Genomic DNA, 45204 nt, shown 5'->3' with positions numbered 1-45204 from the left:
TTCCAGTCTTGAATTTTTGTATACTTTTGTTTGACTCCGTCGAAATAACATTCATCGACTGGAAAGGAGATAATCTTCGATTTCAAGGCAAAAGTATAAATAAAAAAACACTCAGTTTCTCCCTACACCTTTTGTACTTGATTCCTGAAAACCGGCAACCCGCTGCTTCCCGGATTTAAAATTATTGTCAAGTAATCCAACCCATCAATTTTGATGAATATTTTTTTTATTCATCAAAATGATGTCTTTCCGAAATTATTATTAAAAAGCGTAAATTTGCACCATGAATAACGATACCATCTGCGCACTGGCTACAGCCAATGGAATAGGTGCCTTGGGCATTATCAGAGTTTCAGGAGATAATGCTTTACCCATAGTTCAGAAAAGTTTTCCGGCAAAAAAGCTGGAAAAACAGAAATCGCATACCCTACATTATGGATATTTTATGGATGGGGAGGAAGCTATTGATGAAGTAATGCTTTCCCTATTTCTGGCTCCGAAAAGCTTTACCACAGAAAACTCTGTGGAGATTGCTTTCCATGGTTCCCCGCATATTGGAAAACGTATTCTTGAAACCCTGATCAAAAACGGAGCAAGAATGGCGAAGGCAGGAGAATTTACCCTTCGGGCTTTTATCAACGGAAGAATTGACCTTTCACAGGCAGAGGCCATTGCGGATGTCATAGCTTCAGAAAACGAAGCTTCAAGAAAAGTAGCAATCAATCAGCTAAAAGGTGGAATTACCAATGAAATATCGTTACTAAGAACCGATCTTCTGAATTTTGTTTCCCTGATTGAGCTGGAACTTGATTTCGCAGAAGAAGATGTAGAGTTTGCCGATAGAACTGCTTTGAAAGGATTACTGGATAAAATTGAACTGAAACTTAATTCGCTTATTGAAAGCTTCCAGTACGGGAATGCCATTAAGAATGGAACGGCAGTCGCGATCATCGGAAAGCCCAATGCAGGTAAATCTACCCTTCTTAATGCATTACTGAAAGAAGAAAGAGCGATTGTAAGTAATATTGCAGGAACAACAAGGGACACTATTGAAGAGGTCTTACATATTAAGGGACATGCTTTCAGGCTTATAGATACGGCCGGACTTCGTGACACGGTAGATGAAATTGAGGCTATTGGAGTAAAAAAAGCAAAAGAAAAAGTTGAAAACGCCGATATTCTGGTGTATCTGGCTGACGCCGCCACAGAAAATTTCTCAGAGGATATTGAAATGATTCAGTCTCTTCTTAGGGAAGATCTTAAATTGATTATCTGCGCCACAAAAATTGACGAAGTAGTTCCTACCCAATATGAAGCAGTGGAAGATATTTTCAGAAATGCGATTACCCATGAGTTTGATTTTATTAAGATTTCTGCAGTTGAGAATCAAAACATTCAGGATCTTAAAAACGAACTTTCCTCCTATGTAGAGCAGCTAAAATCTGCAGAGAATAACGTTGTCATTACCAATCAGCGACATTTTGAAGCTTTACAGAAATCCCTGGACGCTGTGGACAAAGTGAAAGAAGCAATTTCTATTCAGATTTCCACAGAATTATTAGCATATGAACTGAGGAATGCTTTGGAACATTTGGGCGAGATATCCGGTGAAGTTACCAATGACGAGGTGCTGGGGAATATTTTTTCTAAGTTTTGTATCGGGAAATAATACATTTAAATAGCTGAAAATCAAAAATTTATAGCAATCAAACAAACTCTTTTAAATATACTATAAATCACTGTATTACAGCAGTTTAAACAGGGAGCTTTACCTTTGGATTTAACACCATTTGTTAATGAATATATTATTTTTATTATAAACATTCAACAAATGCTTAATATTTATTACTTTTAATTATCGGATCGTTCGTTGTACAAACTCATATGTAATCAGAATTTTAAACTATCAGTCTTGGAAAATAACCCGTTAACCCAATTGATCAATAGCATTCAGTATCTTTTTCCACTGAATGATGAGGAAGTCCGGCTTTTGGAGTCCAATGTTACAGTTTTCAACGCAGGCAGGGAAAGAAATATAATCAATCCTTTATCGGTTGCGGATAAACTCTTTTTCCTCGAAAAAGGGCTTGTAAGAAGTTTCTATCAAAAGGATTATAAAGAAATCAATACCGAATTCTTTTTTGAAAATGAATTTTTTACTGCATTTACAAGTTTTCTAACCCAGGAAAAAACGAACTTATATTTTCAATGCATTGAACAATGTAATCTGATAAGCATACCATAGGCGCTCATCGACAGATTACTCCGGGAGGATACTAAATGGAATATTTTATTGAATAATATTTTGGCCAAAGAATATATAAAAAAATGCCGTAGGGAAAGTTCATTTCTACTGCTGGACGCCAATGAACGATACCACTATTTTCTAAAACAGTTCCCGGATGCAGATACTCGGATACCGCTTTTCCATATTGCTTCATACCTTGGGATCAGTCCTGAAACCCTCAGTAGGGTCAGGAGTAAAAAAATCAATCAAATTGATCTAAGTCAAGTAAACAATATTTAGATTTCCACACTTTTGTCATAGTGAAATTAAAACATCCTATGGAAAAAAGAGTAAAATTTGACTTCGAGATATTCTTTACGAATGGTGGTAGTATCAAAGGTGAAGATTTCAGATTAGATATATCCGGAGACGATATCAGCGATAGTGCCCTGGCGGACTACATCGTTGAAGATATGCAGTTGCTAATGGTAGGAAAAGTTAATATCCTTAACAAAGAAATCATGATTGAGGCCCATAAACGCAAACCAATTGATGAAAGTATGACAGAAGGATTGTTGATTGATTTGAGCCATACCATCGAAGATGGCCTGATAACTTACAAGGGGCTGCCCGCACCACATATTTGCGACTATCTCTCCAGGGAACAGTCAAAACACAACTATGACGGCGATACATCTTTTCAGATTGGAAAGATAGAAATGGTCACTAACACCGGAACTTATATCGATTGTCCTTTTCATAGATTCGTAGATGGCAAAGACATGTCACAAACGGTATTAAAGGATTTTGCCCAGCTAGATGCGGTTATGATCCATATATCATTTACAGAAAACCTGAAAATTACGGAAGATCATCTTAAAAATCGAGAAATCAGAAATAAAGCAGTATTAATACAGACCGGTTGGGATAGTCATTGGAATACCGAACTATATTATCAGGATCATCCATATCTTACGGAAAAGGCAGCGATATATCTGCGGGATTGTAACGTCAAACTTGTAGGTATTGATTCGCACAATATAGATGACACGTCTGGCAGAACAAGGCCCGTTCATACAATCCTATTGGGCTCTGGCATTTTAATCGTTGAACATCTCTGCAATCTAAGTAAATTACCGGCTGAGAATTTTACGTTCACAGCCGCTCCACCAAAATTTAAAGGTGTGGGGACTTTTCCCGTCAGGGCATTTGCTTCGGTTGAAAAGAAATAATTATATTCAATTGGATTCATTTTTAAAGGAAAATAAACATGACAAATAACATTGGATTAACAAAAGATGCGGGCTGGCAGTTCGGCGTAAGGAAAACCCTACCAATGAAGCTGGAAACACTCTGGGAAACATTTTTTTCAGACCGTGGACTACCCTATTGGAATGAAGGTATAGATGAGGATTTTTCAACTTTTAAAGAATATTCACATATCAGAACAAAGTGGAGGCACAAGGATTTCACAGAAGACGCCAACTTACAGATCAGATTTATTCCTTCGAAAAATAAAGATAAGACAACAATTTCCTTCCATGTGGATAAATTAAAAAATGAAAGTCAGCGTGAAGTGGCGGGAAAATATTGGTCAAAAGTGATTGAAGATCTAAAGCTGTTGCTGGAAACTTAGATCCCGGTGCAGAGAGATTGCTTAATTGAGTTTAATCTTCCAAAACTAATTCAAATAGATCGGGATCGCTCTTTACTATCCCTTTCTGATCGACTGTGATCGACGAGGAAAATTCTGTATCAAGGTTGTCGTACAGATATTGATCCTTCTTCTTTCTGCCATAAAGCTGCTTAACTGGCTTTACTTCATTTTCAAGAATGTTGATGTATATGACATCAATAGACTTTGATTGTCCTATATCCAGTAACAGATTATTGATTGGCAATGTATTGGTAAAAGGAGTAACCGAGATATCGATAAAGAGAAAATTCGTTAAATATCGGCCTAGGAATTCCATTGATTGACCATAAACCTGCAGAGTTTATCCCGGTAATTCGATTTTTGTGCCCTTCAATTTCTGTTTTTTATTTCAAATTCCTGCATGTACAATTTCTCTATTTTTAAAACATAATCTACATGATAAATACGGTTTAAATAGTTGCCAATGATCACCGATTTTACATAATAGACATCATTTTTAAGCTCTATCGTGCAATTTTCCCAGGATTTATAAACTAAGCCTCTCCAGACAACCTTTTTCATTTCGATTATGATAAATTACAGTTTGTGGTCTTATTTTCTGAACATTTTTTTGGAATTGATTCCCTTTCTAATACCGTTTATTTCTCAAATTTAAATAAAATAAAAGGTGAATGTTATATAATCATTCACCTTTAAGATAAAAAAATTAATTGGTTTTAATTAACTGTTTCCAAATAAAGCTTTTTTCAGCGCCAATGCCCCCTGTTCTGATGAAAATTTTATAGCTTCAATATGATCTAGCGGATTTAATAATCCATAATCATGTATAAATCCGTTATAAGTCTCGATTGTCGTTGGAACTCCGGCCTCATCCAATTTTCTTGCGTACGCCAGACCTTCGTTGAATAGAATATCATTTTCAGCCAGCTGAACGAGTGCCGGTGGAAGATCCTTAAGCTTTTCTGATGGTGCATTGAACGGTGTTGCGTAATACTCCTTGCGTTTTTCAGTGTCCGGAAGGTAATTATCCCACATCCATTTCATTAACGGAGCGGTAAGGAATCGACCGTCTGCATATTTCTGCCAGGATTCACGCGAGAAATCTGCGTCAGTTACCGGCCATAACAGTAACTGGAATTTTATTTCAGGTCCGCCTTTATCTTTTGCCATCAGGCAAAGTACCGCAGTCATATTTCCGCCGACACTGTTTCCGGCGGCTGCCATATTTTTACCATCAACACCAATTTCAGCACCGTTCTCCGACACCCACTTTGTAGCCGCATATATCTGGTTGATCGCAACAGGATACTGTGCTTCCGGAGAAGGTGTATAATCCGTGAAAACCGCTGCTGCTCCGCTATGGACGACTAAATCTCGTACCAATCTTCTATGTGTGGGATAATCACCCAATACCCATCCGCCACCATGCGTAAACATAAAGACAGGAAGGTTTTCAGAGGAAGCACCCGCTGGCTTTACAATATGGATATTAACTGTAATGCCGTCCTGTGTAATCTCTCTTTCGGATTCGATAATACCCGAATAATCTACTTCTACAGACTTTTGTGCATCAACAAGGACCTGTCTGGCTTCTTCAGGAGTAAGTGTTTCCAAAGGTTTACCGCCGCTATTGTTCAGCCCCTTCAAAAATTCCCTTATACCTGATAGGATCTGTGGATCGTTTTCAGCTTTAATGTTGTTTGCCATAATTGAAATTTTAATGATTAATGTATAAGTAATAACCTTATTCAGGTCATCAAAGTTTATATTTTTCCAAGTTGCTCAACCACCACTTTTGCCATTTCCTTTGAACTGAACGGGTTTTGACCTGTAACCAGATTACTGTCAACAACAACGTTGGATGTCATAGGTATAAAGGCTTTTCTGAGATCTGCACCACGCTGCTTTATGGCTGCTTCCAGGTTGAACGGAACTTCCCGTTTTCGTCTGGCGATTGTTTCTTCAAACCAGTCAAAACCTGTCATCGATTTTCCTTTGATCAGATAGTCACCCTTACTGAGCTTAACATTCAGTAATCCACCGACCCCATGACAGATCGCGGCAACCATTTTCCCGCGTTCATATTGCTGTCTGATGATTTCTTTAATATTCTCATCATCTGGAAAATCATCATGGTAGCATGCCCACCGGCAAGATATACACAATCATAGAATTCATTACTTACTTCATGCAGTTCTTTTGAATGGTTCAGTTCATCCATAAATAATGGATCGTCATAATAATCTTTTGATACTTTGTCAAGTACCAATGGTTTTAGGCTTTCAGGATCAATAGGAACATGGCCGCCCTTCGGACTTGCAATTGTAATATCCCATTTTTTCTCTTTGGCCTTATGATAGATATGGGTCAGCTCACTGAGCCATAGTCCGGTGAGCAGACCGCTGGCATATTTATCGACATTGGTAACTATTAATAAAAGCTTTTTCATAGATCACTTATTTGACTACCCTAAAATTCGCACTTTTGGACCATTTGGCAGTAGCTTAATTACGGGAATTAGTAACCGAATCTCTGTTTTCAACTTTTATTTCAAGGCGTTCCCATTAATTTAATGATGACCTGAATTCCAGTGGAGAAAGAGAAGTTCGGCTTTTGAAAAGGCGGTGAAATGATTGCGGATGTTCAAATCCGAGCTGATAGGCGATCTCTGAAACTGACATTGAGGTTGTAGAAAGTAATTCCTTTGCTTTTTCGATCAATCGGTTCTGGATATGCTGCTGTGTGGTTTGTCCTGTCTGCACCCTAAGCATATCGCTCAGGTAATTTGCGCTCAGGTGAAGCTGCTCAGCAATGGAATGAACAGTGGGTATTCCACTGATGGTCAATTGATCATTTTTGAAATAATCATCCAATAATAGCTCCAATTTGGAAAGAAGGTCGCTATTCACTTTCTTTCGGGTCAAAAACTGGCGGTTATAATACCGGTCACAGTATTTTAACAGAAGATCAAGGTTAGAGACAAGCAGATCTTGTGTAAGGAATCCATGTTGATATCAATTTCCTGTTCAACATTCGCTATGATCTCAAAGATTGTTTTCTCTTCCTTTTCAGAAAGATGCAAAGCTTCATTGGCTGTATAGGAAAAATAACCGTATTCCTTAATATCAGTTGCCAGTCTGTAACCATGCAGGAAATCCGGGTGTACTACGAGAACAAACCCTCTTACTTTATCAAGCAATATATCATCAAACTGGAGGACCTGATGCGGGGCAATAAAATACATAATCCCCTCATCAAAATCATAATATTGCTGGCCATACCTGCATTTTCCGCCTGCACAGTCTTTTTTTAGTGCAATGACATAAAATTCAGTGATTACGGCACTCAGTAAAGTCTCCGGTTCCAGTTTGACATCATCAAAATTAAACACACTGATCAGGGGGTTCGAAGGTCTTTTTAATCCTAAGAATTGATGAAGGGTGTTTATAGATGTTACTTTTACCGGAGTTTTCATATGCTGGTTTTCAGATTTATACATGACTAATTTACTTATTTATTTTTTTGCTGAAAGCTGTTCATCTTTAATAATTTTGATTCCCTGCTTATAGGATATGACCTGAAAATCCGGAAATTTCTTTCTGAATTTTGAATCGTCAAATAGATTGTCATGCTGATACCTTGGAAGGAGCTCCAATAATTCCTTTACACTTTTGTTGAAAAATGAACCTATTTTGAACATCAATTTGGGAACCACAGTATATTTCAGTTCCCTGCCATAAATAGCTGAAGCCATTCGGATAAATTCTTTATAGGTAGGATGGCTTTTGTCTACAGGCAGATGCCAGGTCTGACCGAACGCATCAGGGGTATTTCCGATCAGAGCAGTAGCACGGCTGGCATCAGGCGTCCAGATCAGGCTTCTTTTCTTCTTTGCGCTCAAAGGCACTTTCAGTTTTTTATCTTCTTTGATATTGTTAAAGATCAAAGTATTGGTAATACTCTGTGTTTTGCCCGGACCATAAAATTCAGGGGCACGACAGATCACTGCTTCAAGTTCCCCGGACTCCATTTCCTTTAACACCATTTCTGCCATCTTCCTTCTGACTCTTCCTTTTCTTCCCACAGGTACGAAAGCCGTTTCTTCTGTCAGTACACGGTCATCCTGCGCATACATATAGGTGTTATCAAAGAAGACGAGTTTTGTACCATTAACCTTACAGGCATCAATTACGTTACGAAGGATCAGAGGGAACTGTTTTTCCCAGAGATCCGAACTGATCGGAAGACCTAATGTGAAATAGGCAATTTCACTGCCTTTTACCGCTGCGATCGCCTTTTCACGAATGGAGAGGTCAGCAGAAAACACCTCGTCCATGTCATTTACCTTTTTCGCATCCCTGCTGACGATGCGGATATCAGATGTAAAATTTCTTTTAAGTTCTCTTGCGAGCTCTTCGCCGATCTGACCGTTAGCTCCTAATATCGTTTGCATATCTTTTGCTGTTTAAATTATCATACAAAGTTCCGTAATCAACCTAAAAGCAGCGTATCTGAATCCATGAAAATTGTAACATAATCTCTGTTACATCACTTTTTTAGCCAGTGCATTTTTTTATCCGTATAAGGGGGATATTTCCAGCTTTATTAATGAAAATTTTTATTTTGTTTTTTAAGTCTTCTGGTGAACTATGACCAATACATGAGTAGAAATTATTTAATGGCGATGGTATTAGAATTCCATTCTTATATATACACAATTTTCCGTCATAATTTACACAGTTAGTGAGATACTACCGAATTAATATAAAAAATTGTTTTAATACATTTGTTTTTATAAGATTTCATGGTTTTTGATTAGTTGACTACACCTGCAAATTTAATAACTTGATAACATAATCAAGCAATTAACATTTTTTAACAATTAATTAAGATTTAATGTGAATTTATATTAAAATAAAGTAATTTACATTTCGGTATTCGACATATTAAATGTAATATATTCAAAACGTGTTGTAATAAGATTCTTGGCTTATTGTTGCCTTAAATCCAAATTCATCAACTTTTTTAGAATCTTCATGTCGTTGGTAACATGCGTGCAGGTTTATTAACCAATAAATCTGAATCTGCAGTATATAATCATATGATCAACAGGTATCAATGGGAATGTGGATTAATGTTACAAAGTCCAGTATGAAGCCTCTACTGGATCCCGGAACCTCCTAGTCTAGTCTGTAATTGCCTGGTTCATGGATTTAGAACCTTGGTAACCTGCATCTTTATTTCTTTGTCTTTTAATAGTGACTTCTTGCCAGACCTAATGTTAGAGATAAAAAAAACTGCGAATTCCTCTCGAACTCTGCAGTTTTATAACTTTACACTTTGAAACAATGTTAAAATATTTTACAACTAAGCTGTAAGATTAAGTTGTGGTTATTACACCTTACATGAAAATCTTTTTCCATTTCGTTATCGTATTTTTACTTAGCTTATAATGATTAGCAAGTTGGGTATTATTTAATTTGTTCTTTTTCTGATAATCCAGTATTTGCAGGATGTCGGATCTATTGTACGAACGAAACTTCTGGTTCATTTTTACTGATTCTTCTTCTATTTGTCCAAAAATTTTTCGGTTGATATTAAGAATATCTATAGCAGACAAATTCCCTCTCTTCAGCAATGGTAGACATTCTTTCAATTTTTCAGGAAATTTCTGATATAAAATGTCCTTATAAATAGCTTCATAATCAGGATCACTATTTGAATATCTTTTCATTTTCATAGATATACTTATTGAAGGTTACTTCAAGGATGGTTAATTTTCAACAATTTTATTCAGTTCTAACTTTTGAAATTGGTTCAGCTCTCATCATAATCTTTTGTCAAAACATATCACATTTTACTTTTAACAAAATCCTCAAATCATATCACTTGAACAGTTCATTTTACATTCTTCTTACATATTACTTATGAATTATTACTAGATATTCTTTAAACTTTATATTTAGCAAGCCATTTAGATAAAGTTGTTTTTGGTATTCTATATTTCATTATGACCTGGTCTTTAGTCATCTTTTCTGAAACAATTTGCTCCAATATAAAATCAATAATTTCTTTTGTATACAAACTTTTGCGGAATTTCGGAAGTGAATATTTTTTATCAATTTCTTTTTTTTCCTGTATCAATGCTGGTGCATATAAGATCAAATGCTGGGAATATAATCGAAAAAAATCATATCTCAAAAGTTTACTCCATCGCAATAAAATATTCGTAGATAAGTTTTCGGATTGGTACATTTTTTCGACGTCTTCAATGTTACATTTCAAGAAGTTACAGATGCGGGATGTTTCCATCCCGCTTTCTGTAACTGTTTTTTCGATCAATTGACCGATATGAAATCTCTTTAAATCCATATTACGGATAGTATTTATTTATATTATAATATTGTTTTTTTCTCACCCATTACTTTTGGGAGATTGTTTAATCTATATCGTACTTAAGAAATATCTGGAGCTTGGAGTAAATAAAGGAATACTGCTGCACATTGTGGTGATTGTATGAAGTTTCATTACTATAACCCTTTGTTTTTAATCATTTCCAAAAGCTCCAAACTTTACCGTTATATACCGCTAGCTGCTTTTTCACAGTATCATACACCATCATTCCTGGTGCGGGATTAATAATATTAAGATGGGGACTTGCCACTTTAGGTAAGATCATCGCCTTATCTGTATCGCTTAATACCAAAATGCCATTTGTGGTATTAGTTGCTCCGTTGGTTCCGATGGCGGTCTTTGCTGTAGATTGCTCTGTTTTATCCGCTCCTTGTATAGACAGGTCTGCCGTTCCTATGGTGGCCGCTGTACTATCATCTTCACTAAGATTAGCCCAAATCCCAGAATCTTTCAAATATTTCACTTTGTGGTCTGTAGTATCATAAATAATGCTTCCTTCAGCAGTAATACCAGTTTTATCGGATATATAAGGAAGAATAAGCCCTCTGTTTTCTGTAGAGGCAAATTCTAGAGAAACTGAAGAATTGCTTACGTTCGGCTTCCCAATGGCAATTTGTGATTTTGCTGTAATTGCCGTCAACATTAGCAGGGATGTTATAATGATTGTTTTATTCATTTTTTGTTATTTTTTAATGTTAATCGTTAATTGAGCGAAGCGCAGTGCAGTCGAAATATCTTTTATATAGAAAAGGTTCTTTAGCTCCGCCGCGCTCCACTCATAATAACAAGAAAAATCTAATCTGGACAGGTTTGTGTAGAGATACAATGCCAAGCCATGGATGTATTACCATCTTGTAAGGTATACATCTTCATGCATTTATTCGTAGTATCATATACCATCATACCTTCTACAAAGTTGGAAGCCGGAATTCCGATTGGGTTTCCTAATGCATCAAATGCTACTCTGTTTGGTACAAAACCTTTGGTTTTAGCTTCCAGTGCTAACCATCCACCTTTACGGGTCATAGGCCAATTGTCAATGTCTGTAACTCCAGCTCTGTTAAGAGACGTAATTCCAACTTTGGTATCCAATGAAGTACCAATAGTAATTCCTGGTTTGTAGCAAACTGTCACGGCTGGTGCAGCCATACAAACATCTAAAATCCCAGTATTATACGTATACTTCTGGAAAGAAGGAATACCTGTAGTACCATTCCCTATTGTTCCGTAACTGCTACGACCTACAAAACCGAAATAAGGAGTACCGTTTTTATAGTTGATTGCAAATTTCCCACCTGTTTCTATCGCAATGATTTCATTATTTATGCCCATTCCGTCTACATTGGTCATATTACCGGGCATATAGACAGGTCCATAGCCTGTACCTGTCGCATTAGATTGACCCAACTTATATTCGTGGTTAGATCCCCAGCCCCATAGTTTTTTGTCGTTGGTCAATACATTTATTGATGGGAATGAATCACTAAAAGCAGAATGTTCACCTGGTGAAATCCATACGATATTACCACCCAATGAATGACCACCTGAATTAGCTGTTACTTCTTTCCATATGTTGCTATTGGTTGAAGTGCCATCACCTAATTGATATGATCCGTTATCTCCCATACCAAAGAGCTTTCCATTAGTTGCCAAAAGGTAATAAGTACTGCGCCCTGCAATCCCAATCATTTTCGGGATTACACCATTTGGAACAACCACTTCTGTTGCGAAGGCTCTATTTGTTCCGTTGGTTGCATTATCAGTTCCATCACCGATATAAGTAGAAAGCCCCCATGTATAAAGCCTACCTTCAGAGGTCAAAGCAAATTTAGCATAACCTGAACCACGTACTGCTACGACATTCTCTAGAGTTTCTGTTGCAGATGTTTTCACACGGTGCCAGATTCTAGTATTAGCTGTGGTTGCTGGCATACCGTCTCCATAATACTCAGAGACTATACCACTTGTCAATACCCAAGCTGCACCAGAACAGGTTACGATGACTAATCCTGTATTATTACCAAACATCATTTTCACATTTGTTGGTGAAACTCCCGGAGGTAGGCCATCTGCTTTGCCATTAACAGTTATTTTACTAAAGGCAGGTGTACCTGTATTTGTATCTTTAAAAGTGTTACTGATAAGATAGCCACCCGAACCCCATGTATAAAGCCCATCAGTAGTTAATAAAACTGAATTGGTAATGGCATGATTACTAGTATGTGTCACTTTTAGCAGCGTACCGGTATAGGTAAAGCCATTTGCTGGTGTAATAGCTGTTGGAACTAAAAGATCTAATGCTACATTTGAGTTAGACGGATCAGTCTTTGGAGATGATGCAAATCCCCACATCTTAAATGTATCATCTTTTTCTTTTACCATAATCGCAATGTCACTTGCAATTTGGTTATCGTACTCTATTGTATTAGGATCTACTGCATTAAGGTAAGTGTTATCATTACAACCTGTTGTACAAGACACCTCATCCACTACCGCATATGTAACATATCTGTTTGCATTTTCTGAGTCAAAATTATGATTGTGTACCCATTTTCCGGTAGTAGCATCGTAGGTTCCGTTAACGTACAATACATTAGTGGTAAACGCTGCGTCGTCTGCGATGATCATTTTTACATGATCTCCACCTTCAAAACCTGCCCCGTAAGAAGAAAGGTCTGCCCCGAAGTATATTGTACCGCTCGTATTGGTACGCTGTGCCAGCCATATTCTTGGGATACGAGAAGCACCTGTAAAGCCATTTATAGTAATGCTACTTAATCCGGTTGTTGTAATATTGTTATCTCCCAATAAGAAATATGTTTTGTCATTAGTAAAACTTGTACGTGCAGCAGTATTGTTCGGGGTTACAAAATCATTGATGGTTGCCACAGTAAGTATCGTTCCTGCATTTACAGATGTAGAAACTTTTTGCTCAAAAAGTCCGATGTCTTCCCTTGCCACACCGAAGATATTGTTGTTATAAGTGGTATTGGTACCACCGTTCCATACAATAGCAGCATCTGCATCCAGATAGTGGCTTGTATTTACCTGCCCTAGGGTGATACCATACTTGATGGCAAGATAAGTATCTACTCTTCGGCGTTCGGTTGCAGTTAAATTGCCGGCACCGTAGATGATCGTCTCCGCTATATTACCAGTAAAGCCACCATTATCGCTTCCGTTACCTGAAAAACGGGTATCACCGAAGGCATGTCCCCCATTCATCAATCCTCTAGCGGTATGGGTACCATTACTACCATTAGCAGCACCGTTCAGACCTTTTGAGATTGTCAGATCGGTAAATCTGTGATACATGATACTAGGTATCGTGGTAGAGCGGCTGATACTTCCTGGATTTGCCAAATATCTGGCGCCGTAAGCATTATTTACCCTTTCGATATAATTGGGATATCCCTGATCAGTCATTAATCCAATACCATCCCACCTCTCAATAGCACCCGAAGGCAAATTATTGTCAACTAGGGAACTGAAAAGCCTGTTGTTGGCTCCGTTTCCAAGGATATTTTCTTTTGTCAACGTGAAAATATCAAATTCCAATGAGGACACAGTCTGTACATTGGTATTCCCCAATGTCTGGGTTACTGCAGTAAAATTAATTCCAGGGTTATAGTTGAAATAAGAAGATGTACCTAGCGTATACTTTGGTAACGCATTGGTTCCCAACTGCGAAACTGTAGTTCCGTTCCATACATCCGTCCATCCTGTCACGTCCGTTGCAGCTCCTGTATTTGTAGCATTTTTATCAGCTCTGTACCAATAAGACAGGCCGTTGACAACTCCTCCCGGTGCATTTCCAAAACCAGCAAAGGTGAAGTATTGCCCGTTTCCTAGGGTCACATTCGCGGTGTTATATACTGTACCATTTACAGTAATTTCCGTAGTCATTGGCGTAAAGATATCGGTGCCGTCAAAAGCAGCATCCGGAGACTGTACAAGGTAAAGGTTCTTCACACCTTTTGGCCATGCCACTATTACTGTTCCTACACTTCCTGAGTTCTGTACTTTCCAAATAGATTCAAAACGGTAATTGGTTGCTCCGTTAGTACCTGCAGTATAAACCAATGGCGTAATAAGACTCTGCTTCAAGCCGTTATCTCCTGTCATCAAGAATTGTAGATCATTAACCAAACCTGTGCTGTTAGCAGCATTACTGTCAGCAAATCCCGTTGTAGAAATTACAAGCTTCTGTCCGACGTTTACACTACCAGACTGTTTCTGATGTAGTAAAGTAATATTATCTCTTGCAACACCAAAAATATTGTTATTGTATCCGTTATTCGTAGCCCTGTCCCATACCACATTACTATTGGTAGCAAGATAGTTTTCGTTTAAAGTCGTACCGTTTTTTACAGCAAGATATGAGTTCACCCTTGATTGCTCGTTGGTTGTTAACAAACGATTAAACCAGAGCAGTTCCATAATATCCCCAGGGAAAGCACCAGCAATCGCAGGTGAGCCGGTTGACCACGAGGAATGTCCGATCCTTAAATTATCAGATACAAGCTGGAATGTATTGTTAGCGGCAAAACCCGAAAAATTCTCATAAGTACCATTCAGTCCCAATCTTTTTTCTCCCCCAGAAATCATAGAGGTACCGCCATAGTTTGTATAATTATTTGCTGTTGCAGAGAAAATATTGGAGGTCCCTATCAGGAAAGGTGTAGAAAAATGAGAACTGGTTGTTCCTGCTACACCTCCGGCAGCATTATTCCAATATTCATATTGATTGGGTTGTCCCAAAGCATTAATAGAAATACTTGGATCCGCTGCATTGTTATCATCATCAAGCCCTATAATACGTCCTGCAGCTATTGACGTGGGTCTTACTGCCGAGAACAACGAATAGTTGGATGGTGGATTAGTAACCGCCGAAACATTTATTTTTGAGCTATTATTCTGAAAAACCTTTGCATTCGTGTATCCTGTTGTATATGGATGGAAGTTATGTGCTCTGTCTGCTGGAGACAGCATCACTCCCCCTATATTCGGAATATCATCTGCATTAATAGAATGGTCTTTCCATGCTGTTGCAATAGCACCTGCATCGTCAGATTTAACCCAGAAATCTGCTCCGGATACACCGCCTGCCGCAGCACTTACAACGTTTATCGTCAAATCACTCGTACTGGAACATGCACCTCCTGTTGTCACTGTCCATCTGAATGTATAGGTACCCGGAGTATTAAATCCTGTTACACTGGTGTTGTAAGACGATGGTGCCACAATTACCGGTTCGATAGCAGTAGCAGGTTTCGTCAGCAATGTCCATGTACCCGTCGCTACTCCAGGATTGTTAGCATTGAAAGTTGTTTGGGAAGTTCCTATCAGTGTTTGAGTAGATCCTGCATTAGCTCCTACCTGTGCTGATACAAATACCGAAAATGTACTGTCTAAGGAAGCTCCTGAACAGGCGTATTCTTTATCTAAGAATGCTCCTACACTTGAATTAAAAGTATCTGCTTTTATTCTAAATACATATTCCCCCTGCATATTCAGGTTAGAGATTGTGGTAGTTGCATTGGTAAACAGTGTACTGTTATAAGGTTCAAATACTGGGTCCGCAGCGCCTGCAGGTTTTGAAACCAATGTTAATCTGTAACGGCCGTCAAAATCCTGAAAATAGCTGGTATTTGCTACTCCTTTATATACTGCAGGCAGTGGGATTGTTGCCGTTACAACACCTGACCCGGGGTAACATACTGTAGTAGTAGGTACTGTTACATTCGGCCGGCTGTTATCTGAAATATGGATATAATAACTTTGTGTAGCCGAGCAAGCACCAGCATTGCTTCTGGTTATCGTGAACTTATACGTTCCCACGCGCCAGCCTCCCGATGGTGGTGTTACGGTAGCCGTTCTTGTTGCTGTACCTCCACCTCCGTTTGTTACAACAGGTGCCCCTCCCGGAGGAATAATACCTGCGGAAACTGCAGTTGTATTGATCGTAGCAGGATTATCGGCAGGATCAATAGTATAATAAAATGTAATGGGTGTTGACAAGCCCGCATAACCGCAATGAACTTCCCCGCCTGAATTACCTGTACCATAAACCATCATCTGCACCGGTCTGGAAGCTATAAGAAAATTTACCGGATTAAGCTGTGTACCATTATAAGTATAGGTTAATTCCGGTGTTGTGTAAGTTCCGTTTGCATTAGTAACCGTTAAAGTAAATTTGTAAACACCTATAACATTGACACCAGTAAAATATATATTATTATCATAAATATTCGAATAAGCTATATCCCCCCCCGACGGTTGGCTAGTAACATTCATGGTAACCACTGTACCAAAGTTTCCTGAAGACCCTGGTGAATAGGGATACCCCGTGGAGAACTTCGGAGATGTACTCTGAAGTGCGATGAAATGACTTCCTCCATTGGAAACGCATTTGGAAGTTGATACTGTTGGCAGTATCTGCGGATTCGGAATAAAGCGTACAATAGCCGTATCTTCAAACCAACAGTTCGGATTGATCGTAGAGGTTATTCTCAATGTTACTACATAAGCCGGGTCAATATCGTGGTTTGCTTTGTTAATAAGACTAAACGTTGTTGTTGCTGATGTTGTTGAGCTAAACTGCGAGTTCTGATTTGTTTTTATATTACTCCTCTCCCACCTATAAATATTATAGGCAGTCCATGATGCGGTATATCCGGCAGGTACAACACCATTCAATGTTACAGAACCAGTGGTTGCATTAACATTTGTAATATCCGGACCTGCAGTAAATGCTGACGAATCTCCCGGTACTGTTATGGTCACCTGAGAACTTGCTAAGCCAGACGGGCCACAATCTTGTTCCACTTGAAATACATAATTACCCGGCGATGTCATTCCTGTAACATTCGGTGTTAAGGAATTCACATTACTTATTACGGGATCGGGCGCTCCGGATGGTTTGGAGACTTGCGTCCATATGAGGGTTCCGTTTGTATTGCCAGAACTTCCCTGCAAGGTGTAGGAAGTGCCACATATTGTGACATTTCCCCCCGCATTTACACTACATTGTGCGTAAATGATCATATTACCTAGAAAGAGTAATATGAATAAAAAAAGAAGTTTATTTTTCTTCATTGTATTTATTTGTTGTGTGTGTTAAGTAAGTTTAGATGGTATAGACACAATAAGATCTAAGTGTAAGAGGTTGCTATAGTTTATTGAAGATCACCAAATATCGGTGCAACTTTAAAATTGAAATCAGCAATACTTTTGTCAATAGAAACTCTATCGTGATTAAATCTGCATCAATAACATCATTTCCAATTAGGAATTTACCATAATCTATTTTTATAATACAGTGACATTATAAGAATAGATGATAAAAGAGAATTGTTGAAGAAGATCAATAAACCGGTGGAGGACGCTGAAAATTATGCCCAACATCGAGCACCAGAATTATTATGCATTTATATATGCGAATAAAAATAATTGCAAAAAAATAAAGAATAAGTATAACAATACTGTTAATGACAACAGCATATAATTTGAAGTCATAACGGGTTAGTATAGAAAGCTTTTTAATCCTTAAAGTTCCAGTATTGAAATCTTCCGCACTGCGGGAAGGAATAATTTTAGCTGTATCATCATAAGAAAGGTTTTTCATCTTCCTTATCTTCTTTTCCAATGATTTTGCTTTTAGTGGTTTAGATTTTGGCTTTCTAAAAGTATTCTGAATTTTCCTAGCAGGAACAACTACAACATGACCATGCAATATGGTATCCTCGGAAACTATAAATTTTGCATCACCAGATATAAATATTTTGCCAGAATTATCATCTGAAATTTCAGCTGCTTTTACAACTGATAATAGTGAAAGGATAAAAGATAAAATCAATAGATAATACTTTCTCTCTAGCAGAGAAGAAGATATTATTGTTATTTTTATCATAACCGGTATTTTCAAGCTTTTGGATATTGATTAGTTGTTGGAACATAATTTTCTTATCAATTATCAATCATCACTGATTAATATAATCCTTCAAACATATTTATCTTTAATGCAGATCAGTCAATGACAATAGATCAACTGTATCTAAAACAATGTTCCGGGACATTTGCATTATAAACACAGACAATATTAAGACAAACACAATCACCCGACAAAAGTTACAGTTGGCTATTTCGGAATTATTCCTTCGGGTATTTTCTTATTTTACAAATAAAGCAACATGATTGTCAATAAATTAGGTAAACTAACAATTCAAACGTTTAAAATTAGCCCTCTTTCCTAGCCCAGAAGTCTTTTTCTGAATTTATCTTATAAATTTGCAAATAAACATTTATGGGCATTAAAAATTAACTATTAATAAATTATAAACTCATTTTTAATGAAAAAATCACTCTACCTCTGTATTCTATTTTTTTCTATTTATACAGCCGGTGCTCAAAAAAGGCAATCTGGAACTAAATCTCAGACCGAGGCTATTGACATAAAACTGGAAGAAATCAGATTCAATTCTAAAATTTCTAATACTGAAAAGGAAAAAGCTTTATACGAGTTAAAAGCCGAATCTGAAAAAATAGGATATAAATGGGGTATTTTAAAAAGTGGTCGTCGTATAATAGATATTTATCTAGATAAAAATGACAATAAGGGAATTATTAAGCTTGCCACTGAACTGAAAAAGATTGATGCGGGCCCACAGGCAGTGAGAACGATGGCAAATATTTATCGTTCAAGTGGTTTAGCATTGGGATATCTTGGATTTGATGAAGCCGCTTTAAAAGATTTCAAAACGGCAGCTACGTACGCCAAGAAAATTGATGATCCCGACATTAAAAATTATACATTAGCGCTTATTTATCAGAACACTTCTCTTTATTTTTTCAATAAAAGACTGGAAAATAAGACCTTCAACGATTCTGTGAAAAATTACCATAACAAAAGTATTGAAATGGCAAAACTTCTCAGAAACTATGGTAAGGAGATAACAACTGAGAAAAAATACGATATTATTTCCTTCAATTATGTTCGCTTAGCAATTTCTTATTTAGAGGAGGCTGATAAATTGGAAAATTTAGCAATGGCCGAAAAATACCTAATGGATGCCCTGAATATTGTGAATAACCACAATCTACACAAAGGAGACAATGCGATATTAATCAATCAGTTAAGCTGGCTTTATATAGAGAAGAAAGATTACAAAAAAGCAATAGAATATGCTTTTCAAGCTTTAAATACTGAAAAAAAATTCCCAGATCCGAACAATAAAGTTGAATCTTTTGAGTTTCTCGCCACTGCCTATTCTGAACTGGGTGATACAAAGAATTCAAAGCTATATATGAACAAATATTCTAATCTTAAAGATAGCATCAGGATTGCTGAAAAAAATAGTGCTGATCAATCCTTTAATATTCTGGTTTCAGATTCGAAAAAAGCAGATGAAAAAAAAGTTTATATTATCATTATGAGTATCTCAGTAATCTCAATTATACTGGTAATAACTGTAATCGTTTATGGGAGATATAAGAATAAGATTCTTCATAAGAAATACGAAGAAATAATTTTTAAAATAAACAGCAGAAAGGAAAATTACTCTTTAAAGTCTTCCCAAATCACTAGAAACAATGGAACCAAAAGTTCTATAAGCATACCGGATGATACTGTCAAATCACTGCTTGAGAAACTTGAAAAGTTTGAAGAATCTGAAAAATATTTGAGAAAAGAAGTTAGCCTTCCTTGGCTTGCACATAATCTCAACACTAATACAAAATACCTTTCTGAAATAATCAAGAATGAAAAAGGCAAAAATTTTTCAAATTACATCAATGGATTACGAATCAATTTTATTGTAGATAAACTCTACAATACCCCACATTACAGAGAATACAAAATAAGTACCCTTGTAGATGAAAGCGGATTTGCTACATACAAAGTGTTCGTATCAGCCTTTAAAAACGAACATGGTGTTACACCATCCTTTTTCATTGAGAAACTAAAAGCCTCTGCCAGCTAAAAAATTTTATTTGTGCTATAACAATGGATTCGCTATAACCTAAGATAAGGTTTTCTTAGCCATAGAAGATACCGGAAATAAAGAGTGGGTACCTCAAAACTCGCTAAACTATTATCTCGAATGCATCAAAATTTGGTTTAAAAATTTTTACAAAGTATACATTGAAAAGCAACAAAATAGGGGTATTCCATGTTTTCGTAATTTGATAATTATTCATATAGAAATGCTAGTTTTAAAAATAATATACAAGATACACGGAAATATATACAATACATTCTAACAAATATTTCGTCATTTTGGCCTTTTTGCTTTTTGAAGTTAGGATGGGAAATTTTACGTACTGTTGAAAAAGTGAATTATTCACTTTTAAGTTATAATTGGTTTGTTTTCAAAATATTAGTATCTTTGTTATAGTTATTAATAGTTGGAAAAAATTAGAACCCTATTTACCCCTCGTGGTGAATTAATCTACTGACAGTCAGGATTATTCATTTTTTGTATCGGAAAGTAGATTCTCCCCACTATAAAACTCTAATAATTATTAAAAGGCCTCCAAAGCCTGGTCATAAAAACCAGTGCAGCTGCGGTAGTTTTGTTATTATTAGCCCGTCGTTCATCATTCAACAGGAACATTTGGAATAGTATAAGTCCCTTAAAAAGCATCTCCTTTTCGATGACAGTCAGATTGGTTCAAGTGATTGGTAGAGATTCATATTAAAGAGTTCCCTTAGAAAAGTAAGGCTCCAGCTTTTCAAACAGATCCCCGGCACGGTTACAATTGGTCAGAAAAACAAATCCGGATTTTTGGTCTTTGTACATGATAAAGTAGGCTGTGAAATCTCCGTTATCCCCGCTATGCATATAGCGCATTCCGTAATCTGTCTTTTTCATTCCTATTCCTAATCCCCAATCATCTATATCGTCCCAGTCCGGTACTTTAGCCTGTGCTTTAAACATTTCGGCAGCACTTTTTTTCGATAGCCCTTTTTCATTCATTAATCCGATCAAAAACCTGGCATAGTCCACCGCATTGATTCTAAGAGTACCGGCAGCACCAAACTCTTCAAACTTTTTCACAGGCTGTTTTGTATTGACACCCTCTTTTTGCTTGTACCCTGTTGCCCTATGTTTTTGGATATAATCATTCCACCAGTAATAGGCATGCTTCATTGTAAGCGGCTTACAGACCTGGTCATAAAAAACAGAATCCAATTCATGTGGTGTTTTGTTCAGAAGATGGGCAACAACATTGACCAGATACTGATAGGCTTCTCCCGAATAAGAAAATCCTGTGCCCGGTGTAAATTTCAGATAAAGATCTCCTTTTTTTATATGCAGCGTAGGATCAGCGAGGTCCCACTCTCTCCAATTAGGCATACCTGCTGTATGAGACAATACCATTCTTGCTGTGATCAGTTTATATCTTTCATCATAGGCAAGATCATTATTTTTTAAATATTGAAACAAGGGGGTATCTAAGTTCAGTATCCCTTTATCAACCAGTTTTAAGACAAAATAAGCAAAGACAGTTTTACTCATCGAAGCTGCTTCGAATATGGTATTCGATTTTACTTTTGCCTGTGTTTCAATATCAGAAAACCCAAATTCATCAGCATACACAATTTTCCCCTCATTAATAAAAGCGATCGAAAGTCCCGGCAATTTTAAGGAATCCAGCTGATGCTGAAGAAACCTGTCCATGGATTCTTTACTGATCGGCTTACCACTTAAGGACATGATCTGTGCATTGCTATTTGAAAAAACAAGCAAACAGAGGAGTATCAATGATAATGTATATTTCATAATTACAGAATTTCTGAACCTGATCACTGGGTGTAATAAATAGTTATAAATATAGGAATATAATCGATAAGTTATCCCTATTATCATTGATTCATGGAACAATAATTCATTAGGTATCAAATCATTATCAATAATAGAAAGACTCGGGATTACAATATCCGGGATAACTTTTTTAAAGCTTCATCGCCACCTATCCATGAATATCCTTACTCAATAAAAATGCTTCAAGTTTGACCACAACAGAGGTTTAAGATATACACGTAAAAAAGACGGTATCCGACCCATAAAACTTGCTCAAAATTGTGTCTAAGTCCCCTAAAAACCTTATATTTGGGTATATCTTTCCTGGCATTCTATCAGGATTTACTTCATCAATGATGTAAGGGCACCGGCGGCTTTTCAATGATCTGTCTTGTCCCCCAAAATTAAAATAAATGCAACAGATTACACACGAAAAGCGGGTCCCGGAACCTTCTTTTTCAGAAGCCGTAAAATTTTGGTTTATCCTGGGATGGATCAGCTTTGGAGGAACAACCGGTCATATTACCATTATGCATGCCTTTTTAGTAGATAAAAAAAAATGGATCAGCACTACTAAATTCTATCACGCACTCAATGCCTGCATGGTTTTGCCAGGCCCTGAAGCCCATCAACTGGCCATTTATATCGGTTGGAAACTCCATGGTATAAAGGGTGGTATAATTGCTGGTTTATTCTTTATTCTCCCCTCTATGTGCATTTTGCTGGGACTGAGTTTGACGTATGCCCTCTATGGAAATACCCCCCTGCTCACTTCGGTATTTAACGGATTAAAGCCAGCGGTTTTGGCGATTATACTGTTTGCCACCTGGAAGGTAGGCCAAAAATCTCTGTTGACGCCCGTTCATTTTTTCGTGGCAGCAATGGCTTTTGCATTATCCTACTTCGCTCAAATTTCAATGCCTTATATCCTGTTCGGAATTATTATCTTCGGAATTGCCGTCAATCTTATTTTCCCCAAGTTACTGATTCCCAAGGCACGTAAAAGAGAAGCTGAGAATCATATTCCTGAAGATCTGTACTTTGTGAATTCCAACCAAAGCAGCCCTAAGATTTCTGCAAAGAAAATGGCCAGACAGCTACTGGTTTTTCTAACGTTGTGGGGAGTCCCTTTTTTAATGGTTTCCTACTTTCTGATGGACCCTGCATTCTGGCAAGATTCATCTTTACTGTTTACCAAAGCTGCTTTTTTAACAATTGGAGGATCCTACACCGTTATACCCTATGTCGCCAACCTTGTCACTCATAAACTGATGTGGCTCAATAAAGCCCAGATGATCGATGGCTTTGCCTTAGCCGAGACGACACCCGGACCGTTGGTTATTGTATTATCATACGTCGGATTCATGGCGGGTTACAACCATTTCGGGGGCTCTTTGATCATGGGCTCCGTGGGATTGCTTATCGCTTCTTATTTTACCTTCTTACCCAATTTTATTCTTATTTTCATGGGGGCTCCATTGATCGAGAAAACACAGGATCATAAAATAATCCAAAGTGTATTATCATTAATAACCGCAGCGGTAGTCGGAGTGATTATCAATCTTGCATTTTATTTGGGTGAGGAGATTTTATTCAATAGTCAGGCGGTCGCTGCAAGCAATATCAACTGGATTTCAGTGGTCTGGATCATTATTTCGGTGGTCTTGCTTTACAGGTATAAACTTAACATGATTTACCTGATACTGATCAGTCTGGGATTCGGCGTACTGAAATACTTATTCAATTTCGCTTAGAAAATAATACAACGGCCAGCAGTGATAATGATCAGCAAATCAAAAGCAGCCGGTATTCTCCATCATTTTCAACAGGAGCTCTATGAACACTGGCAGAGACTTGCTGCTCCGGATGATCTACTGCTAATCGCCACAAATGTCCTACGCCCAAGTTAATCGGCTGAGCATCTGCTTTGGGCTGATAATGCAGATCAAAATAATATTCTTTCAGAAAGGCTTCGAATTCGTCTTCCGGTCCACCGTGCAATACTTTGAGTTTCTCCCGGATCTCAGGAATAAGAATTTTCTGCATGGCCTGATCATTTGGCAGGATATCACTTGCTGTTCCGTGGTAGGTACAGAGGAATGTATCTGTTGGAACGGGCGAACGATCAACATGATAAGAATATACATCTGTCGAAATGAAATCAAGCTCTTCATCCCGTTCATAGCTTTTGAGCAGATTAAGAGACGGTGACGCCCCGAAATCAGCTAGCAGCTGTATATCCTCCAAGATCACTTTCCTGGCAGCATCGCCTTCATCTGATAGCTGAAGCGCCAAAAGATCTTCAATAGAAACCTCGGTCACATTATCTTTAAGCTGCAGCCGGGATACGATTTCTTTAAAGTTCCCCCTTAGCTTTCTTTCCCAGCAAGCGGCATTCGTCTCGTCCTGAAAGCGGATATTGATTAGCTCTGAAAAAGAAGAAACCTTTGCAACCTGATTACAACCAGAAAATGTGTCGTTCATAAATAAGAATAACCAGCTAAGTGATCTGATCGTCCGCAAAAATACGGAATAGTCAGAAAGATCCTATCAGTCAGCTTCTTTTTTATGTAAGAAACCGGGGGAATATTTCACTGGATATTGTGTTCTGTATCGATACTTCAATACAGGTATGTACATGCGATATAGAAATCGTTCAAATCCACACTCCAATAGCACGAAATGTACCACATTATCGCAAATAAGGCGATTTATGACGTGAATCATAAAGGAGCGGTTAAGATCTCTATACCTTTGAATCACACCCATCACAAATTTATTATTATGAAATCATTATTTTTATTACCCCTATTCAGGGACAACCTTGTCGTCAATTGCATAAAAGACCGGCAATCGGCAGAAGTTGCCCCTACTGACCCATTCAATACCGGAAACAATACAGTTTGTGATACTGCGCAGATCGTGATGACTCTGGCAGATCAGATTCCTTGTACGGGCCGAACAGCGTATGATGCTGATTCCATTAAGGACAGCAAATAATTCTTTTTCTATCCGTTTTGGATAAAACGTTTTCATTAAGGCATGAAAACGGAATTGATACGATCTCTATAAGTAGACCGTATCCATAGATTCTTTTTTAGAATACCTTTTATGTTTTTATAGTGATCAATCACTACTAATAAACCGTAATATTCCGTTACGGCAGGATCATCATTACTCAATGAGACAAAATATCTCCTATCGATGAACACTGCCAAACAACCATAAGAATAGGGATCAGTTTCACCAAACGAACAGTTAAATAAACCCTTTTGCAGATTTTATACTAGTCACGGATCTGTAAAACCATCACTAAATATTAATTTTAAAAAATTCAGTTATGAACAACAGAAATTCAAACAACCGTAGCTCAAGGAGCAATTCTTCCAATGAAGACAGATCAACCCTTGAAGAAGTGTATCAGCTAGGTTACGACCATGGTTTTAACGATGCATCAGAGGACGAAGATTATGATGATGACTTCTCAGATTATGAGGATTATTACGAAGATTATGACGATGAAAACGATGATGATTATGATGATGACGAAGACTACGATGACGATGACTATGATGATGACGAGGATTATGATGATGACGAAGATGAAGATGACGACGAAGACGACAACAGAGGCCGAAGAGGTTCCGGAGGCGGAAACAGAGGCAGAAATTCCAACAACCAGCAAAGAGACAGCCAGGGCAGATTCACGTCAGGCGGCAGAGGTGGCAGAGGAAATTCTGGCGGTGGCTCAGGTAGAGGCAGAAGCTCAGGTTCAGGTTCAAGATCAGGATCAGGATCAGGTTCCGGAAGCGGAAGCGGAGGAAGAGGCAGATCTTCATCAGGAAACGGAACATCCAGAAGAGGTTTTGCTTCGATGAGTAAAGCTGAACGTACAAGAATTGCCAGAATGGGAGGACAGGCTTCTCATGGAGGAGGAAGATCTTCAGGTTCTAATTCAGGATCAGGAAGATCTGGCTCCAATAGTGGAGGTTCAGGTTCCAGATCCGGCGGTAACAGTGGCGGTTCAGGAAGAGGAAGAGGTTCTAATTCCGGCGGCAGCAGAGGTTCAGGATCTGGAAACGGGACTTCTAGAAGAGGTTTTGCTTCGATGAGCAAATCCGAACGTACAAGAATTGCCAGAATGGGAGGACAGGCTTCTCATGGAGGAGGAAGATCCTCCGGGTCCGGAAGATCCGGATCAAGAGGCGGACGTAATTCATAATTTATAATTACAGATTACCTCTTTTGTAAAAGAAAGAGGTAATCTTTTAATCATTTAACATTATAAAATCATGGCAAAAACAGATACAACCCATACAGGCTCTCCTATTGCTGAAAAGAAGCCTGGCAGCTCTGCCGAAAAGAGCTCATCTCTGAAGAAATTCTTTGTAGATTCTCTTAAGGATATTCATTATGCCGAAGAAGCGATCATCGAGGCCCTGACCAAAATGCAGGAAGCTGCTACAACGGAAGAGCTAAAGGATGCTTTCGAGGACCACCAACTGCAAACTAAAAAGCACGTCAGCCGCCTCCAAAAGGTCTTTGGTCTGATTGGTGAAAAACCCGAAAAGAAAAAATGTGAAGCCATTGAAGGAATCATCAAAGAAGGCGAAGAAATTATAAAGTCTACAAAAGAAGGATCTATGACGCGTGATGCAGCGCTTATCATTGCTGCCCAAAAGGTAGAACATTATGAAATAGCTTCCTACGGCGGATTGGTTCAGCTGGCAATTACTTTGGGACACGACAAAGCTGCAGAACTGCTTGAAAGAACTCTTGAAGAAGAGGAAGATACAGATTATAACCTGACGGAGATTGCCGAGACCCACATCAATCTCGATGCCGAACAGGAGGATTAAAAAAGAAAGCAGCGACTTATTTCAGATGAAAAAACTGTACATCCAGAAACTCAGACTTAACCCACCAAAAATAACAATATGAATAACGAAAACACAGTTTCAGTACTAAACGATTTACTGAACATCACCAACGACAGAATAGAAGGATTTTCCAAAGTAGAGGATAAAGTCTGGGATACCCATACCGGACTGAAAAAAGATTATGATCAGATGGTATCCCAATCCCAGACGATGAAAACCGATCTCATCGGGCTGATCAGGGAACGCGGCGGCGATGTAGACAATACAGCCAGTATGGCAGGCGCCTTGCACCGAGCATGGATTGATGTGAAAAACTCTTTCGCAATGGATAAGGACGAGTCTACCCTGGAAAACGTGGTATTCGGTGAAAACGCCGCTATAAAAGCCTATCAGGATGCCTTAGACAGTGGAGACCTGTGCCCGGAAAGTTCACGGGTGATCTCTGATCATCTTCACCACTTAAAATCTTCTTATGCTAAGTTTGAAAATCTGGAAGAGAGAAAGTGATCTTATACCGTACGAAAAAGAGAGCCCATTGAGCTCTCTTTTTTATAGTCCATTGTAAAAGGTCTATCCGTTAAAGTAAGCAGATCTGTTCTCAAAGACATTCATTCCTGTTATTTTATTGCTGGATATATTGTATATAACTTCCACCGAAAAAAAGGAAACCTCATAGAGCGAGTATTTTAAATTGTCGATGATCTTTTCTTCCACAAAGCGCCCCTGGTTAATCACCATATCATATCTGATATCATCCGGCAGGTTTTGAAAATCGTAATAGGAAATATTCATAGCTGTTAATTTTTTGTTGTTTGTATAGGTATTCACCGGTTTCAGGTCTAATAATAAATCTTTCCATTCTTAATTTTAAGAAAATATTCTTTCTCCAGCTTTTTAACTGTTCTTACTACAGTTTCTACTCTCAAAGCTGTTATAGAAGCGAGCTGTTGCCTGGTTAGCGGAACTTCGTAGGAGAACTCTTCCGGATCTTTACTAAAGCTTTTATGATAATCCAGAACACCCCGGATTCTTACATCAGGCCGCAGGGACGAATTGTTCTCAAGCATAATGTATTTATAATAGAGTCTTTCCGACAAAAATTTATTGATATCATTAGAAACATGGTGATTTTCATCCAGTAATTGCATAAAACTTTTCTTCGAAAGTTTTACAACAACACACTTTTCAAAGGTAACTGCATTAACGGGATATGTTTTGTCTATAAACAGAAGCAATTCGCATACGCTAAGGCCTTTATCTAGAATGGCCAAAATAAGTTCCCTGCCATCCGGATCGTAGTAGTTCAGTTTTATCCGTCCTTCCACAATCTGGTAATAGTATTTCGGATGATCCCCTTCCCTGAAGATGATATGCGACGGATCCAGAATTTCAGTTTCTGCTCCATAGGAATACAAAAGGTCTACAGGAATTAGCATGATGTATAGGTTTGGATTGTTATATTGGCAGAAGGTCATAAAGCGATGAACTCTGTTAAACTAAGGTATGGTATTACAGGCCATACTTCTATGATCCTGATCATAATATAAAGTCCTTTTTTAGCCATCCTTCAGTTGATTCAAATCATATTCTCAGCAGTTTTTATTTCCGAAATTAGGGTAATGATTGATGAGATCAGCTATTCAATTAACAAATACAAGAGCGATTTATGAAAAAGGATTTTTTTGACAGGTTTGCAGATCAGGCTGCCTGTTTTGCGGGAAGCCCGGCGGCTTTTATCGGGGCAGTGGCGCTGGTTATGATCTGGGCTGCTACGGGCCCGTTTTTTAAATTTTCAGAAGTATGGCAGATGGTGATCAATACCGGGACCACTATTGTCACTTTTATTATGGTTTTTCTTATTCAGAAAGCACAGAATAAGGATTCAAAAGCAATCCAGATCAAGCTCAACGAGCTTATTGCAGCTCACGAAAAAGCCAGCAACCGCATCGTAGATATAGAAGACCTCACAGAAGATGAGCTTGATGAGCTGCATAAACTATACGAAAAGACCGGAAAGCTGAATGAGAAAAAAAAGGATCACTCTCAAAAACCGGTAGGAAAATAGAGTTTCGCCATCCATCCCTGTTGAAGCCTGAACATTTTTTAAAATTTGACGTTCCACCTAATTCAATTGTACGATTATGAATCTCCAAAAAGATATATTGGAATTTATCGGCCTGCATTTGCAGGAGCATAATGAAACAGTTTCCACAGCCGAAAGTGTCACAGCAGGCTTTTTACAGTTTTCATTTTCACAGATTAAGGATGCCTCAGAACTTTTTAAAGGGGGCCTCACCACCTACACCCTTGAGGAAAAGGTAAACCTGCTTCGTGTCGATGAGAAGGAGGCCCGGCAGTACAATTGTGTATCCCGGAAGATTGCAGAGACAATGGCCTTACATGTATCAGAACTATTCAATACCCATTGGGGAATTGCAGTCACCGGATACGCAACCCCGGTTGAAGAATCTGAATATAAACTGTATGCTTATTTTTCCTTTGCCTACAAAAACAAAATTATTCTTTCCAGGAAGATGAATCTCTATCACAGAAAAGAGCCATTAGACGCACAATTGTGCTATAGCGAATTTATACTGGAATGTCTGAAAGTGGAAATGGAAAAACAGGTAGCTGCGTCATCATAAAAAATATTTAAACAACACCAAAAAATATATGAAAAATTTACAACTACAGAACAAAAATGTTCTGATTACCGGTGCCGACAGCGGAATAGGAAAATCGATAGCCTTACTTTTCGCCAACGAGGGCGCCAATATTGCATTTGTGCATTATCATGATGAAAAAGATGCAGAACAAACCAAAAAGGAAATTTCAGCATCCGGGGTCCGTTCGATTTCATTTGAAGGAGACATTAATGATAGTGAATTCTGCAGGCATGTGGTAGATGGGACTGTGTCCGGATTCGGGAGCATCGACATTCTGATCAATAATGCAGGAACTCAGTTTCCATCAGATGACATCACCGGCTTAAAAGAGGAAAACATCAGAAAAACCTTTAATTCCAATATAATCGGTATGATTTTGCTTACCCAATGTGTATTTCCACATCTTAAACAGGGAAGTTCAATCATCAACACGACCTCTGCAGTGGCCTATCTGGGGCACGAAGAACTTCTGGATTACTCAGCGACCAAAGGGGCCATAGTATCCTTTACCCGTTCTCTGGCTTTACAGGCCAAGCCGAAAGGAATACGCGTAAATGCGGTAGCGCCAGGACCCGTGGCCACTCCGCTCACCGAAAAGACGTTTGGTGAAGAAGAGGAAAATCAGAACCAACCGCCACTTGAGCGCAATGCCTCTACAGAAGAGATCGCTGCCAGCTTCCTGTTCCTTGCCACAGAGGCTTCAGCACAGATTACCGGACAGGTCTTACATCCCAACGGCGGATTAATTGTTAACGGATAATGGTATGAACGGTGTTATTATTCAGTATTTCCACTGGTATCACTCAGGGAACCTTTGGAATGAGTTTTCAGAAAAAGCAGAATTCCTGAAAGATCTGGGATTTACTGCCGTTTGGTTTCCTCCGGCTACAAAATGCAGCCTCGGAAAAGAAGGAAGAGGATATGATGTATATGATTTGTATGACCTCGGGGAATTTGACCAGAAAGGAAGTATCGCCACCCGGTATGGAACAAAAGAAGAATACCTGAACGCAATACAGAAAGCCCATGACGTAGGATTGTCAGTCTATGCAGACGTCGTTCTGAACCACAGAATGGGCGGTGATGAAGAGGAATCTATTACCGTGCATGAAGTCCATAACGAGAACCGTAATGAGATCATCAGCGAGCCCATGGAAGCATCAGCCTTTACTAAATTCACCTTCCCCGGCAGGCAGGGCCGGTACTCAGATTTTATATGGAACCACCAGTGCTTCAGCGGCATTGATATCATCAGCCGGGAAGGCGGGAAAAAAGAAGGCATATTTAAAATACACAACGAATATGGAACAGACTGGACCGATGCGGTAAGTCATCAGTTCGGAAATTATGATTATCTGATGGGAGCTGACATTGAGTACCGCAACCCTCACGTGGTACAGGAAATGAAAAAATGGATCAAATGGTATCTGGAGACCACCCAGGCAGACGGGATACGTCTGGACGCCTTAAAACATATCTCATCTGATTTTCTCAAAGAGTGGATCAGCTATATCAAAACGGAACTCAATCCCGATTGTTATGTTTTAGGTGAATTCTGGAAAGATGAAGCTGAAAAAATTTCCTACTTTGCAGACCGGATGAATGGACTCATTTCATGCTTTGATGCTCCCCTGCATTATAATTTTTTTGAGGCTTCAAAGGAAGGTCCACATTATGATCTCTCCCGCATCTTACACGGAAGCTTTCTTGAAAAAAGGCCCGTTTTTTCAGTGTCATTTGTGGAGAACCATGATACACAGCAGCTGCAGGCACTGGAATCCGCGGTAAAGGAATGGTTTAAACCGTTGGCATATTCTATTATCCTGATGTCGGAAGATGCTTACCCCTGTGTTTTTTATCCAGATCTTTTTGGCGCAGAATACAAAGACATAAAAGAGGATAAAGAAATCCATATTGTGATCCCGAAAGTGGAAGCTTTGCCCAAACTCCTGGAGGCCAGACAAAAATTCGCATATGGCGAACAGATTAATTATTTTGATCATCCCAACTGTATTGCCTGGATCCGCAAGGGTGACGATACGCATCAGGGATGTGTGGTGATCCTGTCCAACAGCGATGAAGGCTTCAAAGAAGTTGACCTTGGGATAGCGCATGCCCATTCCCGATACAGAGATTATCTGCAACATAGAGAGCAGGAAATAACAACGGATGAAAACGGCATCGCAACCTTCTGGGTGAATGCCGGTTCGGTAAGTGTCTGGTACCCATACCGGGAAACAGAATGCTGACCATCCCCGTCACTCCAACACCACCATACAAGCATCTGTAAGTCCTGCCACAAGATGATTAAAGATCATCTGTTCCGGCTAAAAAAACAGATATTTTGAGTGAGAATTGCAGACAGAAGGTGAAATATTTTATCTTTGTTTTTTCGTGACAAATCAGAAACATTTATTCGAAACATACTTTATGAAAAAAAATAGCTTTTTATTTTCTGCCAAAGGGATCTTTATGGCCACTTTTCTTTCCATCAATGCAATGGTTGATGCCCAGCAGACCGCGGATATTTCAACCATTTCAGAAAAAACGTTGAGCAGCATTCTTGAAAAGAACAGAACCTACTCCACCCAGGGAAAAGTAGCCGACTATATTCCGGAGCTTGGAAAAATGGATGCAAAAGCTATTGCTTTTTCGGTAGTGGATCAAAACGGTAAAGTCTTCAATACAGGTGATGTTCACAAAAAATTCACGATGCAGAGCATCTCTAAGATTATTGCCCTGATGGTGGCTGTACGTGAGAGGGGTGAAGCTGACGTTTTTGCCAAAATGGGATATTTCGGATCCGAAAAGCCTTTCAATCACTTTTCCAATCTTGAAACTACCGGTAAACCGCTTAATCCTATGATGAATGCCGGAGCTATTTATACGACTTCCCTGATTTCCGGCGCAGGAGAACAAGCATTTATTAAAGTGCTGGATATGGTGCGGTACATTACCAAAAATCAGAATATAGACTACAGTAAATCCGTATATGAATCTGAAAAATCAACCGGACACCGTAATCGTGGAATGTTCTATCTGATGAAAAATAACGGACTGATTTCCGGAAATGAAGATCAGCTGGATAATTATTTCAAACAGTGTTCTATTGAACTTACGGCTGAAGACCTTGCCAAAATCGGCTATTTCTTTGCTCACCAATGCGTTCGTTTTGATGGAGATTCCAAGTATAAAAGTGCAGAGGTTGCAAAACTGATAGAATCCCAGATGCTGACGGCCGGGATGTATGAATTCAGTGGAGAATATTCCAGGATGGTAGGGCTGCCAAGCAAATCCGGTGTCGGTGGAGGAATTGCAGTAAGTGTTCCAGGCAAAATGGGGATTGGGGTATTCAGTCCTGCTTTAGACCAGCACGGAAATTCACTCGCAGGATATCACATGATTCTTGACCTTGTAAAACAATATAATCTGAGCATTTTCTAACCAGATAGAGCTTCACCTTATTGTAAAAATACAACGCTTAAAAACTTTATTGAAGATTTTGAGCGGGAGCCTTATGCCTAATCACAAGGTATTGTCAGAATCCACTTTTGTGAGTTCAGGGCACCCATCCCTAAACGAACGGACTAATGCTCTGAAAAAATAGACTTAAATCTGTGGAAGTGGCCCATCTGTGGTTGATTTTTTTTACTTATACATTAAAATCAAAGATCATTACGTTGGAAAATATAGATGTAGATACTGAAACCTGATTTGAATTTTAAAGATTGTGCCTACATTCTGGAATCTCATGTATTTTATATTTGTTCTTTATATAATAGGAAGCCAAGTTCCAAACATAGAAAGCTATAAACATGGGTATGATAACGTAATTTTTTATCGAAATTAAATACACGTAATTTTTTCATGTCTATCGTTCATTTTTAATTAAACTTAATTTTTAATTTTTTTTTAATTTTTTCGCATATTACCGAAAATAGACTTTTACACAAATCTGTTTCTTGCTCATAATCAAATGATTGAATCCCATCCTGATTCCATACCCCCTATTCTCTTATACCATCGCTATTCTATGCATGTTATCTTTTGGTAACATAAAAAAAACAAATCTCTTAATATTGAATTATTTTATTTTTTATTCCTATCTTTGCTTAACATTAATGTAATTGTAAACCTTTATAATTATAACCATATCAGATTGTACCGGTCTGTTCCCAAGAATAAAGAGATAATAAACGTACTTTAACTAGATTTGAATAATTCACTTTTCATTGTTAAAAAATCATTATCAAATTTCATTTATGGTTGAAGATATCATATAATTTTATTACTTTTATTCCCTCATAACAAACAATATCTCTTTATGAAGAGATAATAAATGTTTTGTTAAAAAACCCTATACCGTCAATTAACACTATGAATGCTATGAAAAACTTATCTATTATCGGGCTAACCCCCTTTAAAAAACCAGACACTACCCTCAATATTATTAATATATTGGCAACCAGTGAATTATTAACAAATAATCACCAAACAGCCACTATTATTAAAAATTTAACAAGAACCAATTTTATTCATTCATAAGCACCCTTATTCTTTTCTCAAAGAGTAGGCAGGTGATATGAAATTTTTACTAACATATCAACGCCATGAAAAACTTAACTATTATTGGACTAACGCCTTTTGAAAGGCCGGATGTCAACCTCATGCCTAAACTGCATCAGGCGGGTATCTTTCCCGTTCTAAGTTTGGGTCATGAATTGGCGGCGGCCCAGGAAGCCTTAAGTCGACTTGACCAATTAGAGATACCTTCGTATGGTATTCACATTTCTAACGAACATTTTTTGGCACTTCAATTTCCCGAGAAAGTGAAATTTGTAATCCTGCCGTGCGGCATGTCACTCCATCAAAAATCCAGTCTGAATCTTATCTGCCAGGTAACCAGTTTGGAGGAAGCGAGACATGCTGAACAGGCAGGAGCCCAAGGAATTATCATCAAAGGAAATGAAGCGGGAGGCCAGATCGGTTACGAATCTACATTCGTATTGTTCCAGCGCATTATCAATGAAATCAAAAGCATTCCGGTTTGGGTACAGGGGGGAATAGGACTCCATACTGCCGCTGCCGTGAAAGCTTTAGGTGCAACAGGAGTTGTATTAGACAGTCAGCTGGCTTTATTCCCTGAAAGTTCAGTTCCAAAGGACATTAAAGATGTATGCTCAAAGCTGAACGGAACTGAAACCAAGATCATTGCCAATCACCGAGTACTGGTAAGACCCAATTCACCTTCATTACCGGATGATATTACCGCTAAAGATCTTAAAAACTATTTTACAGATCTTGATATCAGCAAGAGCTACATCCCAATGGGCCAGGATATTTCTTTGGCAACCGATCTGTATGAAGAATTCAGAACCCTGAAAAAGCTTGCATTCGGATTGAAAGAAGCCATGCACGGTCACCTGAAGCAGGCAAAAACCCTTCAGGTGATCGATCAGAACAACCCATTAGCTCAGGAACTTGGATTAAAATATCCCATTGCACAAGGACCGATGACCCGCGTAAGTGATGTTCCCGGATTTGCCAATGCTGTTGCAGAAGCAGGTGCTTTACCTTTTGTTGCTTTATCCTTACTTACAGGGAAATCAGCAAAATCTTTGGTTATGGAAACCAAAGAACTGGCAGGCAGCAAAACATGGGGAGTAGGAATTTTAGGATTCGCTCCTCAGGAATTAAGAGATGAACAGACTTCGTATATCCTTGAAGCTCAGCCACCAGTTGTTTTAATTGCTGGAGGAAGACCGGCACAGGCTAAAGTATTTGAAAAAGCAGGAATAAAAACATTCTTACATGTTCCATCTCCTGCCCTATTGGATATTTTCCTTAAAGAAGGAGCTAAGAGCTTTATTTTTGAAGGCCGTGAATGTGGTGGACACGTTGGTCCATTATCCAGCATGGTTCTTTGGGAAAAACAAATTGAACGTATATTAAAAGAAGACCATCCGGAAAATATCAGTGTATTTTTCGCAGGTGGAATCCATAACGACTTCTCAACTGCATTCGTTTCTATCATGGCTGCTCCATTGGCTGCCAGAGGGGTAAAAGTGGGTGTTTTGATGGGAACGGCTTATCTGTATACTCAGGAAGCTGTACAGACCGGAGCCATTCAGGAAGAATTCCAGCTACAGGCAATGCAGGCTAAGGATACTGTTTTATTGGAAACAGCTCCAGGCCACGAAACCCGTTGTTTAAACACAGCATTTGCCAACCACTTCAATACCGAGAAAGCTAAACTTTTAGCGGCCGGGACCGATAAAAAAGAAGTATGGGAAAAGTTGGAAAAACTCAACGTAGGCCGTTTAAGAATTGCCGCAAAAGGTATTGAACGCCAGGGAGACCAGTTAGTCAACATTCCTAAAGATGATCAATTGGATCTTGGAATGTATATGATCGGGCAGATTGCCACCATGCACAATAAAGTCCTTACCCTTGAAGAGCTTCACCAAAACGTTAGTATCAACAATTACGAATATATCCAAAACGCTGAATTACCAGAATTACCAACATCCAGCGAAAAGCCATTAGACATTGCTATCGTAGGAATGGAATGTATTTTCCCGGGCGCCAAAAATCTGGATGAATTCTGGAGAAATATTATCTTAGGAAAAGACAGTGTAACTGAAGTTCCGGATGAAAGATGGAATAAAGAGCTTTATTACAAACCGGATTCTGATGAAGCGGATGTATCTCACTCAAAATGGGGTGGTTTTATTCCAAAAATTGATTTTGATCCACTAGCATTCGGTATTCCACCACAGTCTCTAGCTGCTATTGAACCTACCCAATTGCTGACTTTATTGGTTGCAAAACGTGCCATGGAAGATGCTGGATATGGTGAAAAACATATCAATAGAGAAAACATCTCGGTGATTATAGGTGCTGAAGGTGGTAACGACCTTGCCAACAGCTATAGTTTCAGAGGGTATTACAAACAAGTATTCGGAGAACTTCACGAAGAAGTAAAAGAAGCTTTCCCGCATACGACAGAGGATTCATTCCCGGGTATTTTAGCCAATGTGATCGCAGGCAGGATTACGAACCGCCTGGATCTTGGCGGAAGAAACTTTACTGTAGATGCAGCTTGTGCATCATCTTTGGCAGCTATCGATTTAGCTTGTCAGGAACTTGTATTAGGAAAATCTGATATGGTTCTTGCCGGAGGTGCAGATTTACACAACGGAATCAACGATTACCTGATGTTCTCCAGTACGCATGCCCTTTCCAGAAAAGGAAGATGTGCGACATTTGACAGTGAAGCAGACGGAATTGCCCTTGGAGAAGGAATTGCAATCCTTGTATTAAAAAGATATGAAGATGCAATCAACGATGGCGACCGTATTTACTCTGTCATCAAAGGAGTGGGCGGATCCAGTGATGGAAAAGCTCTTGGATTAACTGCTCCTAGAAAAGTGGGCCAGGTAAGAGCATTAGAACGTGCTTATACTCAAGCAGGAATCAGTGCAGCCTCTGTAGGATTGGTAGAAGCTCACGGTACCGGAACCGTTGTTGGAGACAAAACAGAATTAAGTGCTTTAACAAACTTATTCAGCCGTTCGGGTGCTTTACCGGGACAAACGCATTTAGGTTCTGTAAAGACCCAAATCGGACATACCAAGTGTGCTGCAGGATTAGCAGGTTTAATCAAAGCTTCTCTGGCTGTTTATCATGGAGTTAAACCTCCTACCCTTCACCTTAAGCAGCCTAATGCTTATTATAACGCAGCAACCAGTCCATTCTCTTTCCATGCTGAAACCGGGTTATGGACTGAGAAAAACAGATATGCAGGAATCAGTGCTTTTGGATTTGGTGGAACAAACTTCCACACTGTAATTGCGAACCATCCGAAAAAAGATGACTCAATTGCGATGCAGTCCTGGCCTTCAGAATTATTTGTATTCCGAGGGAATACTTATGAAGAAGCCAAAGGTCAATCAAGCCAGATCAAAACCTTATTGGAAATCAACGATGAGATTCCATTAAAAGATATTGCTTACAGTTTAAGCATCAATTCAGAAAAACCGATTCAGTTCAGTATCGTAGCAGATACCGCTGTAGATCTGATGATGAAGATTGAATTAGTATTGCTAGGAATAGAGACTAAAGATACTTTCACTGTCAGTAAAAAAGAAGGTAAAGTAGCCTTCACATTCCCAGGACAAGGAAGCCAGAGAATCAATATGGCCCGTGATCTGTTCGTAGTCTTCCCGGCTATGCGTAAGATTATCGATAACTATTCTGAGCTTGAAAAAGTAGTTTTCCCTTCTACAACATTTAGTGAAGCGGATTTAAAGCAACAGAAAGAAACCATTAAAGATACCCGTCTGGCACAACCGCTTTTAGGAATTGTTGATCTTGCATTGGCTAAATTCTTAGAATCATTAGGAATTATTCCTGATATGCTGGCAGGTCACAGCTATGGTGAATTACCGGCTTTATGTTTCTCAGGCGTATTTGCAGAAGATCAATTGGTTGATTTAAGTATTCAGAGAGCTCAATCTATCCTAAACTCAGTAGAAGGTGGAGATCCGGGTTCTATGTTAGCTGCAAGTGCTGCTCATGAGCGTTTACAGCCGATCATTGCTAAGGTGGAAGGATGCTATCCGGTTAACTTCAACGCGCCTACTCAATGTGTTATCGCAGGAAGCACGGAAGCCATCAATAAACTGCTGGAAGTCCTTAAACAGGAAGGTATTTCTGCTAAAAAATTAGAAGTGGCATGTGCATTCCACAGCCCATTATTAGCAAAATCTAAAGGTTTATATGCTGATGTATTAAAAGATGTTCCTTTCCAGGAAATGCAGATCCCTGTATGGTCTAATACAACAGCAAATGTATATCCTTCGAATCCTTCAGACATCAAAGAAAGATTGACTGATCACCTGGTACAGCCTGTGAGATTCGTAGAGCAGATGCAAGCGATGTACAATGACGGAGCAAGAATCTTCATCGAGGTTGGACCAGGAAAAGTCCTTACAGGATTGGCAAAATCATGTCTTGAAAAAGATCAGTTGACTTTATATGTTGAAGACAGCAGCCGTAATAAATTCACCCATTTACTTTGCATGTTAGCTCAGTATTTAGGAACAGGACGCAGCTTCAATATTGAGAAACTTTTCGATGGCCGTTTCGTTCAGCTTGTTGATATCAATCAGCCTGAATTGTACAAAAAAAGCCCTGCCATCTGGCGTGTTAACGGACAAGCCGCACATCCGGCAACAGGTTCATTGCCTGCTAATGGTGCACTCCCTATCATAAATCCTATTCCTATGAACAATTTTACCAATCATAATACGCAAGCTCCTGCACCGGAAGGCCTATCTACGGCAGAACGTATGCTGCAGGAATATTTAAACAGTATGAAACTCATGATACAGGCACAACGTGATGTGATGCTATCCTTTATGGGACAGAATCCTCAGGTAAACCCAATGCCTGTTTACAATACACCAATGCCGGCACCTGCCCCTGAACGTACCATTCCGGTACAAGCAGTTCAGCAGGAAAGAACGGTTGCAGTGACTGCTACTGCTGTTGCTGTAAAAGCTGCCCCAACAAGAGATGTCAAAGCTTTATTACTACAGGTTGTAAGTGATAAAACTGGGTATCCGCAAGAAATGCTGGGTATGGAAATGGACCTTGAAGCTGACTTGAGTATCGACTCTATCAAAAGAGTGGAAATCATCGGAACACTTCGCAGCGAGTTAGGCACATTAGCCAACGGAAACACCAATGAAGATATGGTGATGGAGCAATTGGCAGCTATCAAAACGCTAAACGGATTAGTATCATGGCTTACTGAATTCTCAGGAGCTGAAGCTACAACCGTTGCTGAAAAAAACGGAACAGCTGCTGAATCGATTTCAACACCACAGGCTAAGTCTGCTTTATCATTAGAAGACCTTCAAAACGGTATTTTAAATATCGTAAGTGAGAAAACAGGATATCCGAAAGAAATGTTAGGACTGGATCTGGATTTGGAAGCAGACCTTAGTATCGATTCTATCAAGCGTATGGAAATCATTGCAGATCTTAAAAACAAGATCGGTTTCGGAGAAAATCTTGAGCAGGCTGATGATGTAATGGAAAAACTTGCAGCTATTAAAACCCTTCGTGGATTGGCAAGCTGGATCAGTGAAATGAGCGGTGACACTACTGAAACAAAAAACGAAGTAAAGGAAGAAGTAGTTACTGAACCAACCAACAATGTATTATCACGTCTTCGTTTTGATATCACCCCTACAGATGCTTCTTCAGTACAAAATACAGAAGTTCTTCAGGGAAAACGTTTTGCTATCACTCAGGATGACAGCACGCAAACCTCAGCTATTAAAACTGAGTTGGAAAAACATGGAGCTATTGTAGAATTGGTAGACGCAGACAAAGATCTTTCACATGTTGACGGATTAATCATGCTGGACCTGTTCTCAGCAACAGATAAGCCAAGCATCATCGATCATGTTGATTTGATTAAAAAACTGGATTTTGATAAAGCAAAATGGGTCTATTTAATCTCTGATATCGCTGCTCATATTCAGGAAGTAACTGATGTAAGTGTTTTACGTCATCACCAAGGGTATCCCGGACTTTTCAAAAGTTTGGCGAGAGAATTCGATCACACGACTTGCAGATTCATCAGCTTAAGTACAACTCAGGAAGTAGATCAGATCGCTGAAATTACTTTAAAGGAAATATTAACCAACGATAAACCTGCTGAAGTGATTTATAAAAACGAAAAAAGACATAAGGTAGATATTATCCCTTCCCCACTGTCAACAAGTTTAAATGAAGCACACATTCAGCTGGATCAGAAATCAGTAGTATTGGTATTGGGAGGTGCACAGGGAATCACTGCAGAATTGGTGAAACACATGTCTCAGGCTTATCCATGTACTTATATTTTGGTAGGAAGATCAGCAGATCCAAGAAATGAAGCTTCTGCTAAAGAATTCGAAGGAATGAAGACTAAGGAAGAAATCAGAGCTTACTCGATTAAATCCGGAAAATTCACTTCCCCTGCTGAGATTGAAAAAGAAACCACGAAAATTTTCAAAAACAATCAGATCCTACGCACGATCCGTGATATGGAAGCGCTTGGAAACACTATTATTTATCAATCTTTAGATCTTTGTGACGAAGAGGGATTAAGCAACCTGATCAGCGGTATTTATGAAAAATACAACCGTTTAGACGGAGTAATCCACGGAGCAGGTCTTTTGGAAGATAAATTATTCAAACAAAAGACGACTTCTTCTTTCGGACGTGTATTTGATACCAAAGTAAAACCACTTCGTGTATTGGCTGAACAGCTTCGCACAGACTGCCAGTTCGTGGTATTATTCTCAAGTATCGCATCCGTATACGGTAACAAAGGCCAGACAGATTATGCTGCGGCCAACAGTGTACTGGATGATTACGCTAACGCGCTGAATAAAAGACTGCAAGGAAAAGTAATCTCTATCAACTGGGGACCTTGGAAAGGTGCCGGAATGGTTTCTTCCACCCTTGAATCTGAATACGAACGCAGAGGAATTTCCATGATCCCATTGGATGAAGGAAAAGAAATCTTCCTTAACGAAATAAAATACGGAACTGAAAGCCAGGTGCTTATCATGTCAGGAAATAATTGGTAACCCTCTGTATACACTAAACATGAAAAAAACAGATGTTGCTGTAGTTGGACTATCCTGCGTCTTTCCCGGGGCGCAGGACGCCCATACTTTTTGGCAGAATATTGTCAATAAAGTAGACTCTACCCAATCCGCTCCGGCCGATAGGATAGATCCGGTGCATTTTAGTGATGCCACCAACCCTGTCGATCGTTTCTACTGCAAACGAGGCGGGTTTATTCCTGATTATGAGTTCAATCCTACCACTTTTGGAATTTTACCCCTTGCGGTGGAAGGAACAGAACCCGATCATTTACTCACCCTTGATTTAGTTCAGAAAGCTTTAGAGGATGCCGGAGTATTTCAAAAGAATATTTCCCTTGAAAAAGCAGGAATCATCATCGGAAAAGGAAATTATACCGGGCCGGGAGCTACCCGTGCCATTGAAATTGTAAGAACCGGAGAACAGATTTCCTCCTTATTGCAGGAACTTCTCCCTCAGGTATCTTCTGCTGATATTGAAAAAGTAAAACATGCTTTCCAGGAACGTAAAGGACGTTTCGCTGCTGATACTGCCATGGGATTAATTCCTAATCTGGTAGCTTCATTGGTGGCCAACCGTTTTGACCTTGGAGGCGTTGCTTTTACTGTTGATGCTGCTTGTGCCAGCGCTTTAATCGCTGTAGATCACGCTGTACAGGAACTTCAGAGAGGTCGTTCTGATATGATGATCGCCGGAGGTGTTCACACCGGGCAAAATGCTGCGTTCTGGAGTATTTTTGCTCAATTAGGCGCGATGTCCCGTCAACAGCAGATCAAGCCCTTCAGTATGGATGCTGATGGATTACTGATTGGCGAAGGTTGTGGTTTCGTCGTTTTAAAACGATTGGAAGACGCTGTTCGTGATCAGGATAAAATCTATGCTGTGATTAAAGGCGTGGGCGTAAGCAGTGATGGTAACGGAACTAGCGTGATGAGCCCATCCGTCAAAGGCCAGTTGAAAGCTTTAGAACAAGCCTGGATCAATGCAGATCTGGATAAAAATAAAGTAGGTTATGTTGAAGCCCATGGTACCGGAACTCCGCTTGGAGATAAAACTGAGCTTCAGACCTTATCACAGTTCTTTGGAAAAGAAGAAGCTGCTCTGGTAGCAGGAATCGGTTCTGTGAAATCCAATATCGGACATGCCATGCCGGCTGCCGGAATCGCAGGATTAATTAAAACCTGTCTGGCTTTACACCACGATACTTTACCACCAACCTTATACTGTGAAAATCCTACTGCAGACATGCAGAACACAAGATTCGAGCCTGTACAGGAAGCTAAAAACTGGTCAAAAACCGGACTGCCAAAAGTAGCAGCAGTAAACGCTTTCGGATTTGGTGGAATCAATGCACACGTTGTTCTTGAAGGCTATGATATGCCTAAAAAAGACAAAGTATTGCTATTGGCAAGACCTACGCATGCAGAATTGATTTCTGCATTACAAAATAACGATACTACTTTAGGTGAAGGAGATTTCAGAGTAGCGATATTTGATCCTACTCCTGCAAGAATAGAAAAAGCACTTAAAATTGTTTCTAAAAACCTGATCTGGAAAAACAAACAGGATATCTGGTACACTTCTACCCCATTATTAAAAGATGGCGGAAAAGTAGCCTTTGTATTCCCTGGTTTGGATGGTCTGGCAAAAGGTGAAGTGGAAAGTGTAAGTCGTTATTTCGGATTAACAGCGCCTATAGAAACAGAAGGCGAAGGCCTTTTAACCGATGCTTTAAACATCTTCAATACCTGTAGTATCCTTGATAATTCATTGAAAAAACTGGGAATTATCCCAGATATGAATGCAGGACACAGCTTAGGAGAATGGCTGGCAGGATATTCATCTGAGTTAGCAGAAGCCAATTCTGTAAAAGCTTTAATAGATGTATTGAATCCGGAAACTTTTGAATTAAAAGATTCCAAATTCATTGCCATCGGAGCCGGAATTGATGTCGTACAGCCTTTTATTTCAGAAATTTCAGACCTGTATATTTCTAACGATAACTGTCCTAATCAGGTGATTCTTTGTGGTAGCAATGCCGCATTGGATGAATTGGTTCCGTTATTAAAATCAAAACAGATCTTCCATCAGGTACTGCCGTTCCAATCTGGATTCCACTCTCCTTTTATCGCTGATAAACTGGATGTAATCCTTGCCGGAATGGAAAAAGCACAGTTCCAGAAAACAAAGATTCCGTTATGGTCTGCGACGACTTTAGAACCTTATCCTGCAGATCAGGCAGCGATCAGAAAACTGAGTGCCGAGCATTTGGTTGAACCTGTTCGTTTCCGTGAACTGACGGATAAATTATACGAAGAAGGCGCCAGAGTATTCATTCAGGTGGGTACTGGTGGTCTGATCGGATTTATTGATGATACCTTGAAAGGAAAAGCATTCAGCACCATTCCTTCCAGTGTTCCTGCCCGTTCTGCATTGGCACAGCTACAACGTGTTGTTGCTTCGTTATTCGTAGAAGGGAAAACCATTGCTCTTGACTTTTTAGAACTTCAGCAGCAATCAAAAAAAGCATCAGGAAAAGGTATTAAACTGGAATTAGGTTCCCCTATTATCCGAAACTTTAAAGAAGTAAAAGCCTTAGCTCAAGCCTTTGAAACACCAAAACAATACACTGCCTCAGCTTCAGCCATAACTGCCAAAAGTGGTCACCCGTTGGTACAGGCATTCCAGGAAAATGTTAATGATATGATCCGTATGCAGGAAGAAGTTCTTACTTTATTCCAGAACCGTCCGGAGATTACCATTCCACGTCCTGCTCAGGTTGCTCCTGTAGCACAATATGCTGCTCCACAAGCACCAAGAAGTACAACTTTCACAAAAGATCTGTACGTAACGCTGGAAAGTCATCCATACCTGATTGACCACAGCTTATTGAGACAGCCAAAAGGATGGGCTCATGTAGCGGATATGGAACCGGTAATCCCGATGACCATGATCTTTGAGCAGCTTGCTGAAATTGCAGAAGCAGAAGTCCCGGGAACACAGGTTCATAAAATCATGAATGTAAGTGTATTCCAATGGATGAACGTTGCCCAGCCTTTTGAGAAAACCGTGAAAGGACAATGGCGTGGCGAAAACCATGCGTATCTGGATATTGAGAACTTCGCCAATGCTGAAGTGATCTTAAAATCTTCAGCTGTTCCTACTCCAACATTCAACCTTTCTGTTGGTGATCTTTTACCGATTGAAAGAACCCCTGAAGAAATTTATGATGCACACATGTTCCATGGCGATCAATACCAGGGAATTACTGAAATATCAGCCGTTGGAACCAAAGGAATCATAGGAAAGATCAAAGGAAATGGCGGAAAAGGATCTCTACTGGATAATGCCGGACAGTTATTCGGACTTTGGCTGCAACTTACCTTAGTGAAAGACCGTATCGCCTTTCCGGTAAAGATCAGAGATATTGAATTCTTCGGAGACATGCACGATCAGGAAGGTATTTTTGAATGTACCTGTATGCAGACTGAGCTTAACGATGAGTTTGCCATTGCCAATATCGTTCTGAAAAGAGACGGAAAAGTATGGTGTGCCATCACAGGCTGGCAGAACAGAAGACTGGAAATTGATGCCGCGTTATGGAATGTTTCCATGTCGCCATTGCATAACCGACTTTCTGAAGAGATTGCTCCTGAAGTATTTTTCTTCCACCAGGCTTATACCAGAGTAGCTTCATGGGATTTTATCCTGAAAAGATATTTCAACCAGACGGAAAAACAGCATCATCAGCAATTGTTACCCAACAAGAAGAAAAACTGGATGGTAAGCCGTGTTGCAGTAAAAGATGCCGTGAGAAACCTTCTTCGTCAGAAAAAAAATCATGCCTGCTTCCCGATCACGTTTGAGATCCGTTCCGATGAAGTGG

Annotated in this window: 30 protein-coding genes and 1 pseudogene (1 of these 31 cut by a window edge); 16 read left to right on the top strand and 15 right to left on the bottom strand. The window is 39.1% G+C overall.

All coding sequences use genetic code 11. The features are described from left to right. Positions 1-283: 283 nt before the first annotated feature. The 3 genes from mnmE to DRF67_RS18130 all read left to right on the top strand — a co-directional run bounded on the left by mnmE (position 284) and on the right by DRF67_RS18130 (position 3863). The gene (mnmE, locus tag DRF67_RS18145; RefSeq protein ID WP_115929715.1) at positions 284-1669 is read left to right on the top strand and encodes a tRNA uridine-5-carboxymethylaminomethyl(34) synthesis GTPase MnmE; all 1386 of its coding nucleotides are present in this window, start codon (positions 284-286) and stop codon (positions 1667-1669) included. A gap of 896 nt (positions 1670-2565) precedes the next feature. Continuing rightward, the gene (locus tag DRF67_RS18135) at positions 2566-3459 is read left to right on the top strand and encodes a cyclase family protein (protein WP_115929713.1); all 894 of its coding nucleotides are present in this window, start codon (positions 2566-2568) and stop codon (positions 3457-3459) included. Between the two features lie 38 nt (positions 3460-3497). After that, positions 3498-3863, top strand: coding sequence for an SRPBCC domain-containing protein (locus tag DRF67_RS18130; protein ID WP_115929712.1), 366 nt, complete (start codon positions 3498-3500; stop codon positions 3861-3863). 31 nt (positions 3864-3894) lie between these two features. Here DRF67_RS18130 and DRF67_RS18125 read toward each other — a convergent pair whose 3' ends face one another. The 11 genes and pseudogenes from DRF67_RS18125 to DRF67_RS18075 form a co-directional block, all read right to left on the bottom strand. Further along, the gene (locus DRF67_RS18125; protein ID WP_115929711.1) at positions 3895-4200 is read right to left on the bottom strand and encodes a putative glycolipid-binding domain-containing protein; all 306 of its coding nucleotides are present in this window, start codon (positions 4198-4200) and stop codon (positions 3895-3897) included. Between the two features lie 404 nt (positions 4201-4604). After that, entirely contained in the window at positions 4605-5591 is a 987-nt protein-coding gene (locus DRF67_RS18115) for an alpha/beta hydrolase (protein WP_115929709.1), read from the bottom strand. Between the two features lie 56 nt (positions 5592-5647). Beyond that, on the bottom strand, positions 5648-5980 hold the full coding sequence (locus DRF67_RS21850) for a DJ-1/PfpI family protein (protein ID WP_394337875.1): 333 nt from the start codon (positions 5978-5980) through the stop codon (positions 5648-5650). Further along, complete coding sequence (locus tag DRF67_RS21845; protein WP_228435848.1) at positions 5914-6333, bottom strand: type 1 glutamine amidotransferase family protein; 420 nt, start codon at positions 6331-6333, stop codon at positions 5914-5916. Before DRF67_RS21845 ends, DRF67_RS21850 begins: the two co-directional genes overlap by 67 nt. Before the next feature lie 115 nt (positions 6334-6448). Then, positions 6449-7359: pseudogene (locus DRF67_RS18105) on the bottom strand (helix-turn-helix domain-containing protein). Between the two features lie 39 nt (positions 7360-7398). After that, entirely contained in the window at positions 7399-8337 is a 939-nt protein-coding gene (locus DRF67_RS18100) for an NAD-dependent epimerase/dehydratase family protein (protein ID WP_115929708.1), read from the bottom strand. A 948-nt stretch (positions 8338-9285) separates the two neighbouring features. Beyond that, complete coding sequence (locus DRF67_RS18095; RefSeq protein WP_228435846.1) at positions 9286-9624, bottom strand: helix-turn-helix domain-containing protein; 339 nt, start codon at positions 9622-9624, stop codon at positions 9286-9288. Between the two features lie 209 nt (positions 9625-9833). After that, complete coding sequence (locus DRF67_RS18090) at positions 9834-10256, bottom strand: transposase (RefSeq protein WP_115929707.1); 423 nt, start codon at positions 10254-10256, stop codon at positions 9834-9836. Between the two features lie 178 nt (positions 10257-10434). Further along, positions 10435-10974, bottom strand: a complete 540-nt coding sequence (locus DRF67_RS18085) for a hypothetical protein (RefSeq protein WP_115929706.1) — start codon at positions 10972-10974, stop codon at positions 10435-10437. A gap of 119 nt (positions 10975-11093) precedes the next feature. After that, on the bottom strand, positions 11094-17396 hold the full coding sequence (locus DRF67_RS18080) for an RCC1 domain-containing protein (RefSeq protein ID WP_123912777.1): 6303 nt from the start codon (positions 17394-17396) through the stop codon (positions 11094-11096). A 268-nt stretch (positions 17397-17664) separates the two neighbouring features. After that, positions 17665-18210 (bottom strand): hypothetical protein, encoded by a 546-nt coding sequence (locus DRF67_RS18075; RefSeq protein WP_115929704.1) that lies wholly within the window; start codon positions 18208-18210, stop codon positions 17665-17667. A 439-nt stretch (positions 18211-18649) separates the two neighbouring features. On the opposite strand from DRF67_RS18075, the gene DRF67_RS18070 reads away from it, so the two are divergent. Next, a complete protein-coding gene (locus tag DRF67_RS18070; RefSeq protein WP_115929703.1) occupies positions 18650-20278 on the top strand; it encodes a helix-turn-helix domain-containing protein in 1629 nt (542 codons plus the stop codon). A gap of 714 nt (positions 20279-20992) precedes the next feature. Here the strand turns inward: DRF67_RS18070 and DRF67_RS18065 are convergent. Further along, positions 20993-22081 carry a serine hydrolase domain-containing protein gene (locus tag DRF67_RS18065; RefSeq protein WP_165851830.1) on the bottom strand — a complete coding sequence of 363 codons (1089 nt, stop codon included), beginning with the start codon at positions 22079-22081 and terminating at the stop codon, positions 20993-20995. A 434-nt stretch (positions 22082-22515) separates the two neighbouring features. Here DRF67_RS18065 and chrA point away from each other — a divergent pair, with 434 nt between their 5' ends. Next, a complete protein-coding gene (chrA, locus tag DRF67_RS18060) occupies positions 22516-23856 on the top strand; it encodes a chromate efflux transporter (protein ID WP_115929701.1) in 1341 nt (446 codons plus the stop codon). A 31-nt stretch (positions 23857-23887) separates the two neighbouring features. On the opposite strand, the gene DRF67_RS18055 is transcribed toward chrA, so the two are convergent. Then, positions 23888-24586: a DUF1826 domain-containing protein gene (locus tag DRF67_RS18055; protein WP_115929700.1), complete on the bottom strand. Its 699-nt coding sequence runs from the start codon at positions 24584-24586 to the stop codon at positions 23888-23890. A 300-nt stretch (positions 24587-24886) separates the two neighbouring features. Here DRF67_RS18055 and DRF67_RS18050 point away from each other — a divergent pair, with 300 nt between their 5' ends. The 4 genes from DRF67_RS18050 to DRF67_RS18035 all read left to right on the top strand — a co-directional run bounded on the left by DRF67_RS18050 (position 24887) and on the right by DRF67_RS18035 (position 27489). Next, positions 24887-25102, top strand: a complete 216-nt coding sequence (locus DRF67_RS18050; protein ID WP_115929699.1) for a hypothetical protein — start codon at positions 24887-24889, stop codon at positions 25100-25102. Between the two features lie 340 nt (positions 25103-25442). After that, a complete protein-coding gene (locus tag DRF67_RS18045) occupies positions 25443-26324 on the top strand; it encodes a KGG domain-containing protein (RefSeq protein WP_115929698.1) in 882 nt (293 codons plus the stop codon). Between the two features lie 70 nt (positions 26325-26394). Further along, positions 26395-26961: a YciE/YciF ferroxidase family protein gene (locus tag DRF67_RS18040; RefSeq protein WP_115929697.1), complete on the top strand. Its 567-nt coding sequence runs from the start codon at positions 26395-26397 to the stop codon at positions 26959-26961. A gap of 78 nt (positions 26962-27039) precedes the next feature. After that, positions 27040-27489, top strand: coding sequence for a PA2169 family four-helix-bundle protein (locus tag DRF67_RS18035; protein WP_115929696.1), 450 nt, complete (start codon positions 27040-27042; stop codon positions 27487-27489). Positions 27490-27552: 63 nt separating this feature from the next. Here the strand turns inward: DRF67_RS18035 and DRF67_RS18030 are convergent, their stop codons facing one another. Together DRF67_RS18030 and DRF67_RS18025 are read right to left on the bottom strand one after the other, a co-directional pair. Then, positions 27553-27774 (bottom strand): hypothetical protein, encoded by a 222-nt coding sequence (locus DRF67_RS18030; protein ID WP_123912776.1) that lies wholly within the window; start codon positions 27772-27774, stop codon positions 27553-27555. A gap of 47 nt (positions 27775-27821) precedes the next feature. Continuing rightward, a complete protein-coding gene (locus DRF67_RS18025) occupies positions 27822-28418 on the bottom strand; it encodes a Crp/Fnr family transcriptional regulator (RefSeq protein ID WP_228435845.1) in 597 nt (198 codons plus the stop codon). Positions 28419-28648: 230 nt separating this feature from the next. Between DRF67_RS18025 and DRF67_RS18020 the strand changes: the two genes are divergently transcribed. From DRF67_RS18020 to DRF67_RS17990, 7 genes are all read left to right on the top strand, one after another. Beyond that, entirely contained in the window at positions 28649-29047 is a 399-nt protein-coding gene (locus DRF67_RS18020) for a low affinity iron permease family protein (protein WP_115929693.1), read from the top strand. Positions 29048-29123: 76 nt separating this feature from the next. Next, complete coding sequence (locus DRF67_RS18015) at positions 29124-29627, top strand: CinA family protein (RefSeq protein WP_115929692.1); 504 nt, start codon at positions 29124-29126, stop codon at positions 29625-29627. Positions 29628-29655: 28 nt separating this feature from the next. Beyond that, on the top strand, positions 29656-30408 hold the full coding sequence (locus DRF67_RS18010) for an SDR family oxidoreductase (protein WP_115929691.1): 753 nt from the start codon (positions 29656-29658) through the stop codon (positions 30406-30408). 4 nt (positions 30409-30412) lie between these two features. Further along, on the top strand, positions 30413-31897 hold the full coding sequence (locus DRF67_RS18005; RefSeq protein ID WP_115929690.1) for an alpha-amylase: 1485 nt from the start codon (positions 30413-30415) through the stop codon (positions 31895-31897). Between the two features lie 181 nt (positions 31898-32078). Further along, entirely contained in the window at positions 32079-33092 is a 1014-nt protein-coding gene (glsA, locus tag DRF67_RS18000) for a glutaminase A (RefSeq protein ID WP_115929689.1), read from the top strand. Positions 33093-34258: 1166 nt separating this feature from the next. Further along, complete coding sequence (locus DRF67_RS17995) at positions 34259-41299, top strand: type I polyketide synthase (protein ID WP_115929688.1); 7041 nt, start codon at positions 34259-34261, stop codon at positions 41297-41299. A gap of 19 nt (positions 41300-41318) precedes the next feature. Next, positions 41319-45204, top strand: partial view of a type I polyketide synthase gene (locus tag DRF67_RS17990; protein WP_115929687.1) — the 5' portion only. It continues 380 nt past the right edge of the window; 3886 of the gene's 4266 nt are visible here — the first part of the coding sequence; the start codon lies at positions 41319-41321; the stop codon falls past the right edge of the window.

Origin of the sequence: Chryseobacterium pennipullorum, from assembly GCF_003384725.1 — a bacterium.
Classification (GTDB): domain Bacteria; phylum Bacteroidota; class Bacteroidia; order Flavobacteriales; family Weeksellaceae; genus Chryseobacterium; species Chryseobacterium pennipullorum.
This window is presented reverse-complemented; position numbering and strand designations above follow the sequence as displayed.

Bases quoted from the DNA above. Each gene is read 5' to 3' on its own strand.
- DRF67_RS18085 (WP_115929706.1), bottom strand. From the start codon at position 10,974: ATGAATAAAACAATCATTATAACATCCCTGCTAATGTTGACGGCAATT.
- mnmE (WP_115929715.1), top strand. From the start codon at position 284: ATGAATAACGATACCATCTGCGCACTGGCTACAGCCAATGGAATAGGT.
- DRF67_RS18045 (WP_115929698.1), top strand. From the start codon at position 25,443: ATGAACAACAGAAATTCAAACAACCGTAGCTCAAGGAGCAATTCTTCC.
- DRF67_RS18070 (WP_115929703.1), top strand. From the start codon at position 18,650: ATGAAAAAATCACTCTACCTCTGTATTCTATTTTTTTCTATTTATACA.
- DRF67_RS18130 (WP_115929712.1), top strand. From the start codon at position 3,498: ATGACAAATAACATTGGATTAACAAAAGATGCGGGCTGGCAGTTCGGC.
- DRF67_RS18025 (WP_228435845.1), bottom strand. From the start codon at position 28,418: ATGCTAATTCCTGTAGACCTTTTGTATTCCTATGGAGCAGAAACTGAA.
- DRF67_RS18100 (WP_115929708.1), bottom strand. From the start codon at position 8,337: ATGCAAACGATATTAGGAGCTAACGGTCAGATCGGCGAAGAGCTCGCA.
- DRF67_RS18125 (WP_115929711.1), bottom strand. From the start codon at position 4,200: ATGGAATTCCTAGGCCGATATTTAACGAATTTTCTCTTTATCGATATC.
- DRF67_RS18010 (WP_115929691.1), top strand. From the start codon at position 29,656: ATGAAAAATTTACAACTACAGAACAAAAATGTTCTGATTACCGGTGCC.
- DRF67_RS17995 (WP_115929688.1), top strand. From the start codon at position 34,259: ATGAAAAACTTAACTATTATTGGACTAACGCCTTTTGAAAGGCCGGAT.
- DRF67_RS18135 (WP_115929713.1), top strand. From the start codon at position 2,566: ATGGAAAAAAGAGTAAAATTTGACTTCGAGATATTCTTTACGAATGGT.
- DRF67_RS18115 (WP_115929709.1), bottom strand. From the start codon at position 5,591: ATGGCAAACAACATTAAAGCTGAAAACGATCCACAGATCCTATCAGGT.
- DRF67_RS18030 (WP_123912776.1), bottom strand. From the start codon at position 27,774: ATGAATATTTCCTATTACGATTTTCAAAACCTGCCGGATGATATCAGA.
- DRF67_RS21845 (WP_228435848.1), bottom strand. From the start codon at position 6,333: ATGAAAAAGCTTTTATTAATAGTTACCAATGTCGATAAATATGCCAGC.
- DRF67_RS18020 (WP_115929693.1), top strand. From the start codon at position 28,649: ATGAAAAAGGATTTTTTTGACAGGTTTGCAGATCAGGCTGCCTGTTTT.
- DRF67_RS18080 (WP_123912777.1), bottom strand. From the start codon at position 17,396: ATGAAGAAAAATAAACTTCTTTTTTTATTCATATTACTCTTTCTAGGT.
- glsA (WP_115929689.1), top strand. From the start codon at position 32,079: ATGAAAAAAAATAGCTTTTTATTTTCTGCCAAAGGGATCTTTATGGCC.
- DRF67_RS18040 (WP_115929697.1), top strand. From the start codon at position 26,395: ATGGCAAAAACAGATACAACCCATACAGGCTCTCCTATTGCTGAAAAG.
- DRF67_RS18005 (WP_115929690.1), top strand. From the start codon at position 30,413: ATGAACGGTGTTATTATTCAGTATTTCCACTGGTATCACTCAGGGAAC.
- DRF67_RS18050 (WP_115929699.1), top strand. From the start codon at position 24,887: ATGAAATCATTATTTTTATTACCCCTATTCAGGGACAACCTTGTCGTC.
- DRF67_RS18035 (WP_115929696.1), top strand. From the start codon at position 27,040: ATGAATAACGAAAACACAGTTTCAGTACTAAACGATTTACTGAACATC.
- DRF67_RS18090 (WP_115929707.1), bottom strand. From the start codon at position 10,256: ATGGATTTAAAGAGATTTCATATCGGTCAATTGATCGAAAAAACAGTT.
- DRF67_RS18075 (WP_115929704.1), bottom strand. From the start codon at position 18,210: ATGATAAAAATAACAATAATATCTTCTTCTCTGCTAGAGAGAAAGTAT.
- DRF67_RS18065 (WP_165851830.1), bottom strand. From the start codon at position 22,081: ATGAAATATACATTATCATTGATACTCCTCTGTTTGCTTGTTTTTTCA.
- DRF67_RS18015 (WP_115929692.1), top strand. From the start codon at position 29,124: ATGAATCTCCAAAAAGATATATTGGAATTTATCGGCCTGCATTTGCAG.
- chrA (WP_115929701.1), top strand. From the start codon at position 22,516: ATGCAACAGATTACACACGAAAAGCGGGTCCCGGAACCTTCTTTTTCA.
- DRF67_RS18095 (WP_228435846.1), bottom strand. From the start codon at position 9,624: ATGAAAATGAAAAGATATTCAAATAGTGATCCTGATTATGAAGCTATT.
- DRF67_RS18055 (WP_115929700.1), bottom strand. From the start codon at position 24,586: ATGAACGACACATTTTCTGGTTGTAATCAGGTTGCAAAGGTTTCTTCT.